At 62.8% G+C, this 54741-nt stretch carries 55 protein-coding genes and 2 tRNA genes (2 of these 57 only partly in view); 37 read left to right on the top strand and 20 right to left on the bottom strand.

Features of this window, described 5'->3' with window-relative positions:
- The 4 genes in view from AC1DZ8_RS19705 to AC1DZ8_RS19690 are tightly spaced (at most 23 nt apart) and all read left to right on the top strand, a layout consistent with a single transcriptional unit that may run on beyond the window.
- On the top strand, positions 1 to 976 hold the 3' portion of the coding sequence (locus AC1DZ8_RS19705; RefSeq protein WP_477307302.1) for a hemin-degrading factor. Its footprint begins 83 nt before the window's first position; only the last 976 of its 1059 coding nucleotides appear in the window; its start codon lies beyond the left edge, outside the window; the stop codon is at positions 974 to 976.
- A gap of 11 nt (positions 977 to 987) precedes the next feature.
- Entirely contained in the window at positions 988 to 1875 is an 888-nt protein-coding gene (locus tag AC1DZ8_RS19700) for a heme/hemin ABC transporter substrate-binding protein (protein ID WP_477307300.1), read from the top strand.
- 4 nt (positions 1876 to 1879) lie between these two features.
- The gene (locus tag AC1DZ8_RS19695) at positions 1880 to 2977 is read left to right on the top strand and encodes a FecCD family ABC transporter permease (protein ID WP_477307298.1); all 1098 of its coding nucleotides are present in this window, start codon (positions 1880 to 1882) and stop codon (positions 2975 to 2977) included.
- A 23-nt stretch (positions 2978 to 3000) separates the two neighbouring features.
- Positions 3001 to 3789 (top strand): heme ABC transporter ATP-binding protein, encoded by a 789-nt coding sequence (locus tag AC1DZ8_RS19690; RefSeq protein WP_477307296.1) that lies wholly within the window; start codon positions 3001 to 3003, stop codon positions 3787 to 3789.
- Positions 3790 to 3794: 5 nt separating this feature from the next.
- Here the strand turns inward: AC1DZ8_RS19690 and rirA are convergent, their stop codons facing one another.
- Entirely contained in the window at positions 3795 to 4256 is a 462-nt protein-coding gene (gene rirA, locus AC1DZ8_RS19685) for an iron-responsive transcriptional regulator RirA (protein ID WP_477307294.1), read from the bottom strand.
- 282 nt (positions 4257 to 4538) lie between these two features.
- Here rirA and AC1DZ8_RS19680 point away from each other — a divergent pair, with 282 nt between their 5' ends.
- The 3 genes from AC1DZ8_RS19680 (at position 4539) to AC1DZ8_RS19670 (ending at position 7160) form a co-directional block, all read left to right on the top strand.
- Entirely contained in the window at positions 4539 to 5834 is a 1296-nt protein-coding gene (locus tag AC1DZ8_RS19680; protein ID WP_477307292.1) for a DUF445 domain-containing protein, read from the top strand.
- A 218-nt stretch (positions 5835 to 6052) separates the two neighbouring features.
- Positions 6053 to 6484, top strand: coding sequence for a phasin family protein (locus tag AC1DZ8_RS19675; protein WP_477307290.1), 432 nt, complete (start codon positions 6053 to 6055; stop codon positions 6482 to 6484).
- A 178-nt stretch (positions 6485 to 6662) separates the two neighbouring features.
- Positions 6663 to 7160: a MaoC family dehydratase gene (locus AC1DZ8_RS19670; RefSeq protein WP_477307288.1), complete on the top strand. Its 498-nt coding sequence runs from the start codon at positions 6663 to 6665 to the stop codon at positions 7158 to 7160.
- On the opposite strand, the gene AC1DZ8_RS19665 is transcribed toward AC1DZ8_RS19670, so the two are convergent.
- Complete coding sequence (locus tag AC1DZ8_RS19665) at positions 7157 to 8599, bottom strand: MFS transporter (protein WP_477307286.1); 1443 nt, start codon at positions 8597 to 8599, stop codon at positions 7157 to 7159. The genes AC1DZ8_RS19670 and AC1DZ8_RS19665 overlap by 4 nt on opposite strands.
- A 131-nt stretch (positions 8600 to 8730) precedes the next feature.
- On the opposite strand from AC1DZ8_RS19665, the gene AC1DZ8_RS19660 reads away from it, so the two are divergent.
- The gene (locus tag AC1DZ8_RS19660) at positions 8731 to 9621 is read left to right on the top strand and encodes a LysR family transcriptional regulator (protein ID WP_477307486.1); all 891 of its coding nucleotides are present in this window, start codon (positions 8731 to 8733) and stop codon (positions 9619 to 9621) included.
- 9 nt (positions 9622 to 9630) lie between these two features.
- Here AC1DZ8_RS19660 and AC1DZ8_RS19655 read toward each other — a convergent pair whose 3' ends face one another.
- Positions 9631 to 11049 carry an aminotransferase-like domain-containing protein gene (locus AC1DZ8_RS19655; protein ID WP_477307284.1) on the bottom strand — a complete coding sequence of 473 codons (1419 nt, stop codon included), beginning with the start codon at positions 11047 to 11049 and terminating at the stop codon, positions 9631 to 9633.
- 106 nt (positions 11050 to 11155) lie between these two features.
- Here AC1DZ8_RS19655 and AC1DZ8_RS19650 point away from each other — a divergent pair, with 106 nt between their 5' ends.
- Positions 11156 to 12019: a DMT family transporter gene (locus tag AC1DZ8_RS19650; protein ID WP_477307282.1), complete on the top strand. Its 864-nt coding sequence runs from the start codon at positions 11156 to 11158 to the stop codon at positions 12017 to 12019.
- A gap of 499 nt (positions 12020 to 12518) precedes the next feature.
- On the opposite strand, the gene AC1DZ8_RS19645 is transcribed toward AC1DZ8_RS19650, so the two are convergent.
- The 3 genes from AC1DZ8_RS19645 to AC1DZ8_RS19635 are packed head-to-tail and all read right to left on the bottom strand — an operon-like array spanning position 12519 to position 14955.
- Positions 12519 to 13559: a zinc-dependent alcohol dehydrogenase family protein gene (locus AC1DZ8_RS19645; RefSeq protein WP_477307280.1), complete on the bottom strand. Its 1041-nt coding sequence runs from the start codon at positions 13557 to 13559 to the stop codon at positions 12519 to 12521.
- A 33-nt stretch (positions 13560 to 13592) separates the two neighbouring features.
- Positions 13593 to 14243, bottom strand: a complete 651-nt coding sequence (maiA, locus tag AC1DZ8_RS19640; RefSeq protein WP_477307278.1) for a maleylacetoacetate isomerase — start codon at positions 14241 to 14243, stop codon at positions 13593 to 13595.
- A 4-nt stretch (positions 14244 to 14247) separates the two neighbouring features.
- Positions 14248 to 14955 (bottom strand): fumarylacetoacetate hydrolase family protein, encoded by a 708-nt coding sequence (locus tag AC1DZ8_RS19635; RefSeq protein ID WP_477307276.1) that lies wholly within the window; start codon positions 14953 to 14955, stop codon positions 14248 to 14250.
- A 179-nt stretch (positions 14956 to 15134) separates the two neighbouring features.
- Between AC1DZ8_RS19635 and AC1DZ8_RS19630 the strand changes: the two genes are divergently transcribed.
- Complete coding sequence (locus AC1DZ8_RS19630) at positions 15135 to 15818, top strand: response regulator (protein WP_023681717.1); 684 nt, start codon at positions 15135 to 15137, stop codon at positions 15816 to 15818.
- Here AC1DZ8_RS19630 and AC1DZ8_RS19625 read toward each other — a convergent pair.
- Genes AC1DZ8_RS19625 through AC1DZ8_RS19615 form a run of 3 tightly spaced genes read right to left on the bottom strand, consistent with a single transcriptional unit; the run spans position 15803 to position 18801 of the window.
- Positions 15803 to 16252: a hypothetical protein gene (locus AC1DZ8_RS19625; RefSeq protein WP_477307274.1), complete on the bottom strand. Its 450-nt coding sequence runs from the start codon at positions 16250 to 16252 to the stop codon at positions 15803 to 15805. The two genes, AC1DZ8_RS19630 and AC1DZ8_RS19625, sit on opposite strands and share 16 nt — an antisense overlap.
- Before the next feature lie 15 nt (positions 16253 to 16267).
- The gene (locus AC1DZ8_RS19620; RefSeq protein ID WP_477307272.1) at positions 16268 to 17611 is read right to left on the bottom strand and encodes an ATP-binding response regulator; all 1344 of its coding nucleotides are present in this window, start codon (positions 17609 to 17611) and stop codon (positions 16268 to 16270) included.
- Between the two features lie 5 nt (positions 17612 to 17616).
- Entirely contained in the window at positions 17617 to 18801 is a 1185-nt protein-coding gene (locus AC1DZ8_RS19615) for an FIST N-terminal domain-containing protein (RefSeq protein ID WP_477307270.1), read from the bottom strand.
- A 246-nt stretch (positions 18802 to 19047) separates the two neighbouring features.
- Here AC1DZ8_RS19615 and AC1DZ8_RS19610 point away from each other — a divergent pair, with 246 nt between their 5' ends.
- The 5 genes from AC1DZ8_RS19610 to AC1DZ8_RS19590 all read left to right on the top strand — a co-directional run bounded on the left by AC1DZ8_RS19610 (position 19048) and on the right by AC1DZ8_RS19590 (position 24247).
- Positions 19048 to 19548: a (2Fe-2S)-binding protein gene (locus tag AC1DZ8_RS19610; protein WP_477307268.1), complete on the top strand. Its 501-nt coding sequence runs from the start codon at positions 19048 to 19050 to the stop codon at positions 19546 to 19548.
- A gap of 119 nt (positions 19549 to 19667) precedes the next feature.
- A complete protein-coding gene (locus tag AC1DZ8_RS19605; protein WP_477307266.1) occupies positions 19668 to 22019 on the top strand; it encodes a xanthine dehydrogenase family protein molybdopterin-binding subunit in 2352 nt (783 codons plus the stop codon).
- 12 nt (positions 22020 to 22031) lie between these two features.
- Positions 22032 to 22829 carry an FAD binding domain-containing protein gene (locus AC1DZ8_RS19600; protein ID WP_477307264.1) on the top strand — a complete coding sequence of 266 codons (798 nt, stop codon included), beginning with the start codon at positions 22032 to 22034 and terminating at the stop codon, positions 22827 to 22829.
- 288 nt (positions 22830 to 23117) lie between these two features.
- Positions 23118 to 24140: an acyltransferase family protein gene (locus AC1DZ8_RS19595; protein ID WP_477307263.1), complete on the top strand. Its 1023-nt coding sequence runs from the start codon at positions 23118 to 23120 to the stop codon at positions 24138 to 24140.
- Positions 24119 to 24247, top strand: coding sequence for an MFS transporter small subunit (locus AC1DZ8_RS19590; RefSeq protein ID WP_477307262.1), 129 nt, complete (start codon positions 24119 to 24121; stop codon positions 24245 to 24247). Before AC1DZ8_RS19595 ends, AC1DZ8_RS19590 begins: the two co-directional genes overlap by 22 nt.
- Positions 24248 to 24259: 12 nt before the next feature.
- On the opposite strand, the gene AC1DZ8_RS19585 is transcribed toward AC1DZ8_RS19590, so the two are convergent.
- From AC1DZ8_RS19585 to AC1DZ8_RS19560, 6 genes are all read right to left on the bottom strand, one after another.
- The gene (locus AC1DZ8_RS19585) at positions 24260 to 24748 is read right to left on the bottom strand and encodes an SRPBCC family protein (RefSeq protein ID WP_477307260.1); all 489 of its coding nucleotides are present in this window, start codon (positions 24746 to 24748) and stop codon (positions 24260 to 24262) included.
- A gap of 75 nt (positions 24749 to 24823) precedes the next feature.
- Positions 24824 to 25318: a GNAT family N-acetyltransferase gene (locus tag AC1DZ8_RS19580; protein ID WP_477307258.1), complete on the bottom strand. Its 495-nt coding sequence runs from the start codon at positions 25316 to 25318 to the stop codon at positions 24824 to 24826.
- Positions 25318 to 26088, bottom strand: a complete 771-nt coding sequence (locus tag AC1DZ8_RS19575) for a copper homeostasis protein CutC (protein WP_477307256.1) — start codon at positions 26086 to 26088, stop codon at positions 25318 to 25320. Before AC1DZ8_RS19575 ends, AC1DZ8_RS19580 begins: the two co-directional genes overlap by 1 nt.
- Before the next feature lie 92 nt (positions 26089 to 26180).
- Positions 26181 to 26612, bottom strand: coding sequence for a cupin domain-containing protein (locus AC1DZ8_RS19570; protein WP_477307254.1), 432 nt, complete (start codon positions 26610 to 26612; stop codon positions 26181 to 26183).
- Positions 26613 to 26669: 57 nt separating this feature from the next.
- Positions 26670 to 27074 (bottom strand): hypothetical protein, encoded by a 405-nt coding sequence (locus AC1DZ8_RS19565; RefSeq protein WP_477307252.1) that lies wholly within the window; start codon positions 27072 to 27074, stop codon positions 26670 to 26672.
- A gap of 33 nt (positions 27075 to 27107) precedes the next feature.
- The gene (locus AC1DZ8_RS19560) at positions 27108 to 27233 is read right to left on the bottom strand and encodes a DUF6925 family protein (RefSeq protein ID WP_477307251.1); all 126 of its coding nucleotides are present in this window, start codon (positions 27231 to 27233) and stop codon (positions 27108 to 27110) included.
- Between the two features lie 73 nt (positions 27234 to 27306).
- On the opposite strand from AC1DZ8_RS19560, the gene AC1DZ8_RS19555 reads away from it, so the two are divergent.
- From AC1DZ8_RS19555 to AC1DZ8_RS19505, 11 genes are all read left to right on the top strand, one after another.
- Entirely contained in the window at positions 27307 to 29196 is a 1890-nt protein-coding gene (locus AC1DZ8_RS19555; protein ID WP_477307249.1) for a hypothetical protein, read from the top strand.
- A 361-nt stretch (positions 29197 to 29557) separates the two neighbouring features.
- On the top strand, positions 29558 to 30571 hold the full coding sequence (locus tag AC1DZ8_RS19550) for an SPFH domain-containing protein (protein WP_477307247.1): 1014 nt from the start codon (positions 29558 to 29560) through the stop codon (positions 30569 to 30571).
- Between the two features lie 76 nt (positions 30572 to 30647).
- On the top strand, positions 30648 to 31325 hold the full coding sequence (locus AC1DZ8_RS19545; protein WP_477307245.1) for a DUF4178 domain-containing protein: 678 nt from the start codon (positions 30648 to 30650) through the stop codon (positions 31323 to 31325).
- Positions 31325 to 32623 carry a DUF4178 domain-containing protein gene (locus tag AC1DZ8_RS19540; protein WP_477307243.1) on the top strand — a complete coding sequence of 433 codons (1299 nt, stop codon included), beginning with the start codon at positions 31325 to 31327 and terminating at the stop codon, positions 32621 to 32623. The genes AC1DZ8_RS19545 and AC1DZ8_RS19540 overlap by 1 nt, the downstream gene beginning before the upstream one ends.
- A 16-nt stretch (positions 32624 to 32639) precedes the next feature.
- Positions 32640 to 32777 carry a hypothetical protein gene (locus AC1DZ8_RS19535; RefSeq protein WP_477280944.1) on the top strand — a complete coding sequence of 46 codons (138 nt, stop codon included), beginning with the start codon at positions 32640 to 32642 and terminating at the stop codon, positions 32775 to 32777.
- 10 nt (positions 32778 to 32787) lie between these two features.
- Positions 32788 to 33015, top strand: coding sequence for a DUF350 domain-containing protein (locus tag AC1DZ8_RS19530; RefSeq protein ID WP_477280946.1), 228 nt, complete (start codon positions 32788 to 32790; stop codon positions 33013 to 33015).
- 37 nt (positions 33016 to 33052) lie between these two features.
- Positions 33053 to 34564 carry a polyamine aminopropyltransferase gene (locus tag AC1DZ8_RS19525; protein ID WP_477307240.1) on the top strand — a complete coding sequence of 504 codons (1512 nt, stop codon included), beginning with the start codon at positions 33053 to 33055 and terminating at the stop codon, positions 34562 to 34564.
- A gap of 27 nt (positions 34565 to 34591) precedes the next feature.
- A complete protein-coding gene (locus AC1DZ8_RS19520) occupies positions 34592 to 36271 on the top strand; it encodes an FAD-dependent oxidoreductase (protein ID WP_477307238.1) in 1680 nt (559 codons plus the stop codon).
- Positions 36271 to 37395: a hypothetical protein gene (locus AC1DZ8_RS19515; protein WP_477307236.1), complete on the top strand. Its 1125-nt coding sequence runs from the start codon at positions 36271 to 36273 to the stop codon at positions 37393 to 37395. The genes AC1DZ8_RS19520 and AC1DZ8_RS19515 overlap by 1 nt, the downstream gene beginning before the upstream one ends.
- Before the next feature lie 11 nt (positions 37396 to 37406).
- Positions 37407 to 37790 carry an adenosylmethionine decarboxylase gene (gene speD, locus AC1DZ8_RS19510; RefSeq protein WP_477307234.1) on the top strand — a complete coding sequence of 128 codons (384 nt, stop codon included), beginning with the start codon at positions 37407 to 37409 and terminating at the stop codon, positions 37788 to 37790.
- 726 nt (positions 37791 to 38516) lie between these two features.
- A complete protein-coding gene (locus tag AC1DZ8_RS19505; RefSeq protein WP_477307232.1) occupies positions 38517 to 38783 on the top strand; it encodes a hypothetical protein in 267 nt (88 codons plus the stop codon).
- On the opposite strand, the gene AC1DZ8_RS19500 is transcribed toward AC1DZ8_RS19505, so the two are convergent.
- Both AC1DZ8_RS19500 and AC1DZ8_RS19495 read right to left on the bottom strand, forming a co-directional pair.
- Entirely contained in the window at positions 38761 to 39072 is a 312-nt protein-coding gene (locus tag AC1DZ8_RS19500; protein WP_477307230.1) for a hypothetical protein, read from the bottom strand. The two genes, AC1DZ8_RS19505 and AC1DZ8_RS19500, sit on opposite strands and share 23 nt — an antisense overlap.
- Before the next feature lie 1352 nt (positions 39073 to 40424).
- Positions 40425 to 40601, bottom strand: coding sequence for a hypothetical protein (locus AC1DZ8_RS19495; protein WP_477311087.1), 177 nt, complete (start codon positions 40599 to 40601; stop codon positions 40425 to 40427).
- 618 nt (positions 40602 to 41219) lie between these two features.
- Between AC1DZ8_RS19495 and AC1DZ8_RS19490 the strand changes: the two genes are divergently transcribed.
- A complete protein-coding gene (locus AC1DZ8_RS19490) occupies positions 41220 to 41483 on the top strand; it encodes a hypothetical protein (RefSeq protein ID WP_477311089.1) in 264 nt (87 codons plus the stop codon).
- Between the two features lie 2 nt (positions 41484 to 41485).
- Entirely contained in the window at positions 41486 to 41866 is a 381-nt protein-coding gene (locus tag AC1DZ8_RS19485) for a hypothetical protein (protein WP_477311091.1), read from the top strand.
- Positions 41867 to 42125: 259 nt separating this feature from the next.
- On the opposite strand, the gene AC1DZ8_RS19480 is transcribed toward AC1DZ8_RS19485, so the two are convergent.
- Positions 42126 to 42200, bottom strand: a tRNA-Asn gene (locus tag AC1DZ8_RS19480).
- Positions 42201 to 42431: 231 nt separating this feature from the next.
- Between AC1DZ8_RS19480 and AC1DZ8_RS19475 the strand changes: the two genes are divergently transcribed.
- On the top strand, positions 42432 to 42692 hold the full coding sequence (locus AC1DZ8_RS19475) for a hypothetical protein (protein ID WP_477401535.1): 261 nt from the start codon (positions 42432 to 42434) through the stop codon (positions 42690 to 42692).
- Positions 42693 to 42715: 23 nt separating this feature from the next.
- Here the strand turns inward: AC1DZ8_RS19475 and AC1DZ8_RS19470 are convergent, their stop codons facing one another.
- The gene (locus AC1DZ8_RS19470) at positions 42716 to 42922 is read right to left on the bottom strand and encodes a hypothetical protein (protein WP_477311093.1); all 207 of its coding nucleotides are present in this window, start codon (positions 42920 to 42922) and stop codon (positions 42716 to 42718) included.
- Positions 42923 to 43140: 218 nt separating this feature from the next.
- On the opposite strand from AC1DZ8_RS19470, the gene AC1DZ8_RS19465 reads away from it, so the two are divergent.
- The 4 genes from AC1DZ8_RS19465 (at position 43141) to AC1DZ8_RS19450 (ending at position 46749) form a co-directional block, all read left to right on the top strand.
- Positions 43141 to 43214: transfer RNA gene (locus AC1DZ8_RS19465), tRNA-Cys, on the top strand.
- A 109-nt stretch (positions 43215 to 43323) separates the two neighbouring features.
- A complete protein-coding gene (locus AC1DZ8_RS19460; protein WP_477311095.1) occupies positions 43324 to 43998 on the top strand; it encodes a protein-L-isoaspartate O-methyltransferase family protein in 675 nt (224 codons plus the stop codon).
- Between the two features lie 187 nt (positions 43999 to 44185).
- Positions 44186 to 45574, top strand: a complete 1389-nt coding sequence (locus tag AC1DZ8_RS19455) for a TolC family outer membrane protein (RefSeq protein WP_477401461.1) — start codon at positions 44186 to 44188, stop codon at positions 45572 to 45574.
- Between the two features lie 272 nt (positions 45575 to 45846).
- Positions 45847 to 46749 carry a PopZ family protein gene (locus tag AC1DZ8_RS19450; protein ID WP_477308144.1) on the top strand — a complete coding sequence of 301 codons (903 nt, stop codon included), beginning with the start codon at positions 45847 to 45849 and terminating at the stop codon, positions 46747 to 46749.
- A 60-nt stretch (positions 46750 to 46809) separates the two neighbouring features.
- Here the strand turns inward: AC1DZ8_RS19450 and AC1DZ8_RS19445 are convergent, their stop codons facing one another.
- Complete coding sequence (locus tag AC1DZ8_RS19445; RefSeq protein ID WP_477308056.1) at positions 46810 to 47442, bottom strand: bleomycin resistance protein; 633 nt, start codon at positions 47440 to 47442, stop codon at positions 46810 to 46812.
- Positions 47443 to 47751: 309 nt separating this feature from the next.
- Between AC1DZ8_RS19445 and AC1DZ8_RS19440 the strand changes: the two genes are divergently transcribed.
- The 4 genes from AC1DZ8_RS19440 to AC1DZ8_RS19425 all read left to right on the top strand — a co-directional run.
- A complete protein-coding gene (locus AC1DZ8_RS19440) occupies positions 47752 to 50535 on the top strand; it encodes a valine--tRNA ligase (RefSeq protein ID WP_477401459.1) in 2784 nt (927 codons plus the stop codon).
- A gap of 359 nt (positions 50536 to 50894) precedes the next feature.
- Positions 50895 to 52154 (top strand): OmpP1/FadL family transporter, encoded by a 1260-nt coding sequence (locus AC1DZ8_RS19435; protein ID WP_477308060.1) that lies wholly within the window; start codon positions 50895 to 50897, stop codon positions 52152 to 52154.
- Positions 52155 to 52443: 289 nt separating this feature from the next.
- On the top strand, positions 52444 to 54168 hold the full coding sequence (ilvD, locus tag AC1DZ8_RS19430; RefSeq protein WP_477308062.1) for a dihydroxy-acid dehydratase: 1725 nt from the start codon (positions 52444 to 52446) through the stop codon (positions 54166 to 54168).
- Positions 54155 to 54741, top strand: the 5' portion of a protein-coding gene (locus tag AC1DZ8_RS19425; RefSeq protein WP_477308064.1) for a tetratricopeptide repeat protein. 238 nt of this gene lie beyond the right edge of the window; the window shows 587 of its 825 coding nt (coding positions 1-587); it begins with the start codon at positions 54155 to 54157; its stop codon lies beyond the right edge, outside the window. Before ilvD ends, AC1DZ8_RS19425 begins: the two co-directional genes overlap by 14 nt.

Genomic DNA, 54741 nt, shown 5'->3' with positions numbered 1-54741 from the left:
CGCCGAGCTCGGCATTTCGGAGGCTGAACTGGTCGCCGCCCATTGCGGCGAAGGGGTCGTGCGCGTCGAGCCGCGAGTCAACGATCTGCTGACCGGCCTCGAGGCCGTCGGCGAAGTGATGGCGCTGACCCGCAACGAAAGCGCGGTGCACGAGAAGATCGGTGTCTATGACAAGGTCGTGCCCGGCACCCACAATGCCATGGTGCTCGGCGAAAACATCGACCTGCGCATCTTTCCGAAGGTCTGGGCGCATGGCTTTGCCGTGGAGAAGCGCGACGGCGGTGACATCCGCCGCAGCCTGCAATTCTTCGACGCGGCGGGCGATGCCGTGCACAAGGTGCATCTGCGGCTGGCGTCCAATCTCTATGCCTACCAGAAGCTGGTGGCGGCCCTCGAATCATCGAACCAGGAGCCGACCGTGTCTATCGCAGGCCTTGCCGACGATGACGCCGAGACGCCCGGTGCCGCCGCCAACATCGACGATCTGCGCGACCGCTGGAGCCGGTTGACCGACGTGCATGAGTTCTTCGGCATGCTGAAGGCGCTAAAGCTCAGCCGCCGCCAAGCCGTGCGCATGGTCGGCCAGGACTATGCGTGGCTGCTCGACAATGACGCCGTCAGCGCCATGTTCCACCATGCCGCAGCCGACGGCATGCCGATCATGTGCTTCGTCGGAAACCGCGGCTGCATCCAGATCCATTCCGGCCCGGTCAAGTCGATCAAGGCGATGGGGCCGTGGATCAACGTCATGGACGAGACTTTCCACCTGCATTTGCGCACCGATCACATCCAGGAAGTCTGGGCCGTGCGCAAGCCGACCAAGGACGGTCATGTCACCTCGCTCGAAGCCTATGGCGCCGACGGCAAGATGATCATCCAGTTCTTCGGCAAGCGCCATGAAGGCGAGGGCGAGCGCGACGATTGGCGGTTCCTGGCCGAAAACCTGCCGCGCATTCCAATCCCGACCGCTGCCTGAGGATTACGACGATGATTTCCCTGTTCAGGCGCCCGACGCTTGCCGCGGCCATGGCCCTATCACTGCTTCCTGCGGCACCCGCTCCGGCCACCGAAAACCTCGCCGTATTTGCCGACACGACGCGGATCGCGGCCATCGGCGGCTCGATCACCGAGATCGTCTACGCGCTTGGCGAAGAGGGCCATCTTGTCGCCCGCGATTCGACCAGCCGCTACCCCGCCGCCGCGATGGCGCTGCCCGACGTCGGCTACATGCGCCAGCTGTCGGCGGAAGGTGTTTTGTCGGTCAATCCGTCCGGCATTCTGGCGCTGCAGGGCAGCGGCCCAAGGGAAGCGGTCGATGTGCTGAAAAAGTCGAGCGTGCCGTTCATCGACGTGCCCGAGCACTACAGCCATGACGGCATTCTGGAAAAGATCCGTATCGTCGGCAAGGCGCTCGGCGTCGACGCCAAGGCAGAGGCACTGGTGGCCGAGACCGACGCCAAGCTGAAGGCAGCCGAAAAACAGACGGCGTCGATCAAGGAGCGCAAGCGCATCCTGTTCGTGCTGTCGATCCAGGGCGGCAAGATCCTCGCCGCCGGCAGCGACACTGCCGGCGACGGCATCATCAAGCTCGCCGGCGCGGTCAATGCGGTCGAAGGCTTTTCCGGCTACAAGCCGATGTCCGACGAGGCCATCGTCACCGCCAGGCCGGACGTGATCCTGGCCATGAAAAACGCCGGACCGCCGATTGCGGAAGCTGAGCTGTTCGCCATCCCGTCGATCGCTTCGACGCCGGCTGGCGAAGGCCGCATACTGATCCTGATGGATGGCAGCTATCTCCTTGGCTTCGGGCCACGCACGGCCGATGCCATCCACGATCTGGCCGTCTCGCTCTATGGCAGTCAGGTCACGGACTGAGCCGATGGTGGACCAGTCGATCGCCGGCGCGGCGGGCAAGGTGGCGGCCGAGGGCGATCGTTCAGGGCGCGCGCGCCTGGTCGTCGTGCTCCTGTGGGTGGTGCTTGCGCTTTCCATGTTCCTGTCGCTGACGTCGGGCGCCTCCGATGCGTCGGCCGTCGGCGTCATCCGGGACTGGCTGACCGGCGCTGTGCCTGGAGATGCCGCACTCGGCGCGCGCGACCGGCTGATCGTCTACGACATCCGCATGCCGCGCGTGCTGCTCGGTGTGTTGATCGGGGCGGCACTTGCCGTATCCGGCGCGGTCATGCAGGGCCTGTTTCGCAATCCGCTGGCCGATCCCGGCCTGATCGGCGTTTCCGCCGGATCGAGCCTCGGCGCGGTCGCTGTCATCGTGCTCGGCACGACCTGGCTGGCGCCGCTCACTCTGGCGCTCGGCAGTTTGGCCTTGCCGCTCGCCGCTTTTTGCGGTGGCCTCGCGGTCACGCTGGTGCTCTACCGTGTCGCCACGCGGCAGGGGCGCACCTCGGTCGCCACCATGCTGCTTGCCGGCATTGCGCTGGCCGCCCTTGCCATGGCGCTGACCGGCATCCTGATCTTCATGGCCGACGACCGGCAGTTGCGCGACCTGACCTTCTGGCAGCTGGGCTCGCTCGGCGGCGCGACCTGGCCGAAGATCGCTTCCGTCGGCCCGATCATCGTTCTGGCGCTGGCGGCGATGCCGTTTTTGGCCCGCGGCCTCAACGCATTGGCGCTCGGCGAGGCGACCGCCGGCCATCTCGGTATTCCGGTGCAGCGGCTGAAATACACTGCGATCGTCGGCGTCTCGGCGGCAGTCGGCGCTTCGGTCGCAGTCAGCGGCGGCATCGGCTTTGTCGGCATCGTCGTGCCGCATCTGCTGCGGCTGCTGATCGGACCGGACAATCGCTATCTCTTGCCGGCATCGGCACTGCTCGGCGCCTCGATGCTGCTCACCGCCGATGCCGTCGCCCGCGTCATCGTGGCGCCGGCCGAACTGCCGATCGGCATCGTCACGGCGATCGCCGGCGCGCCGTTCTTCCTCTGGATTCTGCTGCGCAAGCGCGGCGTAATCGACCTGTGAGACTTGAAACCTGTGAGGCCGGCATGATCGAAGCACGCGATGTCTCGGTGGCGATCGGCGGCAAGCGCATTGTCACCGATGTCGACTTTACCGCGCGGCCCGGCGAGGTCGCGGCAATCGTCGGGCCCAATGGTTCGGGCAAGACGACCTTTTTGAAGGCCCTGTCGGGCGATCTGGCGTTTACGGGAACGGTTACCGTCAACGGCCGTGACCTCATTGCGATGAAGCCGGTGGAGGCTGCTATAGCGCGCGCTGTGCTGCCGCAAGTGACCACGCTGTCCTTCCCTTTCACCGTGCGCGAAGTGGTCAGGCTCGGCCTTGTCGGCGGCCGCTCCGGCGTGCTGCCGGGCGAAAATGAAAGGCTGCCGGAGCGGGCGCTGGCGCGCGTCGACCTCGACGGCTTTGCCGGCCGTTTCTATCAGGAGCTTTCAGGCGGCGAACAGCAGCGCGTGCAGCTGGCGCGCGTACTGTGCCAGGTCTGGGCGCCGGTGCTCGACGGCAAGCCGCGCTATCTCTATCTCGACGAGCCGGTGTCCAGCCTCGACATCAAGCACCAACTGATCATCATGAACATCGCCCGCGACTTCGCCCGGCGCGGCGGTGGTGTGATCGCCATCCTGCACGATCTCAATCTGACGGCCATGTATGCCGACCGGGTCTTCGTCATGCATCGCGGCCGGCTCGCCGCTGACGGTTCGCCGCAAGAGGTGCTGAGCGACGATCTGATCGAAAAAGTGTTCGATTGCCGGCTCAAGGTCGGCGTGCTGCCGACTGGAAATGTGCCGTTCGTCCTGCCGCAGTCGGCAGCCTAGAAAGTTCAGGCGGCTGGAGCGCGCTGCACCAGCATGTCGATGCCGAGCAGATGGCGCACGTTCGGCCGCGCTGCCACCATATCGGCGATCGTGTAGCGGGAGAGCACGGCAAAGAAGGCGTTGAGCGCCTCACGCAGCGCCGAGTTCAGGGCACAGCTGTCGACCAGCGGACATTCGGCGGCGTCGTTCTCGAAGCACTCGGCCATGGCGAAGCTCTCTTCGGTCACCCGCACGACGTCGAACAGATTGATCTGCTCGGCGGGACGGCCAAGCCTGACACCGCCATTGCGGCCGCGCACCGTCTCGACCAGACCGTGCTCGACCAGCGGCTGCAGAATCTTGAACAGGAAAAGCTCCGACACCGAATAGGCGGCCGCGATCTCCGGGATGCGGCTCAGCCGATCGGTGTTGGCCGCGCAATACATCAGGATGCGCATGGCGTAGTTGGTCTGGCGCGTTAACCGCATTTCATTCCTCACCCACGTGCTGGCGCATTGGAACTGCACCAGATTTTAGATTTGCGCTGGTGCGGCTTTCTCACCCGGCGTTTCGGATTCGCCCACACTGGCCTGTTCGGAATATGGCCTATACCTTGGAACAATTCCAGACTGGGATTGGACGATAGATGAATATTCCTGTCAACTTTGTGTGCTTAATCGGCGTGTCTTGAGGCGAAATCGGCCGTCCGGTCATGTCACGGGCCGAAACAGTCCCTAAATACCCCTGAGATCGACGAGGAGCGGCCCACCATGTCTCAATCGGCTCCGTCCCTGGCGTCCGGCGGTTTCGATACCGAGGCGGGCGCCAAGCTTTCCGCGTTGCGGTGGACAAAGTTTCTCGCCACGGCAGCACTGGCGCTTTGCGTCGTGGTCTTTGCCGTGGCCAAGTCGTTCGAGAGCACTTATCCGTGGCTTGGCTTCGTGGCGGCCTTCGCGGAGGCGGCGACGATCGGCGGCCTGGCCGACTGGTACGCGGTGGTGGCGCTGTTCAAGCGGCCGCTCGGTCTGCCGATCCCGCACACCGCCATCATCCCGGAGAACCAGCACCGCATCGCCGACAATCTCGGCCGCTTCATCGAGGTCAATTTCCTGGCGCCCGAGCCGGTGCGCGAAAAACTGGCCGAGGTCGATTTTGCAGCGCTGGTCGCCGACTGGCTGACTGACGCCGAACGATCTGCCGGCCTGTCGCGCTTTGTCGTGCGGCTGGTGCCGCAGACGCTTGCGGCAATCGAGCAATCCGGCCTGCGCGGCTTCGTCACCAGCCGCATGCTGGAGCAGATCGACAAGGTGCCGCTGGCGCCGCTGGCCGCCGAACTTCTGTCGGCGCTGACCGACGACCGCCGCCACCAGAAACTGTTCGACGAGTTCACCCGGGTGATCGGCCGGTTCCTGAACGACGAAGAGGCGCTGGGGACGATGCGCGAAAAGATCCGCGAGGAATTGCCGTCGCTGTTCAACCTGTTCCGCGCCGACGCCTATCTGCTGAAGAAGATCGTCGCTTCCGCCGGTTCGCTGCTCGATGAGGTCCGTGCCGATCCCGATCACCCGATGCGCGCCGAATTCGACCGCTTCGCACTGAGCTTCATCGAGCGGCTCAGGACCTCGAAGCAATATGCCAAGCGGGCCGAGAAACTGAAGCGCGATTTTCTGGCGCGGCCGGAGGTCAAGTCGCTGGCCGGCGACATGTGGGAGAGTCTGCGCCTGTTCATCGAACAGGACGCCAAGGCGGAGAATTCGATTGTTCGCGACCATCTCGCCAACATGTTCGTCGAGGTCGGCCGCCATCTCTACGGCGATCCGCAGATCCGGGCCGACATGAACCAGGGCTTTGTCGTGGCGCTTGGCTCCTTCGTGGAGAGCCAGAAGAGCGGCGTGTCCAAGTTCATCGCCGACCAGGTCAAGCGCTGGGACCTTGCCCAGCTGACCAGGCTGATCGAGATGAACATCGGCAGGGACCTGCAATATATCCGCTTCAACGGCATGATCATCGGCGGCCTTGCCGGCCTGGTGCTTTACACGGCTGAGCTATTGTTCCTCGCGGGTTGAAGCGGGCGCTTCGCCTTTGCACCGCAAAATTGCGTTGCGCGGGCGAATGGACACGCGGCGCGCGAGTGCTATTGTCCAGCTTAGAGCAGTTCACCGTTTCGCTGCGACCTGCTCTAACTCTTTGTTTTGACGCAATTCCGGACGGAAAACCGTTTCACACTTTTCCTGGAATTGCTCTAGGGTTCCGCATTTGCAGTTAACTGGGGAGCAAGCGAGCAATGGCCAAACAACCCGAATCCGATTCGTTCCTGGACATGTTCAGCCGGTTCGGCCGTGACCTGAAGGTGCCCAATGTCGATGTCGAGGCGATCCTTGCGCACCACCGCAAGAACCTCGAGGCGCTGGAGAAATCGGCGCGGGCAGGCGCTGCCGGCGCGACGTCGCTTCTGTCCAGGCAACGCGAGATGCTGCAGGACACGCTGCGCGAAGTCAGCGACATGGCGCATAACTACAAGGCGCCAGGCAATCCGCAGGAGCTGATGTCCAAGCAGGCGGAGTTCGCCAAGAAATCCTTCGAGGCCGCCCTGAAAAACGCCAGCGAAGTGGCCGAGCTGGTCAAGAAATCCGGCACCGAATCCGTCGAGATCCTGCGCGAGCGCATCAAGGAAGCGATGGAGGAGATTCGCTCCGGCTATGAGAAGAGGAAGTGATGTCAGGCACGGCCTGACCGCTGCCCGCCACCTCTGAACAGACCGGCCCTTTGCGGTGCATGGCCATGGACGGGGCGTGCCGTTTGGCGGAAAATGACGGAACGGAATCGCAAGAGGCGAATTGACAGGGGTTGTCGGTTCGTGGTCCGAGGCGTTGGGAGCCATCGGGAAAGCAGGAATGACGGAACTACGGCCGAAAACGCCGCCGACCTTTGAGCAGCTAAGGGCGATGGCCGGGCAGGAGCTCGGCGTGTCGGAATGGACGACGATCGACCAGAGCCGCATCAACCAGTTCGCCGAATGCACCGGCGACCATCAGTGGATTCACGTCGATCCGGAGCGGGCGAAGCGGCAAAGCCCGTTTCGCACCACGATTGCGCATGGCTATTTGACGCTGTCGATCATCGGCGCATTGGCGCTCGATATGGGCATCGTGCCCGAAAACACGCAAGCCGCCTTCAACTACGGCTTCGACAAGGTGCGGTTCCTGGCGCCGGTCAGGGTCGGCGCACGAATCAGACTGCGCTCGACGCTGTTGTCGGTCGAGGACAGAGGGCCGGGCCAATACCTGATGAAGGCCGCCAACACGGTCGAGATCGAGGGCGAGCAGAGGCCGGCTTTGACCGCTGAAACGCTGGTCATGCTCTATGAGCGCCGCAAGCGGGCCGGAGCCTAGGCCGACCTGCCGCCGGCGCGGGCAGAGAACAGCGCCAGGAACAGTGCAGCCACTGCGAGCGCCGTCGCCGTCTGAAAGGTGGCCTGCATGCCGTGGGCGGCTGCCGTTGAGGTCAACGGACTTTCTCCGGCCGAGGCAACCGCAAAGATGGCGCCCATCAGCGATGCGCCGGTGATCAGGCCGAGATTGCGCGACAGATTGAGCAGGCCGGACACGACGCCGCGTTCGCCGGCGGCGACACCGCTCATGACGGCGGCATTGTTGGAGGTCTGGAACAGCGCGTAGCCGAAGCAGGTGACGGCGATCGGTCCGACATAGCTGGCAATGCCGAGTTCCGTCATGGCGAGTGACAAAAGAAAAGTGCCGACGGCGAGGCTGAACAATCCAGCGACCATCATCTTGTGGGCACCAAAGCGATCGGTGAGCCGGCCGGCGATCAGCGCCGAGAGCGCCGACACCAGCGGACCTGTCGACAGCACCACGCCGACCATCGCGGCATCAAGCCCGAGACCGCGCGACAGATAGAACGGCGCGACCACCAGGGTCGCCATCATCACGGTGGCGACGACGAGGTTCATGGCGAGGCTGGAGGTGAGCCGGATGTCGTACAACCGGGCAAGCCGGATCAGGGGGTTCGTCGCCCTCGTCTGCGCAACGCCGAACAGAACGACGCCGATGCCGGCAGCGATCAGAAGGCCGATGTTGAGGGTGCCGAAATGGCCGCGGCCGAGTGTCATGGCCAGCGCATAGGCGGCGAGCGTCAAAGCGAGCAGCGCAGTGCCCGTTGTATCGAAGCTGCCTCGATCGGCTTCGGCAGCTTTACCGCGGGCGGGCAGGGCTAGCCAGGCGAGAGCGAAGGCCGCGACGCCTAGCGGGACATTGACGAGGAAGATCGCCCGCCAGCCGAAGCCGGCGATCAGCAGGCCGCCGAGCGAGGGACCGAGCGTCGTGCCGATCGCCGACATGGCGCCGAGCAGGCCCATGGCGCTGCCGGTTCTCTCCTTGCTCACGGTCTCCGCGACAAAGGCCAGCGTCAGCGCCATCATCAGCGCTGCGCCAAGTCCTTGCACGGCGCGTGCCGCGATCAGCAGCCAGAGCGTCGGCGCCACGCCGCAGAGCACCGAGGCCAGCGTGAACAGCGCGATGCCGCCGAGCAGCATCGGCTGGCGGCCAAACATGTCGGCCAGCCGTCCGGCGCTGACGATCAAAGCGGTGATGGCCAGCAGATAGGCGAGAACCACCCATTGCACCGACTGGAACGACGCGGCGAAAGCCTGCATCAGGGAAGGCAGGCCGACGCTCGCAATACTGGTTCCCAGCGAGGACAGCAGCGTGGCGAGCGACAGGCTGGCCAATGCCAAGACAGGAGACCGGGCCAGGACTGTGGACTGGACCTGCTGCGGCGCCGATACGCGCTCGTTCTGCTCAGCAATTGCCATGGCGATCTCCTTCTTGCCGGTCCGGAAACCGGATCTGTGGGAGATCTAGTCGCCAAGGTGGTGTGGCGGAAGGCGCAGCATTTGCATCTTATTCATGCGTTCAGCGCCATGTCATGTGTTACAATCCGTCGATGACACCGCCCGATCTCAATTTGCTGTTCGCACTCGACGTCCTTTTGGCCGAAGGCAGCGTGGTGCGCGCCGCAACACGGCTGCGGCTCAGCCCTTCGGCGATGAGCCGCACGCTGGCGCGGCTGCGGGAAGCGACCGGCGATCCGCTTCTGGTTCGCGCCGGGCGCGGCCTTGTGCCGACACCGCGTGCAGAAGAATTGCGGCAGCAGGCTGGCCGCGTCGTTGGGGATGCCGAGGCGCTGCTGCGTCCGGCAACACTTCTCGATCTCGCGACGCTGGACCGGATCTTCACACTGCGGACCAATGAAGGGTTCGTAGAGGAGTTTGGACCGCGTCTCGTCGCCCGCATTCAGGCCGAGGCGCCCGGCGTGCGGCTGCGCTTTGCGCCCAAAGCGGACAAGGATATCGCCGCGCTGCGCGACGCGGCGGTCGATCTGGAGATCGGCGTCGCCGGCGAGACGGGGCCGGAAGTGCGGATACAGGCGCTGTTTCGCGACCGCTTCGTCGGCGCCGTGCGAGCTGGGCATCCGTTGAGCGAAGGCGAGGTGACGCCGGAACGTTATGCTGCCGGCCGACACATCAGCGTTTCCAGGCGCGGTCGCGAAAGGGGACCGATCGACGAGGCGCTGGCACAGCTTGACCTGCAGCGGACAGTCGTATGCATGGTCTCCGGCTTCTCGGCCGCCCTTGCCATGGCCCGGGCCTCGGACCTGATCGCCAGCGTGCCCGAGCGGCACACGCAAGGCGCACGCGCTGGCATGGTCAGCTTTCCGCTACCGGTCGCCACTGTGGAGGTGACCATCTCGATGCTGTGGCATCCGCGGCTCGACGCCGATCCGGCGCAACGTTGGGTGCGCGACTGCGTGCGGGAGGTCTGTGCGGCCCGATGATCTGCGAGTTCAGCGCGCCATTGCCGACTCGAGCACCCTGAAAATCCGCTCGTCCTGGCACTGGGCAACGTTGAAGCGCAGGAAGCGGCTGGCGGTTCCCGACAGGCTGAACGCGTTGCCCGGCGCCAGCACGACGTTGTCGGCCAGTGCGCGGCGGGCGATGTCGGCGGCATCCACGCCATCGGGCAGGCTGCACCACAGGAACAGTCCGGCGGGCTGGTCGATCCAGGGCGTGATGCCGATCGCCTTCAGGCGCGTGCTCGTTTCAACCATGGCGCGGGAAAGGCGCGCCCGCAGCAGGTCCATGTGCTTGCGGTAGCTGCCGTCCCTGAGCAGCGCCAGCACCAGTTCGGCCGCAAGCCGGCCGCCGCCGAAGGTGGTGGCGATCTTGAGGTCGGTGAGCTGCTCGATCCAGTCGCGCGGTGCAGCGATGAAGCCGCAGCGCACCGAGGCCGACAGCGTCTTGGAAAAGCTGCCGATATGAACGACGCGGTTGAGGCCGTCGAATGCCGCCAGCCGGGGCGCCGGCGCATGTTCGAAATCGGCGAAAATATCGTCCTCGACGATGGTCAGATCCGACTGGTCGGCGAGCTTCAGCAGCCGGTGCGCGGTGACCGGCGACAGGACAGCGCCTGTCGGGTTGTGGATGGCGGAATTGGTGATGTAGAGGCGCGGTCTGTGCTCGGCGAGCGCCTGCGCGAACAGCTCGATATCCGGTCCCGTTTGCGTGTAGGGAACACTGACGACCTTGGCGCGGTGGGCGCGCAGCAGCGCGTGAAAATTGAAATAGCAGGGGTCGTCGACCAGAACGGTATCGCCGGGTTCGATCAGGAACCGGCACAGGAGATCGATAGCCTGCGTGCCGGATTCCGTCAGCATGATCTGGTCGGGCGAAACGTCGATGCCGTGCCCTTCCATGCGCCGCGCCAGCAATTGCCTGAGCGGCGGCAGGCCGAGCGGCGTGCCGTAGTCGGCGAGCGCGACATCGTCGGCGCGCGCCACCGTGCGCAGCGCCCGGCGCAGAGCGGACTGCGGCATCCACGAAGCCGGCATCCAGCCGCAGCCGGGTTTCAGCATCTCGCCGCCGGCTTCCAGCGACTGGCGCGAGACCCAGAGCGGGTCGACTTCACGGTCGAGCCGGGGACCGATCTCGGCCAGCGACAGTGGCGCCAGCGACCCGGCGGCATAGAAGCCAGAGCCCGGCCGGGATCGGATCGCGCCTTCGGCAGCAAGCCGCTCATAGGCCTCGACGACGGTCGATTTGGATACCTGCATGGCTTTGGCGAAGGCGCGGATCGAGGGCAGCCGCGCGCCAGGCGTCAGGCTGCGCGCAGCAATCCGCTGGCGGATGGTCGCCATGACAGTTTCGACCAGCGTGGTCGCGACAGGAGCGTATGCCGTGTCGGTTTCCAGAACGAGTTTGGTCATCTGTATTGCTCAATTGGCCATTACAGTTTGATAGAATTGTACCGCATTGTCTCTAGCTCCGCCATAGGGTCAAGCCCGATACAGAGCCAAAGCAATGGAGCCTGGAATGGACAAGAGCACGAGCGGCTGGGTGAACGGATTCGTCGGCGTGCTGATCTTCAGCGGCTCGCTGCCGGCGACGCGCGTGGCAGTGGCGGATTTCGATCCGACGTTCCTGACTTCGGCCCGCGCGGCGATCGCCGGACTGCTCGGCTTGGCGATGCTCGTGCTGTTCCGGCAGAAGCGGCCAGAGCGCAGCGATTTTCTGTCGCTGGTGATCGTGGCGCTGGGCGTGGTTGTCGGCTTTCCCCTGCTGACGGCGCTGGCGCTGAAGCACGTCACCTCCGCCCATTCCATCATCTTCGTCGGCCTGTTGCCGCTGGCCACTGCGATCTTCGGCGTGCTGCGCGGCGGCGAGCGTCCACGCCCGGCCTTCTGGCTGTTTTCCTGTATCGGCAGTGCGCTGGTTGCGGGTTTTGCCCTGATGCAAGGCGTGACGGCGTCCCCAATCGGTGATGGCCTGATGCTGGCCGCCATCATCGTCTGTGGCCTGGGCTACGCCGAGGGTGCCGCACTATCGCGCCGGCTCGGCGGCTGGCAGGTGATCTGCTGGGCGTTGGCGATCTCGTTGCCGATCATGCTGGTGCTGACGTTCGCGACGCTGCCGCCATCCTTCGCCGGCATCGGCTCCGGCGCCTGGATCGGTCTCGCCTATGTCTCGCTGTTCAGCATGCTGATCGGCTTCGTGTTCTGGTATCGCGGCCTGGCCCAAGGCGGCATCGCCGCCGTCGGGCAATTGCAGTTGCTGCAGCCCTTCTTCGGACTGGCGCTGGCGGCGACGCTTCTGCACGAGCAGGTCAGCCCGCTGATGGTGGTTGTCACGCTGGGTGTGGTCGCCTGCGTGGTCGGGGCGAAGAGGTTTGCGCGGTAGGATTGGCTGATTCGGCCGCGGTATCATTAATGTGAAATGACAGAACTTGGTGGAAGCAGTCACTCCGCGATCAGGTTGGGCCACGAGTCGGAAAGCGGAGCGGGGTTGCCGGATCAAGGCCAACCTCGAAAACCCGAAGCGGTACAACTGTATCGTGTGGATGAACGCGGCCGGTCCAATTTCCCCATACCACCTCAGCCATAAACCTGCGGCCGCGACATTCGACCTCAATCAAGTCACCAACCACCGGAGCCGTTCCAGCAAATCGGTTTTCGTCTGCGCGAAGCTCACGTTCCGTGACTACTTCGCCATCCTTTAGCGCAATACGCTTTACCCAATAGGCCATAGCGACAGTATAGTTCCTGTGTGTGGCTGGTCCAGCCAGGTTCAATCCGATGATCGCTTGGGGTCGATTCTGACGGACTAGCGCAACCTTGTCGAGCGATTCTACTGGCGTCTTGGTTGCATGGACTGTTCTGCAATTTCTATCGAATCGCTGTCAGAACTTCGTCACAACCCCGATGCCAATCCCCTCGAACCCGCCCATCGCCATCAGCGCCGCTGGCGCCTCATCGAGGCTGATCTTCTTGCCGACCAGCAGTTCGGGCTTCAGCTTGCCGGTGCGGATCATCTCCATCATGGCGGGGTAGCGGTAGGCCTGCATGCCGTGGCTGCCGAGGATTTCGAGCTCGAAGGCGATCACCTTGTCCATCGGCACCTGTGGCCGGGCATGCTCGCCTAGCATCAGGCCGACCTGCACGTGGCGGCCGCGCCGGCGCAGATTGGAAATCGAGTTGAACGATGTCGTGGGGTGGCCGAGCGCGTCCATCGACATGTGCGCGCCGCCATTGGTGATCTGCTTGACCGCCTTGACGACATTCGGCGTGTTCGAGGCATTGATGGTCGCCACGGCGCCGATCTTTTTGGCGAACTCCAGCTTCTCGTCGGTGAGGTCGATGGCAATGACATTGGCGCCCATGGAACTGGCGATCATGATCGCCGACAGGCCGACGCCGCCGCAGCCATGCACCGCGACCCATTCGCCCGGCGTCACCCGGCCCTGGTCGACAATGGCGCGAAACGAGGTGACGAAGCGGCAGCCGAGGCTGGCGGCGGTGGCAAAGTCCATCTCCTCGGGCAGCCGCACGAGGTTGGTGTCGGCATGTTCGATGGCGACATATTCGGCAAACGAGCCCCAGGCGGTGAAGCCAGGCTGCGTTTGATGCTCGCAGACCTGATGATTGCCTGAGGTGCATTCGAAGCAGCGGCCGCAGCCGACGCAGAACGGCACGGTGACACGCTCGCCGGCCTTCCAGCGAGTGACCTGCTTGCCGACGGCAACGACGATGCCGGCCAGTTCATGGCCGGGAACATGCGGCAGGGTGATGCCGTCATCATGGCCCATCCAGCCATGCCAGTCGCTGCGGCAAAGCCCGGTGGCCTCGACCTTGATGACGACGCCGTCGGCGGCCGGTTTCGGATCCGGCACGGTCTGGATCGTCGGCGCTTGGCCGAATTTCTCGAAGACGACGGCTTTCATCGGGTGGTCCTCATGCTCTGCGCCAGTGCGCTTCTATTCCGCATCTATCTGATTCTCCGGCGCTGCCTTCCGAAAGGCCGGCAATGCCATGCAGGCGGCGTGGATGCGCGATATCGTGGGGTAGGGCGTCAGGTCGACGCCGAAGCGGGCGTTGCTGGCGATCTGGGCGACCAGGCAGATGTCGGCGAGGCCCGGCGCGTCGCCGTGGCAGAAGGTGCCCGTCTCAGCTGATGAAGCCAGAATCTTTTCAAGCGGCTGGAAACCTTCGTTGACCCAGTGGCGGAACCAGTTGACGACGTCCTGATCGCCGGCGCCGAACAAAGTGCGTAGCGAGGTCAGCACGCGCAGATTGTTCACCGGGTGGATGTCGCAGGCGATCATCTGCGCCAGCATTCGTACACGGGCACGGCCGAGCGCGTCCTTGGGCAGCAGCGGCGGTTCGGGCTTGGTCTCGTCGAGATATTCGATGATCGCCAGGGACTGCGTCAAAAGCGTGCCGTCGCCGAGGATCAGCGCCGGTACCAGTCCCTGCGGATTGACCGCTAGGTAAGCCGGTTCCAGATGGTCGCCATGACGCAGATGATGCGGCACGTATTCGTAGGTCAGCCCCTTCATCTCCAGCGCGATGCGCGCGCGGTAGGAGGTGGAGGAGCGGTAGTAATTGTGGAGGACGAGGTCGCTCATCGGATCACGGCTTGCCGATGGGATCTTGGCCGATGGTGATCTCGATGGTGCCGATGCCGTCGACACCGCCGGTCATCGTCTGGCCGGCTGCGACCGCGCCGACGCCGGCCGGCGTGCCGGTAAAGATCAGGTCGCCCGGTTGTAGTGCAACCGCACCGCTGCAGATCGAAACGATGTCGGCGATAGGCCAAATGAGTTCGGCGAGATCGCCGTCCTGTATCACCGCGCCGTCGAGCGCGAGCCAGATGCGGCCCTTTTGCGGATGGCCGGATTTTGCGGCGGGGACCAGCGGGCCACAGGGCGCCGAGCGGTCGAACGCTTTCGACCAGTCCCAGGGACGCGCTGCTTTCTTGGCCTCATCCTGCAGGTCGCGGCGGGTGAGGTCGATGCCGACGCCGTAGCCCCAGACATGGTCGAGCGCTTCAGCCCGCGGGATGCGGAAGCCGGCCTTGCCGATCGCCGCGACCAGCTCGATCTCGTGATGCAGGTTCTTGGTCAGCGGCGGGTAGGGGATTGTGGTGCCGCTGTCGACCACCGCATCGGCCGGCTTGGTGAAGAAGAAGGGCGGGTCGCGCTCGTCATTGCCGAGTTCGCGGGCGTGCGCGGCATAGTTGCGGCCGACGCAGAAGATGCGGCGCACAGCAAAACGTTCGGCCGAGCCGGCGATGGCGACCGACGGGATTGCGGGCAAGGGGAGGACGAAGTCTGTCATGCCAGGTCTTTCTGCTTCAACTGCCGGCACATTTGACCGATTTGAACCGCCGGGCAAGGCATAGGCGTCCGCAAAAGCATCGGCGCCGCTTGCCCGGTTAAGATGGCGATAGACTATTTGCCAATAAGCTGGCCATACCAGCGGGAGTATCCTGTCCAGGAAGGACTGAAACGAACCCCATGACCGCAATCAACGATCGCGCCCGGTTCCTGATCATCGACGACCATCCGCTGTTTCGCGAGGCGCTGCACAGTGCCGTGCAGATGGCCTACCCGGAAGTCGACACGGTGGAGGCGCGCTCGATCGCAGAGGCGCTCGATCTTCTGGGTGGGATAAAACCGTTCGATCTGGCGCTGCTCGATCTCAACATGCCCGATGTCCATGGCTTTGACGGGCTGCTGCAGCTCAGGACCCGCCATCCGCGGCTGCCGGTGGTCGTCGTCTCGGGTTATGAGGAGCCAAAAATCATCTCCGAGGCGCTGTCCTATGGCGCTGCCGGCTTCATCCCGAAATCGGCGCGCAAGAGCGATCTCGCCGCCGCTATTCGCTCTGTGATGGAGGGCGCGATCTATGTGCCGGAAAACTATGAGGGACAGCCGCCGGACGCCGACAGCACCGACCGCGCCGACATGGTACAGCGCCTGGCCAAGCTGACGCCGCAGCAGCTGCGCGTGCTGCAGATGCTGCGCCAGGGCCTGCTCAACAAGCAGATCGCCTACGAGCTGCAAGTCGGCGAAACCACGGTCAAGGCGCATGTCTCGGAGATCCTGCGCAAGCTCAACGTCTACAGCCGCACGCAGGCGGTGATCGAGGTGTCGAAGCTGGACAATGCCGAGCTGTTTAGGGATCAGGCGGGGTTTTGAGCAGATACCTCTCGGTCGCTCACCGCGTCGGCGCGGGCCAGCGACACCCTTTTTATTCGATCCGCATGAGCGAGATACAAGACGAGGATTGAATGCTGCGCCTCGTCGAAGCGGTCCCAAGGGCCGAACTTACCCAAATAGGGATCTTTCCGAGCCGCGCCACTTTTCGAGGGCACCCCAAAGATCTTCAGCACGTCGTTGCGGCTGGACGAAAAGGGAATGTCCAAGAGGTCTCGATCCAGATTGTCGGCTTCGATGAATATGGTGTTTATCCTTTCATCGGTATCGCAGATGAAGGAAAATTTGTTACCCGCAGAAACGTAATTTATTCGGATTTCCGGAAGATCGTCGTCAACAGTTCGTTTGAATTTCCAGGATTCAAACGGCGGCGACGCCAAGAGCGCCCACGCCGGCTTCCCCAGGTAATCAAGCATCGCGTTAGCCATTCTCTAGGCCAGCAAATGCGCCAGCAGCGCCCTTAGCTGCGCCGGTTTCAGCGGCTTGCGCATCAGTTCGATGCCGGCGGCGCGGGCGGCTTTGGCGACGGCTTCGGAGGCGTCGGCGGTGACGATCAGCGCCGGCACGGCGCGGCCGAGATAGTCGCGGACTTCGGCTATTGTTGCGGTGCCGAGGTCGCCGTCGTCGAGATGCTGGTCGGCAATAACGATGTCGGGCACCCAGTCGGTATCGCCGAGCAGGCTGAGTGCGTCCTCGGTCGAGGTCGCGGCGCGCACCAGGCATTGCCAGCGCTCGAGCAGGAAGGTCATCGCCTGCAGCACGTCGGCGTCGTTTTCGACCAGCAGCACCTTGGTGCCGAACAGGCCATAGCCGCGCGGACGCTCCATCTCGGCAAGGCTGGCGATGGCGTCGGCGCTGGCGCCGATGCCAACCGGCACGTCGATATGGAAGATCGTGCCGCGTCCGACCTTCGAGGAGAACGTCACGGGATGGCCGAGCGCGGCTGCCATGCGCCGCACGATGGCAAGGCCCAGTCCCAGCCCGCCGCCGGAGATCCCGGTATCGGCCGGAAAGGTGGAGCCGCGATGGAATTCCTCGAACACCGCCTCGCGCTGGTCGTCGGGAATGCCGCAGCCGGTGTCGGCGACATCGATGCGGATGGTGTCGCCGCGGTGCCTGGTGCCGACCAGCACGCCGCCGGAGCGGGTGTAGCGCAATGCGTTGGACAGGATGTTTTGCAGGATGCGGCGCAACAGCGTGCGGTCCGAACGCACCACGGCGCTGACCGGGCGGAATTTCAGTGTCAGCCCCTTCAGCTTGGCAACCGGCTTGAAATCCGAGCGCAGCGAGGAAAACAGCGTCTCCAAATTGACGTCGCCAATGTCGGGCAGGACCACGCCGGCATCGAGCTTGGAAATGTCGAGCAGCGTGCGCAACAGGTCTTCCATGGTCTCCAGCGAGCGCTCGACCTGGCGGACGAGTTTCTTGCCCTCGTCGCTGGTCTGCACTTCGGCCAGCGCCGAGACGGAGAGATGGGCGGCGTTCAGCGGCTGCAGCACGTCATGGCTGGCGGCGGCCAGGAACCTGGTCTTGGACAGGTTCGCCAGTTCGGCGTTTTCCTTGGCGGCGCTGAGGTCGATGTTCGACTGTTCCAGCCGGCGCAGGGTCGAGTGCAGCTCCTCCGTGCGGATGCGCACGCGGTTTTCCAGCGAAATCGCGGTCTGGAACAGCGAGAAGGCGTTGCCCTGCTGGTCCATCGAGCGCTCGACGCGGCTGACCAGAGCGGCGTTGATCTTCTTCAGCCTGTCGACGTCGTCGATGTCCCTGAGCGGCATGGAACCTATTCCGCCGCCTGGCGGTCGCCGAAGGCGATGCCGGTGAAAGTCTGGTTCAGATGCATCGAACGATACTGTTCGCCATAGGTGCCGAAGCCGATGACGTTGTTGACCCGGTAAAGCTCCGAAATGTCGCGGAAGACCTGGCGGTTGCGCGCATCGAGCCTTCGCAGCACACAATCGAAGCCGAGGATCATGTCGATGCCGCCGAGCCGCTCCTCGACGTCGCGCAGGGCGGCGCGCGTCGATTCCACCATGTCTTTCGGCTGGGCGATGGACAGCACGACGCCGTCGTCGATAGCGCAGAAGAACGACAGCGAGCCGTCGGGATGCATCTTCTGGATCGAGCGGCAGTAATATTCGCCACCCACCTTCACCACCACCGGGTGCGAGGCGAAGCTCAGCGGCGTCAGGTTCTGCGCGACGATGCCGACCGAAGCGGCATATTCCTCAGCCGCATTCGTGGCGTTGAATTCGCGCACAGTGCGATGGTCGGGATCGGATGCCGTCACCACCAGCTTCTCATCGGTGGGGACGAAATTATCGGTCTTGAAGACGTGGAAGGGAATTTCGGTCGATATGAGCACGATGATGGCGCTGTCGGAAGCCACCTTGCCGTTCGAGATCAGCCTGGTGGTTTCGAATTTCAAATCGTCGCCCGCCGAACCGCCGATCAGCGGGATGTCGTCCAGCCCCCAATGGATGGCCGAGGTCACCGCTTCCTCGGCAAAGGACAGGCCGTCGATGAAGCAGAGCGCAAAGGTGCTGTTGGAATGGCAACTGCCGATGCGCCCGCGCAGCAGCCGCCGCAAAGCCTCGACTTCACCGGTGATCCTGTCCATGCCCGACGAGGAGAGATTGTCGACCATGGTGCTGACCGCGCAAAACGACGCGGAGGGAAGCAGAAGAGCCAGCACATGGCCTTCCTCCAGGCCCTGCGGGGTGATCTCGCCGGCAGTCGAGCAGGCGGCATAGGCCAGCCCCGGCGCATGGGTCTTCAGCGCTTGCGACAGCGCGCTGGCGTCGACCAGGCTCTGCGAGAAGAACAGCAGCGCAAAGCCGGCGTTGATGGCAGAGGCTTCGGCGGCGACCGCCTGGGCGAACGCATCCATGTCAGGCTCGTCTGTGGTGAGCGCCGACAGACCGGATGCATAGCTCGTCCGTGAACTGGCCAGCAGCTTTCTCCGCATTCCTCCGACGCATTTTTTGCGCGCTTGTTTTTATGTCTCTTGGCGCCAGCGTCGATGACATTGTTGCCTTCAATCCGCACTTTGGCAATGGGGCCGACAGGCCCATGATTTTCGCTTTCTCCATGACCGAAAGTACAATGAGCGCCGTGTGTTTTTTGCGCGTTGTGCGGTGTACGAATAGCGCATGGCCGAGCGCCAAAGCCGCATCGGCAGCATGATTACCGAGGTAATACCCAGGGAGGATGCATGTCGGACGTTTCGTTTGTCGTGAACGGAAAAAGGGTCACTGGCGCTGCCGAGGACCGAACGCTTCTGGTTCATTTCCTGCGTGAAAATCTTGGTCTCACCGGAACGCATGTCGGCTGCGACACTTCGCAATGCGGCGCCTGCGTCGTGCATGTCGACGGCAGGGCAGTGAAGTCCTGTTCGATGCTGGCCGTGCAGGCCTCCGGGTCGACCGTGGTGACGATCGAAGGGCTGGCCAACGGCGCCGACCTGCATCCGGTGCAGGCCGCATTCAAGGAACATCACGGCCTGCAATGCGGCTTCTGCACGCCGGGCATGATCATGACCGCGACCGACATGATCGCGCGCCATCCCGAAGGCCTCGACGAGGCGACGGTGCGCACCGAGCTCGAAGGCAACATCTGCCGCTGCACCGGCTACCACAACATCGTCAAGGCGATCCTCGCCGCATCGAAGACGATGGCGAAGGCGTCGAAGGGCAGGGCGAAACAAGCTGCTTAGGCATAAGGGAATAGGGCAGTAGGGGAGTAGGGCAAAAAAAGGCCAATGCAACTCGGCCGCTTCCCTACTCCCTTACTCCCCTACTGCCCTACTCCCCTAAATTCCGGAGGAATTTTCTTATGGGTATTGAAGGTATCGGCGCTCGGGTCGTGCGCAAGGAAGACAAAAGATTCATCACCGGCGCCGGCCGTTATGTCGACGACATGGTAGTTCCCGGCATGAAGCATGCCGCTTTCGTGCGCAGCCCGCATGCGCATGCGCAGATCAAGAAGATCGACGTCAAAAAGGCTCAAGGCATGCCCGGCGTCATCGGTGTCTTGACCGGCAAGGAGCTCAAGGCCGACGGCATCGGCAACCTCATCTGCGGCTGGATGATCCATTCCAAGGACGGCTCGCCGATGAAGATGGGGGCCTGGTCGCCGCTGGCGGTCGACAAGGTGCGCTATGTCGGCGACGCCGTCGTCATCGTGGTGGCCGAAACCAAGGGCCAGGCGCGCGATGCGGCCGAGGCCGTCGAGATCACCTACAAGGAACTGAAGGCGGTGGTCGATGCCACCAAGGCGCTGCAAAAAGGCGCGCCGCAGGTCCATGCCGAGGCCGAGGACAATCTGATCTTCGACTGGGAGATCGGCGATGCCAAGGCGACCGACGCGGCGATCAAGGCCGCCGCCCACGTCACCCGCATGAAGATCGTCAACAACCGGCTGGTGCCCAACGCCATGGAGCCGCGTGCAGCGCTTGGCCACTACGACAAGGCTGAGGACCATTTTACCTGCTGGACGACCTCGCAGAACCCGCATGTGGCGCGGCTGGTGATGAGCGCCTTCTACAATGTCGCGCCGGAAAACAAATTGCGCGTCATTGCGCCCGATGTCGGCGGCGGCTTCGGCTCGAAGATCTACATTTACCCCGAAGAGATCGTCTGCCTGTGGGCGTCGAAGAAAACCGGCGTGCCGGTCAAATGGGTCGCCGACCGCACCGAAAGCTTCCTCACCGACGCGCATGGCCGCGACCATGTCTCGACCGTGGAAATGGCGTTCGACAAGAACAACAAGATCACCGGCTTCAAGGTCGATACCATCGCCAATCTCGGCGCCTACATGTCGCTGTTCTCGTCCTGCGTGCCGACCTATCTCTACGCAACGCTGCTGTCGGGCCAGTACAACATCCCGACGATCCACGCCAATGTGCGCACCGTCTACACCAACACCGCACCGGTCGATGCCTATCGCGGGGCAGGGCGGCCGGAGGCGACCTATCTGCTTGAGCGCACCATGGAGACCGCCGCACGCGAACTCGGCGTGTCGCCGGCGGAGCTTCGGCGCAGCAACTTCATCACCACCTTCCCGCATCAGACGCCGGTGATCATGAATTATGACGCCGGCGACTATGGCGCTTCGCTCGATGCGGCGACAAAGGCGTCCGACTATGCCGGCTTTGCCAAGCGCAAGGCGGCCGCCGCGAAAGCCGGCAAACTGCGCGGCATCGGCATGAGCTGCTACATCGAGGCCTGCGGCATCGCGCCGTCGGCGGCGGTCGGCTCGCTCGGCGCCGGCGTCGGCCTGTGGGAATCGGCCGAAGTGCGGGTCAACGCCGTCGGCACGATCGAAGTGCTGACCGGCTCGCACAGCCACGGCCAGGGCCATGAGACGACCTTCGCTCAGCTGGTCAACCAGCGTTTTGGCGTGCCGATCGAGTCGGTCTCGATCGTCCATGGCGACACCGACAAAGTGCAGATGGGCATGGGCACGTACGGCTCGCGCTCGGGCGCTGTCGGCATGTCGGCCATATCGAAGGCGCTCGACAAGGTCGAGGCCAAGGCCAAGAAGATCGCCGCCCATCTGCTCGAGGCCGACGAGGGCGACATCGTCATCGAGAATGGCGAGGTCAAGGTTGCCGGCACCGACAAGAGCCTGCCCTGGTTCCAGGTGGCGCTTGCCGCCTACACCGCCCACAATCTGCCGGCCGGCATGGAGCCCGGCTTGAAGGAAACGGCCTTCTACGATCCGGCGAACTTCACCTTCCCGGCAGGCTGCTACATCTGCGAAGTCGAGATCGATCCGGAAACCGGCACGACCGAGATCATCCAGTTCGTCGCCGCGGACGATTTCGGCAACATCATCAACCCGATGATCGTCGAGGGCCAGGTGCATGGCGGCATCGCGCAAGGCATCGGCCAGGCGCTGCTGGAAGGCGCGCACTATGACGCCAGCGGGCAGCTGCTGACAGCGAGCTACATGGACTACACCATGCCACGCGCGGGCGACCTGCCGTCATTCAAGGTCTCGACCTCCAACACCCCGTGCCCGAGCAATCCGTTGGGGATCAAGGGTTGTGGCGAGGCCGGCGCCATCGGCTCGCCGCCGGCGGTCATCAACGCCATCACCGACGCCATCGGGATTGTCGACATTGCCATGCCGGCCTCGCCGTCCACGGTCTGGGCGGCGATCCGCGCGGCAAAGAAGCACTGAGGAGGAACGAAGATGTATTCGGTCAATTATCATCGCGCCGCCTCGGTCACTGACGCCGCCAAGCTGGTGAAGAGCGGCGACGCCAAGCTATTGTCGGGCGGCATGACGCTGATACCGGCAATGAAGACGCGGCTCGCCGCCCCCTCCGACCTGGTCGACCTGTCCCGGATCAAGGATCTGCAAGGCGTCAAGGTGTCGGGCAAGACCGTCACCATCGGTGCGGCCACCACCCATTACGACGTCGCCAATGACGAGAAGCTGAGAAAGGCCTGCCCGGCGCTGGCGCATCTGGCGTCGCTGATCGGCGATCCGGCGGTGCGCCACAAGGGCACGATCGGCGGTTCGGTCGCCAACAACGACCCGGCCGCCGATTATCCGGCAGCGCTGCTGGCGCTCGGCGCCACCATCGTCACCAACAAGCGCGAGATTTCGGCCGCCAAATTCTTCACCGGCCTGTTCGAGACGGCGCTGAAAGACGGCGAGATCATCACCGCGGTGAGTTTTACCGCGCCGGCCAAGGCAGCCTACGAAAAATTCCGCAATCCGGCCTCGCGCTATGCGATCGTCGGGGTGTTCGTGGCCAAGGGCAAGGACGGGGTCAGCGTTGCCGTCACCGGCGCCGGCGATGACGGCGTGTTCCGCTCGAAGGAGATCGAGGCGGCACTGGCGAAAAACTTCGCCGCATCGGCGCTCGACGGCGTGAAAGTGCCGGCGAAGAATTTGATGACCGACCTCCACGCTTCGGCCGAATACCGCGCCAACCTTATCGCGGTCATGGCCAAGCGCGCTGTGGCCGCGGCCAACGCCTGACATCGTCAACTACTACTGACAAGGAAAGGGGCCGTTGCGGCCCCTTTTTTCGTTGGCGGCGGCCTGTACCTGCCCCGTTCTTGCGAGTTCGCCGCCGCCCGCGAATCCGTTGCTCCAGGTAATTCCCGTGCAAGAACAGTCGCATACTTGCCAGGGACTGCTCCGGCGCCATTCTCGCACTTGCACAATGCGATATTGCACTGCAATATACGGTCAGGCGGAGCACGGGGTGGATTCTGAGCGCAGCGATATGAGCGGCGCCGGGATTTTGCGTCGTAGAGGATCGGCATGACCGACATTTCCGCAGCGTCCGTTGCCTTGCCGCGGGCGGCAGCCGATCAAGCCGCAAGAACCAGGCTGGCCTATCTCGACGGCTGGCGCGGGCTGTCGATCGCACTGGTGCTGATCGGCCATTTTTTCCCCGTTCCCGGGATCAATCTCGGCGTGCTCGGCGTCGAGTTCTTCTTCGTGCTCAGCGGCCGGCTGATGGGCGAGATCCTGTTCATCGAGAGATTTCCGCTGAAGAAATTCTTCAAGCGCCGCTTCTCGCGCATCTACCCGGCGCTGCTGGTGTTCGTGGTCGCCGCCATGATCGGGCTTTCCGGAACCTTCATCGCCTTCAAATGGAAGGCGGCGCTGACGGCGCTGACCTTCACCTACAACTATGCCGGCATTCTGATTACCCGCGCCGGCGCGCTCGACCATATCTGGTCGCTCTGTGTCGAAGAGCATGCCTACATCATCCTGGCGCTGATCAGCGTGGTGGTGACGGGACGGGCCAATGTCGTGCGGCTGCTGGTGACGCTCTCGCTGCTGGCAATGGCCAATGGCGCGATTTCATACTGGGTGCTCGGCATGGACTATGAACACAGCTATTGGCGCACCGATGTGCACATCGCGTCGATCCTGCTGTCGGCTTCGATCTGCCTGCTCAAGCATGACGGCCGGCTGCCATCCTTGCTGAAAGGACCCTATCTCAGCCTTGTCGCCGCCGTCGCGGCCGTCCTGCTGTTCGTCGATCCGGTGCCGACGCCGATCCACTATCTCCTGGCGGTGCCGTTGCTGGCGCTGGCCGTCAACACGCTGGACACCAGCAACTGGCACCTTAGCAGCCTCTTGTCGTCGAGGCCGATGGTGATGATCGGCCTGTGGTCGTACTCGCTCTATCTCTGGCAACAGCCCTTCTACAAATTCGTCGCCGAGCAGGGCAGCGCGCCGATCCCGATGCTGGCGGCAGTCTTTGCCTGTGCGCTGTGTAGCTACTATCTGGTCGAGAAGCCCGCACGCGCATGGCTGAACCGCAATTGGTGAGTTCTGCGGCGCCGGCTTTCTCGTGCTTGGCATGCCTCCTGGTCGGCATTCCGCTGGTATGGGGCTTGTGGATGACGCTCAGCAGCGCCATGGCGCTGTTCCAGTAATCGCGGGCGGGATCAGGCCGCTGCGCCCTTCTTCTGCGCCGCGAGATAGCGGCGCAGGCCGGCTTCGCCGCGCGGCGTGGTCCAGCGATGGTTCCAGGCAAAGGCCGGCCTGAGCAGCGGTGCCAGCAATTTGAGGATCGGCCTCTCGACCGTCACCTGCCAGACAAGATCGACGTGGGTGCCGGTTCCCGAGGGTGACAGTTCCGCCTGCCACAGCCCGTCGAAATCGCCGAAGGTCTTGACCACCACCAGCCGCCCTGGCTCGAGTTCGGCCGCCTCGACGATGAAGTTCAATTCATAGGGCAGGGCGCCGCGTGCCCGGGCTTTGGCGCGGGCGCCGACGACGCCCTTGCCCTTGCGGTCGAGCGGCACGACCTCCTTGTAAACATCGCCCCACCACAGCGGCAGCAATTCGGCATCGGACAGCACGTCCCAGACCTGTTGTGGCGTCGCGTCAGGAATGTCCCAGCTTTCGTCGAAGCGGAAGACGTTGCTCGGCATTGGTGTTTCGCCCCCGGCTGGCGGAAGCGGCTACATTAGCCCTGCCTTGTTTGTGGCGCCAGTATAGCAGACGCGTCAGCCGGTGATCTGCCTGAGGTAGTAGCGCACCGCCTTCTTGCCGCCATGGATCACCGCGTCGCCGACCTCTGCGAAACCGAGCGCGGCGTGGAAAGCGTCCGAAGCGGGGTTTGGCGGGTCGGCGTTGACCTCGCAGGTGACGATGCTGTGGCCCGCGCGGGCGGCCTCCACAAACAGCTCGTCATAAAGCCGGCGGGCATGGCCGCGGCCGCGCGCCTGACCGGCGACAACGACACGGTCGACATAGACGAAGCGTGGATAGCGTTCGCGGAACCAGAGGAAATTCGGGCTGTCATAGTCCGCATCCTGGTCGAAGGTCATGATGAAGGCTTCGAGGGAACCGATGCGGCGGGCATAAAACGCTTCGCCGAGCAGGAAGAACAGCCGCTCGGGTTCGAGCCATGACAGCTCGGCGGCATGCTCATTGTTGAGGGCGAGGATGGCAGCTTCGTCCGCTGCCGAGACGCGGCTGATCGGTGAGGGCGCGGTCATCAAGCCCTGGCCGCCGCAATCGTCGCCGCCACCAGTGCTCCGTCGGTGACGGTGGTGCGGTATTCGCGGTCGAGATCGGCGCCGCCCATGCCGACTTGCGGGTTGCGGTAGGTCATAGTGCTCGGCACGTCCTTGAGCGCGGCGAAATGCATTTCCGTCAGCCCGGTGGCTGCCAGCACCCCGGCGATATTGTCAGGGTCGAGCGCGCCGCAGCCGAGGATGACGATGCGGTGGCCCCCCTGGCGGACGAGATCCGCCAACAGGCCGGCGCCTTCCACTGCGGTGTCCCTCTGGCCGCTGGTCAGCACGCGGCCGACCTTGCAGCGGATCAGCGCTTCCAGTGCCTCGGTGGGGTCGCGGGTCATGTCGAAGGCGCGGTGGCAGGTGACGTTGAGCGGACCGGCGGCGTCGACCAGTGGGGCCATGCGGGTTTCGTCAATGGTGCCGTCGGCGTTGAGGCAGCCAACGACGACGCCGGCAACACCGAGATCGCGCAGCGCTGCGACATCGGCGAGCATCGAGCGGTATTCGGTATCGCTGTAGAGAAAATCGCCGCCGCGCGGACGCACGATAACGTGGAAGGGAATGGTCGCGCTTTCGAGTGCGGCGCGCACCGTGCCGAGGCTCGGCGTGATGCCGCCTTCGACCAGGCTGGCGCAGAGCTCGACCCGGTCGGCGCCGGCGGCTTGCGCGGCCAGCAGTCCGTCGATGCCTTCGACGCAGATTTCGATCAGGGGGCGAGCATTTCCGGGCAAGGGGCGATCCTTCATGACTTAAAGACGGCCAGCCCTAGCATCGGCTCCGTTGCCGGGGAAGCGGAACATCCAATCGCTGCTTGGGCCAGCCGGCAACCCGGCCGTAGCTATTGGCGCAGGATCGTGTTCTTGGCGCCTTGCTCGACCTGGTCGATGACCAGCAACTTGACCGGGCCGTCGCCGATGTTGGTGGCCTGGTGCCATTGGCCGATCATCTCGACGATGAAATCGCCTGTCTTGTAGGTGTTGCTGTTGCCGGTCTCGACATTCGTCACCTTGAGCGTTCCGGCTTCGACATAGGCGTAGCGGGCAAACGGGTGCTTGTGCACCGGCAGCGTGGCGCCCACTGCAATGTCATAGGTCGAAACCAGCACCTGGACATTTTTCTGCGGCAGCACGATCGGCTGGCCGGAAGCGGTCTGGGTGCGATCGGCAAGCGGCGTGACGACGACCGGCGGACTGGAACTGTCCAGCGCCGCAGCGGGGTTTGCAGACAACGCTGCTGCGAGCAGCAGTGCCGATGCCAGAATCTTTCGCATGGTTCCTCCAATTTCTGCCGTCACTTCGCGTGGCGCCAAAGTTCTACCTGTCGTCAGTTATCGGTCGATGGAGACATAAGTTAATCCACCCGTGCCATCGTCCATCATCGTATTCGTGAGTTTCTCATAGATGTTGCTGCATGTCTGAGACCGCGGGCAGTGTTTTACGATGAGCACCGGGGCGACAGTCAGTGCGACCGCGACCAGGATTTGCAGGAAGAGAGAAGCCTCGAAGCGTTTGCCGAACAAGGCCCGGCAGGCGAAGTACAGGCTTTGCGCCAGGCATGCCCAGACGAGGACATGCAGCAGCGTGCTCGTCGCTCGCGCATAGGGCGTTATGTACCCGTCGGGAAAGCCGACCATGCCGAGATCCACAAGCCATTGCAGAGCCAGCAGGCAGGACAGGCATGCCCACAGGACGAGCGTTGCGCGGATAACCAGGACTTTGCTGCGAACACTCATCGAAGCAATCGAAGCACAAAGGCCTGCGGCCTACTAGTGCAGCGATCCAAGCGGCAGCAGACCGTCGGGAATGGGCGTGTTGGCGGAGTGCGTGCGGCCGCTCTTCAAAAGCTTTGGCAGCAGATGGGTGTGTGGTTCCGGCGGTTTTCTGCTTTTCAATTTGGTATGGTAATCTTGGCTTGGGGACTACAGAAGAGCTTGTTGCTCGGCACGTTGCTCGTAGGGGTGGGGTATGTGGATCGTTCGCATCGCGAAGGCCATAGGCAAGACTGTAGTGGCATTGGGGATAGGGTCAATCATTCTGAGCGGCGTCCAGGATGTGGCCAAGCAGTACGTACCCGAGATTATCAAGAATCTGATCCCTTCGCTGAGCGAGATCTCATGCATGGTGGGGCAGGCACGCAATCCGCAACCCAAGGCGGAAAAGTTCTCGGTGTATCTGGCAAAGCTAGACGACGATCCCGGTGGCGATGCGACCAGAGAGCTTGCGGACGTGCTGCTCGCCGATCAGAGTTTCGATCTTCGCCGCGGCTGCCGGTCCTATTCAAACCCCGATCGCGCTCTGGAGGCAGCTTCGGATCAAATCGCCCGACAAAGGGTCGAACTGTTCATTTGGGGCCGCTATTCGAAACGGAATGCGGGTGTCGAAATAAGAATAGTCGACAATTTGTCGTTCGTCCGGGCTCTCAAGTTGGCGCATTACCCCATGATCATGGAGAGCGACAATTCCGAAGAATTCTCGCTTTATCACTTGTCGTCCGATGATGAGGTGGCAAAGCTTGGCCGTCGCGTGCGTTCGACGTTACGAAAGTACGCGGTCAACATGGCCCAGGGCAGTGCCGGCATCTATTGGTTCGGCTTGAGCGGCGATGCGGCGGAAAAAAACCTTCGGTCGGTCAGTCCGCTATTCAAGCATGCCAGGGCGGACAATGACGATCCTGATGTTATCGCTGACCTGGCGTTCTCTTATGGCGCCATACTCGCACATGTGAGAGACGCTCCACCAGGCACATATGAGGAGGCGATAGACAATCTGGAACAAGCCTCCAGCAACTATTCCGGCCGGCAGGACAAGACCCCCTACGTCACAGCACAAGTTTTCATCGCAGAGGCGCTACGCCGCAAAGCGGATGCCACCGGCGAACAACAGACCCTGCGTCGCGCCCTGGAGACGCTCAGGACTGTCACCCAAGTCGATCGATCGGGCGCGCCTGGTGCAGACTGGTATGTGGCGTTTATGGAACTCGGCGGAGAAGCGCTCAAATTGGGCTCGGACACGTCGCAAAAAGCGTTGCTGCAGGAGGCGGCAAACGCCTATCAGAAAGCCCGCGACGAAAGGGATACTAAGCCAGGTTCCTACGAATGGTCGCAGGCCGATGAACACATCCAAAAGGCAAAACGGGCGCAAACGAGTTTGTTCGGTGGGCCGGGCGACGTCGACGCCGACATCGCAGAACTCCGCCAAGAATGGCACGATGCAGAAAGCGAGGCCGAGAAATCTCTTCGCCTTACGGCGTTGGGGTTACGCTTGGTTGAGGAAGGGACGGCCAGGAAGAACGCCGCATTGCTGAGGGAAGGAGCAGACGATCTGCGCGCGCTTTTCAAAAACGGCGCCAAAAGCGCCGAGGAATCGTTTATGCTGGCGTCGGCCCTCATCGAGATACATAAGTTGGATTCGGCCGCCACCGAAGCGTTAGCGGAAGCGACGCGGATCAACGAGACTGCTCTCGGACAAAGCGCCCCGGACAAGAATCCGCTAGCCTGGGCCGCTTTGCTAAGTCAGCTTCCGGACCTATATCCCGATGACCCATGCTTCCCGCCCACATTTGGCTCCCAGGCGGCGCAGTACGAGGGTCAGCTCAACTCCACCACGCTCGCCCACGCTTTAGCTGCTGGCGATCTCGCGGTGATGCTCGACAAGTATGGGCGTTGCGCCAAGAACGTGACGCGGCTGGAGGAGGCGGCATTTCTCTATAGGGATGCCCTCGCCACAATCCGCAAACATCCGCCAGCGGCGGATGGACCGGATGGCCAGTATGCGGAACTCCGCCGTTCCGATTACCGGTCCGCTCTCGCGACCTTAGTGAGGGATTACGAGCTTAGCTTGCCGCCTGCCGACTGACCTACTCCCGCTCGAATGTCGAGAAATAGGCTCCAGCGTGTTGGTCATATCGTATCCTTCTCTGCAGTGCGCTGGTTCGAAAATTCAAACTGACCCACCATCCTCCGCCAGCCTGGGAAGCAGCCGATCCATCCCTCGGCAGACCTTCACGCCACGCCGCGATGCCGCCAAAGCAGCCGCTCAATTGAAGAGGGACGGGGCCCGACCTATCCTATAAACTGGTTGTGTTCGACCATGGCGACCGGTACCAAAGGTAGTTGTCGTGGTGTTTCGAGGCGGGTTAGTCTTCCTTCTTTGCCGGCTGTGCTGGGTCGGATAGGCTGTCTCCGGGTTTAGATTCGTCGAAATGGGGGTGAGCGGCATGGGCATTCTGGACTTCATTTCCAAGCAATTTATCGACGTCATCCAGTGGACTGCCGACGAGCCGGGCGTGCTGGCTTCTCGTTTCCCGATGTCCGGCATGGAAATACAGAACGGCGCCCAGCTCGTGGTGCGCGAGACGCAGAAGGCCGCCTTCTTCAATGAAGGCAAGATCGCCGATGTCTTCGGGCCAGGCACCTACACGCTCACGACCCAGACGCTGCCGGTGCTGACCTATCTGAAGAACTGGGACAAGTTCTTCGAGTCGCCCTTCAAGTCGGACGTGTACTTCTTCGACACCAAGGACCAGATCGACCGCAAATGGGGCACCACCCAGCCCCTGACCGTCCGTGACAAGGAATATGGGCCGATCCGGCTGCGCGCCTTCGGCAACTATTCCTATGCCGTCGGCGATGTCGAGATGTTCTGGTCGCGCCTGGTCGGCACGGCCGAGCGCTCCACCTCCGAGATGATCGAAGGGCAGCTGCGCGGTGTCATCCTCACGGCCATCGCCACCACGCTCGGCCAGAGCAGCGTCGCCTTTATCGACATGGCGGCCAACCAGGAAGTCTTCTCGCAGAAGCTGGCGGAGGCGATCGGCCCAGCGCTCCGGGCCTACGGCATCGACGTCAAGAGTTTCTACGTTCAGAGCCTGTCGCTGCCCGAGGAACTCCAGCGCGTCCTCGACAAGGTGAGTTCGATGAACATGCTGGGCGACCTCAATCGCTACGTCCAGTTCCAGACTGCCGAATCGATCCCGATCGCCGCTGAGAATCCGGGCGGCCTGGCAGGGGCGGGAGCCGGGCTGGGGGCAGGGCTGGCGATCGGCCAGGCCATGGGGCAGGGATTTGGCAACGCCGCCGCTCCGGCGCAACAGGTCCAGGCGCCGCCGGCCCAGCCGCCCGAGGATCCGATCCAGCTTCTCGAAAAGCTCGGTGGCTTGCTCGCCAAGGGAATCCTGACGCAGCAGGAATTCGACACCAAGAAGGCCGAACTGCTGTCGCGGATCAAGTGAGCCCGCAGCCGGCTCAGTTTGCCCATGCCTTGGCGCCGGAGGGTCCGGCGCATCCAACCGCCAACTCAGGGTCTTCATGCGCAAGTTCAACTGCCCGTCCTGCGGCGCGGATGTAACTTTCCGCTCGGCGCAATCGGTCTATGCCGTCTGCGCTCATTGCCAGTCCATGGTGGTGCGCACCGATGTCGACGTGAAGTCGATCGGCGTGATGGCAACCCTGCCGGACGACATGAGCCCGCTGCAACTGGGCAGCGGCGGCGAGTTCGAGGGGCAGCCCTTTACCCTTATCGGACGGCTGAAGATCGGCTGGCGCGACGGGCTGTGGAACGAATGGCACCTGCTGATGGCGGATGGCCGGCGCGGTTGGATCGGAGACGCACAAGGATCCTTCTCCATCAGCTTTGAACTGGAGGGAGCCTTGCCCCGCGACGTCGAGGCGACGCTTGTCCATTGTCACGCGTTGCTGACAAGCGGCAACGATGCCTCCGACGCCAGGCCCGGCTTTACGGTGCAGCTCGGCAGCACCGCGCTGCGCGCGGTCGACATCAAGCTGGCGACCTGCCTGGGGTCGGAGGGCGAACTGCCCTTTGCCGCGCCCAAGGGCCGCCGGACGGTCGCGATCGACTGCATTGGCAGGCAGGGCGAGTTCGCCACGCTCGACCATGATGGCCGCGAGGCTCACGCCTATGTCGGCCGCTATCTGGAGTGGGATGCCTTCCGCTTCAGCAATCTCCGACCGCTGGAGGGGTGGTGATGGGCGACCAGCCTTCGATCCTGCCGTCCGCCGAGCCGACGCCGCCGGCGCGCACGCCCGGCAGGCCGCGCACCTTCGCCTGTCCGAACTGCGGCGGACCGGTCACGCTGCGCGCGGTCGGCCAATCGATCACCGCCACCTGCAGCCAGTGTTCGTCCCTGATCGATGTCGCCGACGAAAATCTGACCATCATCCAGACGGCGCGATCGGCGATGCAGGACGCCGAGATTCCAATCGGCGCGCGCGCCCGGCTTGGGGATGTCGAATGGGAAGTCGTCGGGTATATGCGGCGCAGCGACGGGCCCGGCGACTTCCGGTGGACCGAGTATCTGCTGTTCAACCCCTATCACGGCTATCGATTCCTGGCCGAGGAATACGACCACTGGACCCTGGTGAAGATGCTGAACCGCGACGTCCCGGGTGCGGGCAGCGAGGGTTGGATCGATGCGAATGGACGCAGCTACCAGTTCTTCGGCAAGGGCTTTGCCCGAACCACCTACGTTGCCGGCGAATTCTTCTGGCGGGCATCGACCTCCGACGTTACCGCCGTAACCGACTATATCGCGCCGCCCTACAGGCTGATGGTGGAGAAAAACGACGAGGAGATCATCGTCTCCGAGGGCGAGTATCTCGATGCGCGCGTCGTCGCCGCCGCCTTCAAGCTGCCGCTCCCCATACCTTCGTCCTTCTCCGCCGGCGTCAGCCAGGTCAATCCGCACAACCAGTCCCTCGCCGTGATCGCCGCGGCAGTCGCTGTGGCCACGCTGGTGCAAATCGTCTCGCTGGCGATGTCGGCAAACGCGCTCGTCAGTTTGCAAACCTACGATCTGACCGCCGCCAACAAGGGCAAGACCCTGGCCTCCAGGGCGTTCCGGCTGGACAAGGAAGGCAATATCGAGATCGACACCATCTCGTACCTCACCAATGATTGGCTTGAGCTCGACATGGAGCTGGTCAACACCGACACCAACCGGGCCTATCCCGTGTTCCAGGCACTGGAGCATTACAGTGGCTATGATTCCGACGGCTCCTGGGAGGAGGGCGCCAACAGCACGAGTTCGCTGCTGCCGCCGGTTCCGCCAGGCACATATCAATTGCTGCTCGAGCCCGATGCCGGCGTCTTCTCCAAGCCGTCGTCACCGGCGCAGCGTGTCGTCATCTCGGTCCGACATGGCGTGCCGGTCTGGTCGAACTACCTGATCGCCATGGCGCTGCTGCTGGTCGTGCCGGCCTTCGGCCTCCTCAAGCGGTCGATGTTCGAGAAGTCGCGCTGGGAAAAGGGTGGAGTTGCCGAGTGACAAGAGAGGGGAAGACATGAGCAAGGTACAGATGATCTATGCCGCGTTGGTCGTTCTCGGCATGTCGACGGCCAACTTCAACGGCTATGCCGTGACCGCAATGTTCAACGGCAAGCAGGCCGCCAACCGCGACGTCAACTCATACCACAAATAGGAGGCTTTCAATGGATGCTAACGGCCTGATTGACCTGAAATTCGTCGTTGCCTCTTTGGTGTATTCCGGCCTGGGCCTCGTCGTCTTCGTCGTCGCCTTCGTGCTGCTTGACCTGCTGACCCCGAAGGTGCAGGTCTGGAAGGAAATCTGCGAGAAGCAGAACATGGCGCTGGCGGTTTTCCTGGGGTCGGTGGCGATCGGCATCGCCATCATCATCGCCTCGGCCATCCATGGCTGACGGGCTACTCTCCGCCAGGTTGGCGTAAGGCGCGTTCGTGGAAATCCTGCTGCTTTTTTCGGCCTTCGTCATCGCGACCTGCGGGCTGGTCTACGAACTGATCGCCGGCACGCTGGCGAGCTACCTGCTCGGCGATTCCGTCACGCAGTTCTCCACAATCATCGGCGCCTATCTCTTCGCCATGGGCGTGGGGTCGTGGCTCTCGCGTTACATCGAACGCAACCTGCTCGCCTATTTCGTCCGCATCGAGATTTTGATCGGGGCGATCGGCGGTTCGTCGGCCGCGGCGCTTTTCATCCTGTTCGACCAGGTCGCCTCCTTCCGCTTCTGGCTTTATTTCCTGGTCGGCGTCATCGGCATCCTGGTCGGCGTCGAAATTCCCCTTTTGCTGCGCATCCTGGAGGGGCGGCTCACCTTCAAGGACCTGGTCTCCAAGGTCTTTACCTTCGACTATATCGGCGCTCTCTTTGCCTCGCTGCTCTTCCCGCTGGTGCTGGTGCCGCATCTCGGCCTGATCCGCTCCGGCTTCCTGTTCGGTATCCTCAACACCATGGTGGCGATCTGGATGCTCTATGCCAACAGGGCCGAGATGATACCAAGGCGAGGCGCGCACAAGGCCGCGGCCTTCGCGGTGCTGGCGCTGCTATCGGCCGGCTTCGTCTGGTCGGAACGCATCCAGTCGATCTCTGAGGCGAGCATTTATCCGGGCACGGTGATCTTTGCCGAATCGACGCCCTACCAGCGCATCGTGGTCACCCGCCAGCAGCGCGACATCCGCCTTTTCCTCAATTCGAACCTGCAATTCTCGTCACTGGACGAATATCGCTACCATGAGGCGCTGGTGCATCCGGCGATGAGCGCGCTGAAGGCGCCGCGCAAGGTGCTGATCATCGGCGGCGGCGACGGCCTGGCGCTGCGGGAGGTGTTGAAATATCCGGCGGTCGAGGCCGTGACCATGGTCGATCTCGACCCTGCCGTGACGCGCCTGTTCTCCAGCAACGAGATGATGACGGCGCTCAATGGCAGCGCGCTGTCCTCGCCCAAGCTGACGCTCATCAATGCCGACGCCTTTTTATGGCTGCGGGAACGCAAGCCGGCCGATGCGCGGTTCGATGCGGTGATCATCGACCTGCCGGACCCTTCCAACTTCTCGATCGGCAAGCTGTACTCGCTCACCTTCTACCGCCAGCTGAAATCGGCGCTGAACGATGACGGCATCGTGGTGATCCAGAGCACGTCGCCGCTGATCGCGCGCAAATCCTTCTGGTGCGTCGACAACACGCTTGCCGCTGCCGGTTACCAGACCGCCGCCTATCATCTCTTCGTGCCGTCCTTCGGCGAGTGGGGCTTCATCATCGGATCCTTCTCGCCCTATCAGGTGCCGGACCACCTGCCCGAAGGGCTGCGCTTCCTCGACTTGCCGACCATGAAGGCGATGTTCCAGTTTCCGCCTGACATGGCGCATGTCGCCACCGCCATCCAGCGACTCGATGACCAGCCGCTGGTGCGCTATTTCGACGAGGAGTGGGGCGATTACCTCATTTATTGAAAGCCGGCACGCGGGGGTGGCCTTGCCATGAGCCGGATGACCCGCAAGCAGTTCCTGGCCCTTGGAGCCGCCTCGCTCGGGCTTGCTGGCTCCGTGCTGGCCGGTTCCGGGCTTGTCGGGTCCGGGCTGGCCGGCCGCGGATTGCTGGCCGGAAATGGGCTGTCCGGCGGCGGGGAAGGCGCGGTGCCCGGTGACCTTGTCGGCGCCTCCTCCTCCATCGGCCACAGGCTGCGCGGCGGCGGCTTCGCTGCGCCCATCGAGGTCCGCCGCACCGATGTCGTCATCGTCGGCGGCGGCGTGGCCGGCCTGGGCGCCGGCTACCGCCTCGCCAAAGCCGGCTATGACGATTTCCTGCTGCTCGACCTCGAAGCCGGCCCCGGTGGCAATGCCGCCAGCGGGCGCAATGAGGTCAGCGGCTTTCCCTGGGGCGCCCACTACGTGCCGTTGCTGACCCAGGAAGCCAAGGCGGTGCGGGCACTGTTCGAGGATTTCGGCATCATCACCGGCCACAGTCCGACAGGCGCACCGGTCTATGACGAGTACGCGCTGTGCGCCGACCCTACCGAGCGCCTCTACCGCTACGGGCGCTGGCAGGACGGCCTGGTGCCGGCGATAGGCCTCACGGCGGAGGAGGAGGCAGAGACCGGGCGCTTCTTCGCCACGATGCGCGATTTTCGCCGGCGCATCGGCAGCGACGGCCGGCGCGCCTTCGCCATTCCGCTCGATCTGAGCTCGCAGGACGCCGACCTGATGGCCCTCGACACTATTCCCATGACGGAATGGATGGAGCGTGAAGGCTATCGTTCGCCGGGGCTCGCCTGGTATGTCGATTATTGCTGCCGCGACGATTACGGCACGCGCTCGAAGGATGTCTCGGCCTGGGCCGGCATCCATTATTTCGCCTCGCGCAATGGCAGGGCGGCCGATGCCGACGAGCAGGGCCTGGTCACCTGGCCGGAAGGCAACGGCTATCTCACACGCCGCCTCGCCGACGTCCTCGGGGCGCGTGTGCGGCCGCGGGCGCTGGCCTTTGCCGTCGAAACGGTTAGTGACGGCGTGGCGGTCGACGTCTGGGATGCGGCTGAGGACAAGACCTTCCGCGTCGAGGCGAAGGCGGTGGTGCTGGCGACGCCGCATTTCGTTACCGCGCGGCTGATGAAGAATGCCGCCCTTGCCGCCGGCTTTTCCTATGCGCCCTGGGTGGTGGCCAACATCACGCTCGACAGTCTGCCCGGCGGCACGGGGGCAGGCCTCAGTTGGGATAATGTCGTCTTCGACAGCCCGCTGCTCGGCTACGTCGTGGCCACCCACCAGATCACGCAGATGCGTCCCACGAAGACGGTGTTGACGTATTACTGGCCGCTGAGCCACCTGCCGCCGGAAGAGGCACGCCGGGAGGCCCTGGCGCGGCCGCTGCAGGCCTGGCAGGACATCTTCCTCAGGGAGCTTCTGGCTGTCCATCCCGAGCTCGAAGGCCATGTCGTGCGAGCCGACGTCTGGGTCTGGGGGCATGCGATGATACGACCGGTGCCGGGCTTCATCTGGGGCGCGCAGCGGCGCTCGGGTCTCGCCCAGAAGCCGCCTGTCTTCACCGCCCATTCGGACATGAGCGGCGTCTCCATCTTCGAGGAAGCCTATACGCACGGGGTTCGTGCGGCCGAGAATGCCATGGCCCATTTGGGCCATCCCTTCGAGACGGTGCTGTGATGGCGCATTCCACCCTCAAGGCTCAACCCTGGATATTCTCCGCCCGTTTCGACCTCGGCTTCATCCTGGCACCGGGGCTGGTGGTGACGCTGGCCGCCCTGGCCTGGTCGCTGCTCGGCGGCGCGGCAAGCGAGACGTCGCCCTGGGTCTGGCTGATGCTGGTCGTCGGCGTCGACGTGGCGCATGTCTATTCGACCCTGTTCCGCACCTATCTCGACCGCGCCGAGTTGAGCGCGCGGCCCTGGCTCTACGGCTTGACGCCGCTGCTCGCCTGGCTGGGCGGCTGCCTGCTCTACTGGTGCGGCAGCATGGTGTTCTGGCGCGTGCTCGCCTATGCCGCCGTGTTCCATTTCGTGCGCCAGCAATACGGGTTCATGATGATCTATGCGCGCCGGGAACGCGGCCTGCCGCCGCTCTTCCGCCGCATCGACATAGCGGCGATCTACGGCGCAACGCTCTATCCGCTGATCTACTGGCATTGCCACCAGAGGCAATTCTCCTGGTTCATCGAAGGCGATTTCATCCGCCTCGATCTGCCGCTGCTCGCCACCGTCGCCGGCCTCGCCTATGGCGCCATCCTGGTCGCCTACGTCGTCAAGGAGGCCATGCTGCTGCGTCGCGGCATCGGCTTCAACCTGCCGCGCAATCTGCTGCTCGTCGGCACCGCGACGTCCTGGTTCATCGGCATCGTGCTGTTTGACAATGACCTCGTCTTCACCGGCACCAACATCATCGCCCACGGCATCCCCTATATCGCGCTGATCTGGGGCTATGGCCGCAACCAGGCGCGGCTGCAGGGCGGGCACAGTTCCTTCCTGGCGCCATGGATCGCCCATCTGTTCACCTGGCGGGCCGTGCCTGTCTACATGGCCGTTCTTTTCGGCCTCGCCTATCTGGAGGAGGGGTTTTGGGACGGCTTCGTCTGGCGCGAGCATGGCGGCCTGTTCGGCGTCTTCGCGACCTTGCCGTCGCTCGGCTCTTCCGATGCACTGATCTGGCTGGCGCCGCTGCTTGCCATGCCCCAGGCAACCCACTACATCCTCGATGCCTTCATCTGGCGCATGCAGACAAGGGACACCAATTGGAAGCGGGTGCTGTTCGCGCAAGAACCGGGGCGGTCCTGATGGATATCCCCGTGACCGATCAGAACCAGACCGATCAGGCCCAGACCGTAGAGGATCGACCCTTCGCGCCTGGTCTGCATCTTCTCGTCGATTTCTGGGAGTGCCGCGGCCTGCTGGATGCCGAGGGCATCGAGCGTACGTTGCGCGCGGCGGCGACGGCCTGCGGCGCCACGGTGCTCGACGTCATGCTGCACAATTTCGGCGATGGCGGCGGCATTACCGGCGTCGCATTGCTCGCCGAATCCCATATCAGCATCCATACCTGGCCCGAGATCGACTATGCGGCCCTCGACATCTTCATGTGCGGCCGCTGCGACCCTCGAGCAGCCTTGCCGGTGCTGGAGGCCTGGTTCGCGCCGGGCAGTACGAGGATAACGGAGCACCGGCGGGGATGAGGATTGCCGCCAACATAGGTCGAACAGCGAGATTGTGACTCCGCTACGGGCCGAGACCAATCAAGGCTTGAGTGCACATATGAGTGGTCGCTAAACTGACGCGAGATGACGGGTCTTCGTTGAATTGGGCGATGAAAATACTTCGACCGCGACCTAAGCCTAGGAAGGCTTACCCAAATAGCGACCGCTTTGGAGAGGACGGACGGCGCCTTTATAGCGCTTACCTTGGGACCGACCAGAAGCAGCGCGTGAAGACCCGCAAGCGGAAACGGTTTGCCATGATCCTGGGTGGCACAGCAGTCGCTGCCGCAGTGAGCGTTTTGATGTACCTGATGTCCGCCGGCTAGGGAGCTGCCTTTCACCTCCCAGAACTGCTTCATCAAAATGAAGGGCGACATGGTTCACGAATGTATGGAATCGGTGGAAACAGCATCGAAGTTTCGAGGTTGCAGGAATGTGTTGGCTGGGCGATCACCAAGGTGCACAGTCCGCGAAAGCGGTCATTGAGGTTGAATGCGCTGAACGTCTGGCCAAGACGGCCAGATCGAAGTCGCTTCGCATGGTTCAAATTTTGCCGAAGGCGGACCCTCGCGTTTCGTTCCACGAGGAACTCGACTGCTCGGTGCTTGTCGCCGTCTTGGCGCGGGAACCTGAACCTGCGCGGCAGTAACACGGCGACCTTTAGCCCTCATGAGCAAGCGCAACATCGACTTCCTCGAAAAATAGATGGCTGAGCATCTGCCGGACGCCTTCACGGATGATCCGGCAGCCATCAGTGATTTGGCAAACCAGGCAATGAAGGCTGCCGACAAGGAAGCCATCAGCGCCGACGAGATTGGGCAAGAAGTCGGCAGTGTGTTCAAAGTCCTTCTCGATGCGATGCAAAACCGCGCCAGCGGCAGATGGGCTCTGCGGAGCCAGGGGTCGGTAGGAACCGTTCAACTGGATGAATTCGGCTCTCTTGCCGCTGTCATTGATCATTCAATTCGTTGAAACCGCATGCTTTGCAGCGGTACGCATGGTTCGGCTCCTCTTCAGGACGGAGCATCCTGACTGTGCCGCGTTCCACCCAACAGATTGGGCACGAGAAATTGCCTCCATAGCGCGGCCGGTACACTTTCAGGCGCCCGTCCGCGAGATCCGCGGCCTTCAGGCGCTCGGACATCTCAGCCAGGCTTTTGTAGGCTTCGGCGATCTGGGTTCGCAGGGCTTCCCGGTCATTTGCTTGCGCGAGCGCTTGTTCCTTCGCGCGAAGAGTGAGTTTTTTGGCAAACCGCTCCATTGGTCGTTGCCTGATCTACCTCGCCTCGGAGTGGAAATAGGGGTTGCTCGAAGCAGGGCGATAGGCCGTAAGGACTAGTTGATCCTATGTGAGTTTCCGCTAATTTGATGTACGACGAGAATTCAAACCCCTCGTCAGCCTTTGATGAAACTTTCTCGCCCACTGGCTCATGCCGGCGGGCTTTTTGTTTGGTCGGACGCGCTTGCCCTGACAGGTGGCACATGTCTGCGGCGCCGGTAATGTGAAGCGCTCTGTTCCATCAAAGTCTAACGACTGTCACAGGGCACCGGAAAGCACGTATCGTAACGGTTGATTCAACCATTGCTGGTATTAGAGGGCGTGTGGGAGCGGCTCCGACGCACTGGGCTGGGTAGGGCGCGTTTGCCGGAGCCGCCTGCGCAGCCGGTTGGGATTTGACCGCGCCGTCCTATTTTGGGACAGCGCGGTCAACGAATCGTTAAAATTCTCGATAACTAATTAAGCGTAATCTAATTTAATCGCCGGCTGGCGGGCTTGTGCATGCGCCTTAACTTTGCCCAGCAGTTGATGCCGACCCTCGTGGAGCCCCCCGAGGGCGATGCCTGGATTCACGAAGTCAAATTCTTGGGTACCGAACCCAGTCAATGAAGGTGGCGCGCGGTTGCTTATGGGAACGCGTCCAGGCCAACCCGGGAACGCCGCCGAAGGGCATGAAGCGGCCGGCGACGGTATGGGGCCGGCCGGGCCTGATCGGTCGTGTGAAGCATCTTCGAGGCGAGGAGGACTTGCGGCACACCTCGTTACAGGACTTCCGCGAGGAGACATTGTGCCGTTTCGTTGCGGAAATAGAAACGCTTCGACCGACGATTAACTCCCTTCATCGCCGGTTTTTGTCCCGCCGCCCTTCGTTCGTTCGAAAAGGCGACGGGACACCTTTCGAGGCCTAGCTTGGCGGCTGCGCCGGCCTTGTCCCGTTCCGCTGGGTGAACGGCGCCCTCTTGCCGGTGATCGTCTCGATCGCTTTCAACAGCAGTCCTGTTGCGCATCGCCTGTGCTGCCATCAGGCGGCGGGACCAAGACCAAGGGCCGGGGACTTCAGTCTTAATTGAGTGACGGCTAATGTGTCTGTTAGCTTGGTGTTGCGGGCCGGCCCCAAGCCCACCCGCAAATGGCCCGACGCGCGCCTAGGTCCGCCGACCTTCGTGGCGCGCGTCGGGCAGCTTCCTTTGCGATGAAAAAAGCCGGCGCCGCTTGGGAGGTTGCCTGATCAGCGCCGGCAGGGCGATTTTCAGGTCCGCCGCAACTCAGCGATACCTGATTCTTGACGCAGCGTCAGGTGTTTAGGAGTACTAGCCGGCTTAGCGCTTTCCTTCCTACTGCACCGGCAGCAGGACAACAATCACCGCGCTGACCGCCATTACCAAATAACCAGCCACGCCCACCATGTCGCGCTGCCGGTAGCGCCAGACCGCGCTGCCGTGCAGGCACCATGCGACCTTCACCATTTCGAACGGCAGGGCGGGGCTTGTGGAGCGAAGCTCGTCGGGCACATTTGTGTCGAATGGACCTGACCATGAAGTGTTCGTGCGCTGTGAAGCCGTTCTCCCTGTTCGGCTCCGGCGTCATCTCGCCTGGACGGAGGTCGTCCCTGAGCGACGCTCAGATCCTTAGCTACGAAATTATCTCAGGCTGACCCGAACTGCGCCTTCTGGCCGATGATCTTCTCGATCGACTTTAACAGCGGCTCGTGGACTTCACGCGCAACTAGGTCTGTGTGTTCGGGATCGCCCCGAGCGCAGACAAATGCAAACTTCGCCCCGCAAGGGCGTGCTGAAGATTTCAGAGATGTTCCGGAAAAGGGGCCGGCGCCGTTGGGGTATGCCTGGGTGGGTGGCGCCGGCCTTAAGGCGGAAATGGGGCCCGCCGCCCGTGAAGCGTAGCGGACCCACCAATCAAGGGTATGGTGTGATCGCGTATGGCCCTGCCGGGAGGACATGCACCCCGCCTGGATGCAGGATTTCCGCGAGAGAGCTAAGCCCGCAAGGCTCTCCCTCAGGGCTGCTGCGCAAGCGGCCGAACTGCAGTACTTGCGCGATTGCTAAAATACTAAATAATGGTCAGAAGGATGTGGGGAGCCGTTGGGGAACGGCTGCAAGGGGCTTAGGTCAATGTATTTTCCGCGGTTTCTGGTGGGAATGCTGGCGACGTCGGTGGTCGTTGCTGCTTGGGTCTATCTCGACACGGGGTCCATCGGAAAGGGTGTGATCTGGGGCGTCATCGCCGCTTTTGTGGTGCAGGTGGGGTATTTCGCGCTTGTGTTTGGGCTCGTCTACGGGCGGCGGGACACTGAGCAGGATGCGAACGAAGCCGTTCCGGATGCCGCAAAACGGCCGATCAAGCGCGCAGCTTCGCCGCCACAAGGGCGTGCTTGACGATGCCAGACAATAATCCGGTGGCACCGTTCGCCGTCGTTGCCGACAAAATAGTGTTGACGTCACGGCAACTAGGCACAATCATTTCGGATGTTCAGGGTGAGGGCGTTTCAATGAAACTCGTTGTCTTTGGCGTAGCAATGGTATTGGCAGCCACCGGAGCAGCTGTTGCGAAAGAGAAGAAGAAGGTGGCCACCGCTCAGGCTTCAACCTCGTGTTCTGCAGCTCATATGAAGGCTGGCAGCAAGCCAACCTCGAAAGCGGGGTGCAAATCGACCCGCACCGTCGTTGCGCAACCGTCAAATAACGCGGCAAACTTCCTCGATCATTATAGTCCGCGCTTAGGGTATGACACCGATCCGTGGTTTTCGAACTGGCAATAATTGACGGCTGCTTCGGCTTCCGGGCCTTTCTTTATCCGGCGACCGCCAGACGCATGCCGACACCGAATGCCACGCCAATGGCCAAGCGAAGCCAATTCAATGTTGCCTGAGTCTGATGCGATCAGATCGCCAAAACGCGGACCATGGTCATTCTCTCCTTCGCGTATAGATCAGGGCCCCGCGAAAGAGATGCGTACCTAAACCGTACCTATCGCCCAAAATGGCGATTTTGCATATGCGGTAAGTGCTTGAAAAAATTTGGCTCCCCGGGCCGGATTCGAACCAGCGACCAACCGGTTAACAGCCGGTTGCTCTACCACTGAGCTACCGGGGAACAGAGGCTCTCATGTGAGTGGCGCAGCCTATAGCAAACCCGTTTCGGCTTTGCAAAGAAGCATTTCGCATTTTTTAGCGCTTTTTCATGCAATGGTTTTTGGCAATCGCCTGATGACACCACATATGAGCCGTCTGGAATGCCGTCCAGCCCCGGTCGGCGGAACCAAAAAGGCGATTGCAGCCTTTGGTGCATATGGGTTTGTTGATGGCAACCGGATCGACGTTCGAGATGACTGCAGCAGGCGAAAATCAGGAACCGGCGCGGAAAATCTCGGTGTTCGGCCGCGAGTTCACCATGCCGCGCTCACGCGGCCTCAGGATCGCCATCGGCATCGTGCTGGTATTTTTCGGTCTTCTCGGCTTCCTGCCGATTCTCGGCTTCTGGATGATTCCGCTCGGTCTTTTGGTGCTTTCCTACGAATTTGCCGCGGTGCGCCGCCAGCGGCGGCGGTTCGTCGTCTGGTGGGAACGGCGGCGCCGGCCGAGTTGAAAAACGCGGCGCGCGGTGCCGGCTCAGCGGCCGCTGCGCCTTTCCAGCCCCTCGCAGATTTCCTTGAGAACGGCGGCGGCGGAAGCCAGCCGCGCACGATCGTGCGGCGAAAGCCGGTTTGCACCCTCGATGGCGAGGCAGTCGATGGCGTAGCGCACAAGCTGTTGGCAGCGCAGCAGCGACAATCTGCGCGAAGGGCTGATTTTCCGGTCTGCCGCGGCCCTTTCCATGGGCTACCTCCACCTCCCGCAACGTAAAGGTGCGGGTTCGAGTTTCGCTTGCCAGGCAGTCATGCTTAACGAGCGGCTAATATACCGCTGCACCAATCGGTTAAACCGCTCGGGAACCACGTTGCGGAGGCTGACGCGGAAAGCGCGCCGGAATGCTGCGCGGACGCTTGACGACCTTTCGCCGCCACCATATTGAGTTCGCTCGCCGGGAGCGACGAGGCCTCGTGGCGGAGTGGTTACGCAGAGGACTGCAAATCCTTGCACCCCGGTTCGATTCCGGGCGAGGCCTCCAGTTGCTTCAGCTCCCGCGTGGCGGGGGCTTGAGTTCCGGTCGAATGCGCCGCAGTGTTGGCGCGGCAAGCGCATTTCAGCGCATTGGTTTTTGACGGATTGGTTGGGACATGAGCGCTGATTTCTCCGAACTTCGCGTCAAGATGGTCGACGGCCAGGTCCGCACCACCGACGTGACCGACGCGGCATTGCTCGACGCCATGCTTGCGGTTCCGCGCGAGGCCTTTGTCGGCGCAGCGCAACAGGCTCTTGCCTACATTGACGAGGACATCCGCATCTCCGACGGTGGCGATGGCGGCGGTGCGCGCTACCTCATGGAGCCGTCGCCGCTGGCCAAGCTTTTGCAGCTGGCCGAGATCAATGCGAGCGATTCGGTGCTCGATGTCGGTTGCGGCACCGGCTACTCCTCGGCACTGCTGTCCAGGCTGGCAAAATCCGTCATTGCGCTGGAAAGCGATGCCGGACTGGCAGAAACGGCCAAGGCCGCACTCTCGGCGCAAGGCTGCGACAATGTCGCCGTGGTCATCGGGCCGCTGCCGCAAGGCCATGCCGCCAAGGCGCCCTACAAGGTGATTCTGATCGGCGGCAGCGTCGAGGAAGTGCCGGCGGCGCTGCTCGGCCAACTCGCCGAGGGCGGCCGTCTGGTCGCCGTCGAAGGGCAGGGCAATGCGGGTGTGGCCCGTTTGTTTTTCAAAGCAGGGGGGGTTGTAACCGGAAGACGGGCATTTAATGCGGCAATTAAGCCACTACCGGGATTTGAACGTATTCACGCGTTCGAATTCTAAGTGATTTTGCCTTGCAGCAAAGACGCTGTCATGTTGGCTTGCGATTGGACAATCGTTGCTGATTTGGTTAACCGGTGTTTTCGGGAGGCCGTCAGCGGGGGAACGATAAATCGACGCGGCGCTGGCTGATCCCTCGGGATGGGCTGGCGTGGCGTGGTTCCCGTGCAAAACGAATGAGGGATTTAAAGTGCCGTCCTTAGCCAAGAGCTTGTTTGCTACCGTCCTTATTTCCGCGACAGCGCTTTCGCCGATAGCCGCCTCGGCGGAAACCATTCTCGGCGCGCTTTCCAAGGCCTACCAGAACAATTCGTCGCTGAATTCGGCCCGTGCGGGCGTGCGCGTCACCGATGAAGGCGTGCCGATCGCCAAGTCGGGGTACAGGCCGGTCATTACCGGGAGTGCGGACGCCGGTTACGCCAGCCGGCATCTCAACGGTTCAAACGCCGGCACTCGTCTGACAACCGGCAGCTTCGGCGTCGTCATCAATCAGATGCTGTTTGACGGGTTTCAAACCAAGAACAACGTCGCGGCAGCCGAGGCGCAGGTCAAGGCGTCGGTCGAAAGCCTGCGCAACACCGAAGAGAATACGTTGTTCAACGCGGCAAGCGCCTACATGGATGTCATCCATGACCGACAGGTGGCCGTGCTGACCGAACAGAATTTGCAGTTCCTGACCGAGCAGGCACGCGCGGCGCGCTCGCGCTTCGAGGTCGGCGAAGGCACGCGGACCGACGTGGCGCAGGCCGACGCCTCGCGCTCGTCCGCGGTGGCGCAGTTGAGCGCGGCCCGCGCACAGGCGCTGGCCAGTGCCGCAACCTACCGCCAGATCGTCGGCGACGATCCAGGCAAGCTCAAGGCGGCGTCGCCGTTGGCAAAGCTTTTGCCGAGGAGTCTCGATGCGGCGATCGACATCGCAGCGACCGAACATCCGGCCATTCTTTCTACCGAGCATCTGGTCGACGCGGCCGCATTTCAAGTGAAGTCGCACGAAGGCGCGCTGCTGCCGCAGCTTTCCGCTTCCGCCGGCGTTTCGGAAGACTATTCCAAAAACTCGCCGGAAACCTTGACGTCGCAGAATGGCACCACCCGTTCCGCCAACATCGGTGCGACACTGACCATTCCAATCTATTCGGGTGGCCGCACCTCGGCCCTGGTCCGCCAGTCGAAGGAATCGCTCAGCCAGGCCCGCATCGAAGTCGATGTCAGCCGCGACCAGGTGCGGCAGGCGGTGACGTCGGCATGGACGCAATACACCTCTGCGCAGGAAAGCGTTGACGCCAACCGGCAGGTCATCGCCGCCGCGCAATTGGCGCTCAACGGCGTCATCGAAGAGCGCAATGTCGGCCAGCGCACCACGCTCGACGTGTTGAACGCGCAGAACGCCGTCATCTCGGCCAAGATCGACCTCGCCAGCTCCGAGCGCGATGTGGTGGTGGCGAGCTATGCCATCCTCTCGGCCATGGGGCGGCTGTCGGTCGAGCGTCTCGGGTTGCAGGTGACCAAGTACAAGCCTGAAGAGCACTACAGAGCCGTCAAGGACAAGTGGATCGGCCTGCGCACGCCGGACGGCCGCTGATCGTCTCCAGGCGGTTCAAATCCCGCAGGACTGAAGCATTATTGGAGCGCCGCGCATCCCAGAGATGCGCGGCGCTATCCTTTTGTACCGACAGGATCTTTCCCGAAAGAAGGTTTTCGGTCCGGGCCATGTCTAAATTGTTGAAATCCCGCGTCTCCCGAGATTGGGGATTCTCCGATGGCGCTCCGTCGGCTACGCTGTCGCCATGATTCGTGCCCGGCTTTGACGGACAGGGAATCTTGGAACGGGTCACAAGGGCGGCGGATGTGACGATGGCGACGGCAAGCAGCGCACAGCGCGAACCTTCCATGGAAGAAATACTGGCTTCCATCAGAAGGATCATCGAAGACAGCGACACCGGCCGCAAACAGCCGGGTGACGCTGATGAGTTGCGCCAGGACCTTGTGCCGGCCGGCGGGCCGGCCTCGGATGTCGAGGCCTTCCGGAGCGAGCTGCACAGCGCGGCCGAAAGCAAGAAGCCGGCGACGCTGGCCGAGGTGCAGGCGCAACTGGCCGAGCCCGTCGTGGCGCGGCTGGAGCCGCGTTCCGAGCCGGCTCCGGTGAAGCCCGCGACGCCGGCAAATCCTGCTCCCACGGCCGTCGCGCCTCCCACGCATGCACCGATGACCCTGGCGGAAGTGAGCGCCAGGATAGCCAGCGAGCCTGCCCCGGCGGCCAGGCCAGAAGCGCCGGCCCGGGCAAAGGCGGAAACCACCGATTCGATCGCCACCGATTGGCGGCGCGAAATTGGCGCCGTGGGCAGCCAGGCAAAGCCAGCCGATGTGGCCAAGCCGCTGGAAGTCAGGCAGCAAGAGATCGAGCCGCAAGAGACCGGGAAGCGGCAGGCTGCTGCTGCGGAGATCGAGGCTTTCGAGGACGATTTCGCGGCCGAGCCTGCTTACGAGCCTGGCCCTTCGCGCAGCGAGCAGGCGCGCCAAGCCGATGCAACGCATGTTCGCCCGGCGATCGTTTCGGAACAGACCGGACGGCAGGTCGCAGCCGCCTTCGGCGAGCTCTCCGACGCCTTTGCCAGCCGCAGCAAGAAGACTTTCGACGAGATGGCCGAGGAAATGCTGCGGCCGATGCTGCAGGACTGGCTGGACAACAATCTGCCGACGCTGGTCGAGCGGCTGGTGCGCGAGGAAATAGAGCGCGTCGCGCGCGGCGCGCAGTAAACTCCCCCAACGCTCACTCTCGAAACGCCGCCCATGAGGCGGCGTTTTTTGTCGATGAGTTCAGCCCGCGCTCGTCGCGAAGCAGATGAGGTTGCCATCGGGATCCTTGATGATGAACGTGCGGGCGCCCCAGGGTTCGGTCCGCAATGCCTGGTGGAACGGGGCGTTGGCTGCCTGATACTCCAGAAACAGAGCCTTGATGTTGTCGACGACGATCGTCGCTGCCAGCAGGTCATCGGTCGAATTGGCGGCGAGTGGAGGCTTGTCGACATGGCGCAGGTTGAGCCGTGCGCCATCGCGGATGATTTGGGTGTAGAAGGGCGGCTCGCCATAGGTGAAGCGCGTCTCGAAGCCGAGCTTTTGCCGGTAGAAATTACAGGCCGCTGCGATGTCGCAGACAAAGAGCTGTGGCTCGGCAAAGGCAAGATGCGGTTTTGCGGCGTCTGCTGCTGCATGATCGGTCACGGTTTGAAGGCCTTCCTTCAGCGCCTGCCAGCTCTCGAAACCTGACTTCCTGGCGACGAGTTCCTGGGCATCGGCAAGCTTGAAGCCGTGATCGAGGATTTGGCTGTCGCTGAGATGGTGAAAACGCGGCAAGAGCCATCCAATCACAGCGGCGACGGGATAATGCCGTTCGCGGTGCCATTTGAGATAGAGCTTGGCCTGTTTCTTGTGGTGTTCGAGGGTCGGCATGGGCGCATTGCTGGGTTGAGGTGGTGTAGGCGGGCAATGCCCCTCCGGCTGGAAGCCGATGCGCCCTACAGCAGCGTTGGCAACCTAAGATGGCTGGGATCAGCGGTCAAGGCGCGAGTGAAAAGGCTGTCTCCGGCGAATTGGGGGCTGCCATCGTGGATGAGTAGATCGCGAACAGCTCCCGCTTGATCCGATCCTCGCCGCGCCTATTTGCTTCTCATGATCCGAGGCGGCCCTTGCGGTTGACTTGGCCAAGACCTTCCGATTTACACCGAACCAGCAAATCCCGACAGCGCGGACCATTTTCCCATGCTTGAAAAGACCTACGACGCCAAGACCGTCGAGCCGAAGATCGCCAAAATGTGGGAAGAGGCGGACGCATTTCGCGCCGGCGCCGGCGCCGAGGAGGGGGCGGAGGCCTTCACCATCGTCATCCCGCCGCCCAACGTCACCGGCTCGCTGCATATGGGCCATGCGCTCAACAACACGCTGCAGGACATTCTGGTGCGCTTCGAGCGCATGCGCGGCAAGAACGTGCTGTGGCAGCCGGGCATGGACCATGCCGGCATCGCCACGCAGATGGTGGTCGAGCGCCAACTGATGGAGAAACAGATCCATCGCCGCGATCTAACCCGCGAGCAGTTCATAGAGAAGGTCTGGGAGTGGAAGGCCGAGTCCGGCGGCGCCATCTTCAACCAGCTGAAGCGGCTCGGCGCCTCGGCCGACTGGTCGCGCGAACGCTTCACCATGGATGATGGCCTGTCCAAGGCCGTGCTCGAAGTCTTCGTCAGCCTCTACAAGCAAGGGCTGATCTACAAGGACAAGCGCCTTGTGAACTGGGACCCGAAGCTGTTGACGGCGATTTCCGATCTCGAGGTCGAGACGCAGGAGGTCAACGGCAATCTCTGGCACTTCCGCTATCCGATCGAGGGCGAGGCGTTCGATCCGGAAAATCCGAAAACCTTTATCACCGTGGCGACGACGCGTCCGGAGACGATGCTCGGCGATACCGCGGTCGCCGTGCACCCGGGAGACGAGCGCTACCGGCATCTGGTTGGCAAGAATGTCGTGCTGCCGATCGTCGGCCGAAAGATCCCTGTTGTGGCGGACGAGTATTCCGATCCGGAGAAAGGCTCTGGTGCGGTCAAGATCACGCCGGCGCACGACTTCAACGATTTCGAGGTCGGCAAGCGCCACAAGCTGCCGGCGATCAACATCCTGACCATGGAGGCCGCCATAAAACTCAGGGATAACGAGGACTTCCTCGCCGGCCTTGAGATCACGCCGGAACGCCAGGCCGTCTGGGACGAACTCGACGGTCTCGACCGTTTCGTGGCGCGCAAGAAGATCGTCGAGCTGATGGAGGCCGGCGGCTTCCTCGAAAAAGTCGAGCCGCACCGCCACGCGGTGCCGCATGGCGACCGTGGCGGCGTGCCGATCGAGCCGTTCCTGACCGAGCAGTGGTATGCCAATGCCGCCGAACTCGCCAAACCGGCGATCGCATCGGTGCGCGAAGGCCGCACCAACTTCGTGCCGAAGAACTGGGAAAAGACCTATTTCGACTGGATGGAGAACATCCAGCCCTGGTGCATCTCGCGCCAGCTGTGGTGGGGCCATCAGATCCCGGCCTGGTACGGGCCGGACGGGCGCGTCTTTGTCGAGAAGACCGAGGAAGAGGCGCTGGGCGCGGCAATCGAATATTACCTGGCGCTGGAGGGGCCATGGAAAGCCTGGGTCGAGGAAAAGCTCGAAACCTTCAAGCCGGGCGAGATCCTGACCCGTGACGAGGATGTGCTCGACACCTGGTTCTCCTCGGCACTGTGGCCGTTCTCGACGCTCGGCTGGCCCGATCACACGCCGGAGCTGAAGACCTATTACCAGACCGACGTGCTGGTGACCGGCTTCGACATCATCTTCTTTTGGGTCGCCCGGATGATGATGATGGGCCTGCACTTCATGCACGAGGAGCCGTTCCACACCGTCTATGTGCATGCGCTGGTTCGCGACAAGAACGGGCAGAAGATGTCGAAGTCGAAGGGCAACGTCATCGATCCGCTCGACCTCATCGACGAGTTTGGCGCCGACGCGCTGCGCTTCACGCTGACGGTGATGGCGGCGCAAGGGCGAGACGTGAAGCTCGACCCGGCCCGCATCGCCGGCTACCGCAATTTCGGTACCAAGCTGTGGAACGCGACGCGCTTTGCCGAGATGAACGAGGTCGCGCGCAATGACGATTTCTGGCTGAACGACGCCAAGCTGCCGGTCAACCGCTGGATCCTGACCGAACTGACCAGGGCGTCGCACGCGATCACCGAGGGCATCACCTCATACCGCTTCAACGAAGCGGCGGGCGCTGCCTACCGCTTCGTCTGGAACCTGTTCTGCGACTGGTATCTGGAACTCCTGAAGCCGGTGTTCATGGGCACCGACGAGGCGGCCAAGGCGGAAAGCCGCGCCTGCGTCGCCTTTGTGCTCGACGAGATCTACAAGCTGCTGCATCCGATGATGCCGTTCATGACCGAGGAATTGTGGGCGCAGACGGCAGGCGAGGGCAGGACGCGCGGAACGCTGCTTTGCCACGCCGCCTGGCCGTCACCGGACTTCGAGGACGCCGACGCGGCGGCCGACATCAACTGGCTGGTCGATCTGGTCTCCGGTATCCGGTCGGTGCGCTCGGAGATGAACGTGCCGCCGGCGGCGATCGCGCCGCTGGTGGTGGTCGGCGCCAGCGCCGAGACCCAGCAGAGGCTGGAACGCCATGCTTCCGCCATCAAGCGGCTGGCCCGGGTCGGCGAGATATCGCAGCAGGACGCCGCACCCAAGGGCTCGGCCCAGATCGTGCTCAACGAGGCGACGATCTGCCTGCCGCTCGGCAGCCTGATCGATCTCTCCGCCGAGGCGGCGCGGCTGCAGAAGGAACTGGCCAAGGTGACCGAGGAAATCGCGCGGTTGCACAAGAAGCTGTCCAACGAACGATTCGTCGCCAGTGCGCCGGAAGAGATCGTCGCAGCCGAGCGCGAAAAACTCGACGAATACCGCGATCAGCAGGAGAAGCTTTCGGTGGCTCTGACCAGGGTGCGCGACGCCGGCTGAGTTGCCGGATTCGCAACCCTCGGCGCGTGCTTCGCGGCGGCGCCTTTGCCCGAAAAACAGGCATTCCGTAGCGTTAATATTGACGTAAACGGAAAGTTTTGGCCCTATTGTTGCCATAATGTAACAATCGGGCCAAATAGCCCCGAAAGGGCTTGTTTTTGAGCTTTTTGTGACAGGTTTCACAGAATTTTTCGCCGACTTGCCCCTGGGAAGCCGTTTTTCGTCCTGGCTTTGGGACCAGCCGCTGTGCCGGAAAGGCAGTCGGCTCAGGTGTACATGTACGCTATGTGAATTCATTGTTGCGCCGTTAACCCGAATTGGTTCTAGCTTGACGCACTAGTATTTCGGGGAGGACATCCATGAACAATTTGCGATTAAAAACACTGCTGGGGGCGGGGTGTTTTTCGCTGGGCCTGATCGGTTCCGTTCATGCCGGCGGCCTGGAGCGCGGCGGCTATGATATCGATCTGCTGTTCGATCCGGCGCCGGTCACGGCCGAGTTTACCGGCACCTATGTGATGCCGCAGCGCGACCTGAAGAATGTGGTGGACACGAATCCGGCTGACGGCCCGCTCAACCTGCTTGGCTTCTCCAACAGTGCCCGCGACACGGAAAGCTATTGGGTTCCGAGTGTCGGCATCAAGGCCGGTCTCGGGCCGGTTGATTGTCTTATCGACTATGGCCAGCCGATCGGCGCGTACAGCAATCCTGGCGCCAATTGGGCCGGTGCGAACGGCAATATCGTGACCAAGGTCAAGAGCGAAGCCGTGGGCGGGACCTGCTCGTACAAAATGGACCTTGGCAAAGGACAAATTCGTTTCATCGGCGGTGTGTTCCACGAAGACGTTTCCGGCTACAAGGAACAGCTGGTCGCTCCCCTTCCGGCGTTTCTTGGTACGGGCATAGGGCGCCTCGATCTCAAGGGCGACGGTTATGGATGGCGCGCAGGCGTTGCCTATGAGATTCCTGATATCGCTTTGCGAGCCAGCCTTGTTTACAATTCGGCCGTCAAGCTCGACAACCTTTCGGGCACGCTTGATCTGACCCAGGTTCCTGGATTCCTCGATCCCACCAATCCAATTTTGGGTCGCATAACCGACGTAAGCGGTTCTTCGGAGGTGCCTGAGGCTTTGGAACTCAAGCTCCAGTCAGGTATTGCTCCGGGTTGGCTCGCGTTTGGATCCATAAAGTGGGTCAATTGGAGCGTGTTGCAGAGTATACCATTCTGCCCGACCGGCGCCCCGGGTGCTTGCACCACGACCGGCCCCACCCGCGCTACATCGCTTGATCTGCTCTACCGGGATGGCTGGACGGTCTCAGGTGGTATTGGTCACAAGTTTAACGATCAGTGGAGCGGTGCTGCCGCTCTTACCTGGGATCGCGGAACCTCCACCGGTCTGAGCGCCCAGACGGACACCTGGACGGTCAGCGGCGGCGTCGCCTACACGCCGACCCAGAACATCGAGGTTCGCCTTGGCGGCGCGCTGGGCGTGCTTACCAGCGGGTCGATCCATCCCGTCGTGGGCGGCGATGGCGTCACGTATGGTACAGATTACACCGCAGACTTCGGCAACGATCTTGTGTCGGCCGTTTCGACATCGTTGAAGGTGAAGTGGTAAGCCTTTAAAATTGAAGAGAAAAAGGCCGGGCGTTGCCCGGCCTTTTTCTTTTGCAGGAGGGCGCCGGGTCGTCCCGGCACGCGCCAGCGTTGCAATCCGTCGCACAACTTTGGCCTCTCGTAGTTGTGACGTTTTGGCAACAGTTTCTGAACAACCCCCGCGCTACAGTCCCGCCCGACCAAATTGCCCATTTCCCGCCATAAACCCGGCGCACCTCGAAGTCGTCTCGGGACACGCGCCAAAAGGCTCGGCGATGAGGCAGGCCGCACCGCCCGCGGCAAGGAAGAGTATGGACGCCAAAGTCATTTCCAAGGCCAAGCTGCCTAGCCGCCATGTGACCGTCGGTCCGGCGCGTGCGCCGCACCGTTCCTATCTCTATGCCATGGGCCTGTCCGCGGCCGAGATCGCGCAGCCGCTGGTCGGCGTCGCCTCCTGCTGGAACGAAGCCGCCCCTTGCAACATCTCGCTGATGCGCCAGGCGCAAGTGGTCAAGAAGGGCGTCGCGGCCGCCAACGGCACGCCGCGCGAATTCTGCACCATCACCGTCACTGACGGCATCGCCATGGGCCACCAGGGCATGAAGTCGTCGCTGGTGTCGCGCGATGTCATCGCCGACTCGGTCGAACTCACCATGCGCGGCCATTGCTACGATGCGCTGGTCGGCCTCGCCGGCTGCGACAAGTCGCTGCCCGGCATGATGATGGCCATGGTGCGGCTCAACGTGCCGTCGATCTTCATCTATGGCGGCTCGATCCTGCCAGGCTCCTATCGCGGCCGCCAGATCACCGTGCAGGATGTGTTCGAGGCTGTCGGCCAGCATTCGGTCGGAACGGTCAGCGATGCCGAACTGCTGGAGATCGAGCAGGCGGCCTGTCCGTCGGCCGGCTCCTGCGGCGCGCAGTTTACCGCCAACACCATGGCCACCGTCGCCGAGGCGATTGGCCTGGCGCTGCCCTATTCCTGCGGCGCGCCGGCGCCTTACGAGATGCGCGACCGCTTCAATTTCGCCTCCGGCGAAAAGATCATGGAGCTGGTCGCCAAAAACATCCGGCCGCGCGACATCGTCACGCTGAAGGCGCTGGAGAATGCAGCGACGGTGGTGTCGGCCACCGGCGGCTCGACCAACGCGGCGCTGCATTTGCCGGCCATCGCGCATGAGGCCGGCATCAAGTTCGACCTGTTCGATGTCGCCGCGATTTTCGAGAAGACGCCCTACATCGCCGACCTCAAGCCGGGCGGCAAATATGTCGCCAAGGACATGTTCGAGGCCGGCGGCATTCCGCTCTTGATGAAGACGCTGCTCGACCACGGCTACCTGCATGGCGACTGCCTGACCGTGACCGGCCGTACTTTGGCCGAAAACATGGAACATGTTGCCTGGAATGATAGCCAGGATGTGGTCCGTCCCGCCAACCGACCAATCACCCAAACCGGCGGTGTTGTGGGCTTGAAGGGCAACCTTGCCCCCGAAGGCGCGATTGTGAAGGTCGCGGGCATGACGGAGCTGAAATTCTCAGGCCCGGCACGCTGTTTCGATTCGGAAGAGGAATGTTTCGAGGCGGTCACGCACCGCAACTACAGGGAAGGCGAGGTGCTCGTCATCCGCTACGAAGGTCCGCGCGGCGGCCCGGGCATGCGCGAGATGCTGTCGACGACGGCGGCTCTCTACGGCCAGGGCATGGGCGGCAAGGTGGCCCTCATCACCGACGGCCGTTTTTCGGGCGCGACGCGCGGCTTCTGCATCGGCCATGTCGGCCCCGAAGCTGCCGTTGGCGGACCGATCGGACTGCTTAAGGACGGCGACGTGATTTCGATCGATGCTACCAAAGGCACGATCGAGGTCGACCTGTCCGAGGCCGAACTGGCAACGAGGGCGAAGGCCTGGAAGGCGCGCACGACCGACTATCAGTCGGGCGCGATTTGGAAATATGCACAGACGGTAGGGCCTGCCCGCGACGGCGCGGTCACCCATCCCGGCGGTGCCAAAGAAACACATTGCTATGCGGATATCTGAGTTGTTGAGGTCGTCTGTCCTTCCGGCACTGGTCGCTGTTGCGATCTTTGGCGCCGCGGGCCAGGCCATGGCCTTCGACGACAAGGTGTTCGACGACAAGACCGGCGTGAAGCCGCAATCGAGCCCGTGGGCCGTGTTCCAGTTCGGCTTCTCCGCCTACAAGAGCGGCCACAAGGAACAGGCGGTCGAGGCCTATAAATACGCCGCCGAGAACGGCCAGATCGGCGCGACCTGGAAGCTCGCACGTATGTATGCCGAAGGCGACGGCGTGACGCGCGACGACTACGCGGCGTTCAAGTTCTTCTCCGAGATCGTCGATCAGGACGTTGAGCCGGGTTCGCCGGAGGAAAGCTATGTCTCCGACGCGCTGGTGGCGCTGGGCGACTATCTCAGGACGGGCATTCCCGGCAGCCCGGTCGAGGAAAACGAGGTCGCGGCGCAGGAATATTACATGCGCGCGGCCGCCAATTACCGCAACCCGAACGCCCAGTTCGAGATGGGTCAGATGTTCCTGAAGGGCGAGGGCGGCGTGAAGGCCAGCGTCAAGCAGGCCGGCCGCTGGTTCCAGCTCGC

The organism is Mesorhizobium sp. P2_F7, from assembly GCF_056403695.1.
The sequence above is the reverse complement of the archived record's forward strand: the minus strand, read 5'-3'. Positions and strand labels throughout refer to the sequence as shown.

Coding starts and splice junctions, on each gene's coding strand:
- AC1DZ8_RS19490 (WP_477311089.1), top strand. CDS start 41,220: ATGTATTTTCCGCGGTTTCTGGTGGGAATGCTGGCGACGTCGGTGGTC.
- AC1DZ8_RS19630 (WP_023681717.1), top strand. CDS start 15,135: ATGACCGCAATCAACGATCGCGCCCGGTTCCTGATCATCGACGACCAT.
- ilvD (WP_477308062.1), top strand. CDS start 52,444: ATGGACGCCAAAGTCATTTCCAAGGCCAAGCTGCCTAGCCGCCATGTG.
- AC1DZ8_RS19500 (WP_477307230.1), bottom strand. CDS start 39,072: ATGGAGCGGTTTGCCAAAAAACTCACTCTTCGCGCGAAGGAACAAGCG.
- AC1DZ8_RS19485 (WP_477311091.1), top strand. CDS start 41,486: ATGCCAGACAATAATCCGGTGGCACCGTTCGCCGTCGTTGCCGACAAA.
- AC1DZ8_RS19590 (WP_477307262.1), top strand. CDS start 24,119: ATGGCTGAACCGCAATTGGTGAGTTCTGCGGCGCCGGCTTTCTCGTGC.
- AC1DZ8_RS19605 (WP_477307266.1), top strand. CDS start 19,668: ATGGGTATTGAAGGTATCGGCGCTCGGGTCGTGCGCAAGGAAGACAAA.
- AC1DZ8_RS19515 (WP_477307236.1), top strand. CDS start 36,271: ATGGCGCATTCCACCCTCAAGGCTCAACCCTGGATATTCTCCGCCCGT.
- AC1DZ8_RS19580 (WP_477307258.1), bottom strand. CDS start 25,318: ATGACCGCGCCCTCACCGATCAGCCGCGTCTCGGCAGCGGACGAAGCT.
- AC1DZ8_RS19585 (WP_477307260.1), bottom strand. CDS start 24,748: ATGCCGAGCAACGTCTTCCGCTTCGACGAAAGCTGGGACATTCCTGAC.
- AC1DZ8_RS19470 (WP_477311093.1), bottom strand. CDS start 42,922: ATGGAAAGGGCCGCGGCAGACCGGAAAATCAGCCCTTCGCGCAGATTG.
- AC1DZ8_RS19445 (WP_477308056.1), bottom strand. CDS start 47,442: ATGCCGACCCTCGAACACCACAAGAAACAGGCCAAGCTCTATCTCAAA.
- AC1DZ8_RS19625 (WP_477307274.1), bottom strand. CDS start 16,252: ATGCTTGATTACCTGGGGAAGCCGGCGTGGGCGCTCTTGGCGTCGCCG.
- AC1DZ8_RS19540 (WP_477307243.1), top strand. CDS start 31,325: ATGGGCGACCAGCCTTCGATCCTGCCGTCCGCCGAGCCGACGCCGCCG.
- AC1DZ8_RS19440 (WP_477401459.1), top strand. CDS start 47,752: ATGCTTGAAAAGACCTACGACGCCAAGACCGTCGAGCCGAAGATCGCC.
- AC1DZ8_RS19645 (WP_477307280.1), bottom strand. CDS start 13,559: ATGAAAGCCGTCGTCTTCGAGAAATTCGGCCAAGCGCCGACGATCCAG.
- AC1DZ8_RS19435 (WP_477308060.1), top strand. CDS start 50,895: ATGAACAATTTGCGATTAAAAACACTGCTGGGGGCGGGGTGTTTTTCG.
- AC1DZ8_RS19675 (WP_477307290.1), top strand. CDS start 6,053: ATGGCCAAACAACCCGAATCCGATTCGTTCCTGGACATGTTCAGCCGG.
- AC1DZ8_RS19620 (WP_477307272.1), bottom strand. CDS start 17,611: ATGCCGCTCAGGGACATCGACGACGTCGACAGGCTGAAGAAGATCAAC.
- AC1DZ8_RS19545 (WP_477307245.1), top strand. CDS start 30,648: ATGCGCAAGTTCAACTGCCCGTCCTGCGGCGCGGATGTAACTTTCCGC.
- AC1DZ8_RS19610 (WP_477307268.1), top strand. CDS start 19,048: ATGTCGGACGTTTCGTTTGTCGTGAACGGAAAAAGGGTCACTGGCGCT.
- AC1DZ8_RS19595 (WP_477307263.1), top strand. CDS start 23,118: ATGACCGACATTTCCGCAGCGTCCGTTGCCTTGCCGCGGGCGGCAGCC.
- AC1DZ8_RS19530 (WP_477280946.1), top strand. CDS start 32,788: ATGGATGCTAACGGCCTGATTGACCTGAAATTCGTCGTTGCCTCTTTG.
- AC1DZ8_RS19680 (WP_477307292.1), top strand. CDS start 4,539: ATGTCTCAATCGGCTCCGTCCCTGGCGTCCGGCGGTTTCGATACCGAG.
- AC1DZ8_RS19650 (WP_477307282.1), top strand. CDS start 11,156: ATGGACAAGAGCACGAGCGGCTGGGTGAACGGATTCGTCGGCGTGCTG.
- AC1DZ8_RS19575 (WP_477307256.1), bottom strand. CDS start 26,088: ATGAAGGATCGCCCCTTGCCCGGAAATGCTCGCCCCCTGATCGAAATC.
- AC1DZ8_RS19690 (WP_477307296.1), top strand. CDS start 3,001: ATGATCGAAGCACGCGATGTCTCGGTGGCGATCGGCGGCAAGCGCATT.
- AC1DZ8_RS19555 (WP_477307249.1), top strand. CDS start 27,307: ATGTGGATCGTTCGCATCGCGAAGGCCATAGGCAAGACTGTAGTGGCA.
- AC1DZ8_RS19450 (WP_477308144.1), top strand. CDS start 45,847: ATGGCGACGGCAAGCAGCGCACAGCGCGAACCTTCCATGGAAGAAATA.
- AC1DZ8_RS19635 (WP_477307276.1), bottom strand. CDS start 14,955: ATGACAGACTTCGTCCTCCCCTTGCCCGCAATCCCGTCGGTCGCCATC.
- AC1DZ8_RS19520 (WP_477307238.1), top strand. CDS start 34,592: ATGAGCCGGATGACCCGCAAGCAGTTCCTGGCCCTTGGAGCCGCCTCG.
- AC1DZ8_RS19565 (WP_477307252.1), bottom strand. CDS start 27,074: ATGAGTGTTCGCAGCAAAGTCCTGGTTATCCGCGCAACGCTCGTCCTG.
- AC1DZ8_RS19665 (WP_477307286.1), bottom strand. CDS start 8,599: ATGGCAATTGCTGAGCAGAACGAGCGCGTATCGGCGCCGCAGCAGGTC.
- AC1DZ8_RS19695 (WP_477307298.1), top strand. CDS start 1,880: ATGGTGGACCAGTCGATCGCCGGCGCGGCGGGCAAGGTGGCGGCCGAG.
- AC1DZ8_RS19600 (WP_477307264.1), top strand. CDS start 22,032: ATGTATTCGGTCAATTATCATCGCGCCGCCTCGGTCACTGACGCCGCC.
- AC1DZ8_RS19660 (WP_477307486.1), top strand. CDS start 8,731: ATGACACCGCCCGATCTCAATTTGCTGTTCGCACTCGACGTCCTTTTG.
- AC1DZ8_RS19505 (WP_477307232.1), top strand. CDS start 38,517: ATGGCTGAGCATCTGCCGGACGCCTTCACGGATGATCCGGCAGCCATC.
- AC1DZ8_RS19570 (WP_477307254.1), bottom strand. CDS start 26,612: ATGCGAAAGATTCTGGCATCGGCACTGCTGCTCGCAGCAGCGTTGTCT.
- AC1DZ8_RS19550 (WP_477307247.1), top strand. CDS start 29,558: ATGGGCATTCTGGACTTCATTTCCAAGCAATTTATCGACGTCATCCAG.
- maiA (WP_477307278.1), bottom strand. CDS start 14,243: ATGAGCGACCTCGTCCTCCACAATTACTACCGCTCCTCCACCTCCTAC.
- AC1DZ8_RS19655 (WP_477307284.1), bottom strand. CDS start 11,049: ATGACCAAACTCGTTCTGGAAACCGACACGGCATACGCTCCTGTCGCG.
- AC1DZ8_RS19615 (WP_477307270.1), bottom strand. CDS start 18,801: ATGCGGAGAAAGCTGCTGGCCAGTTCACGGACGAGCTATGCATCCGGT.
- rirA (WP_477307294.1), bottom strand. CDS start 4,256: ATGCGGTTAACGCGCCAGACCAACTACGCCATGCGCATCCTGATGTAT.
- AC1DZ8_RS19475 (WP_477401535.1), top strand. CDS start 42,432: ATGACTGCAGCAGGCGAAAATCAGGAACCGGCGCGGAAAATCTCGGTG.
- AC1DZ8_RS19670 (WP_477307288.1), top strand. CDS start 6,663: ATGACGGAACTACGGCCGAAAACGCCGCCGACCTTTGAGCAGCTAAGG.
- AC1DZ8_RS19700 (WP_477307300.1), top strand. CDS start 988: ATGATTTCCCTGTTCAGGCGCCCGACGCTTGCCGCGGCCATGGCCCTA.
- AC1DZ8_RS19535 (WP_477280944.1), top strand. CDS start 32,640: ATGAGCAAGGTACAGATGATCTATGCCGCGTTGGTCGTTCTCGGCATG.
- AC1DZ8_RS19460 (WP_477311095.1), top strand. CDS start 43,324: ATGAGCGCTGATTTCTCCGAACTTCGCGTCAAGATGGTCGACGGCCAG.